The sequence below is a fragment of the Ornithinibacillus halotolerans genome (assembly GCF_014637405.1).
In the GTDB taxonomy this organism is placed as follows: Bacteria; Bacillota; Bacilli; order Bacillales; family Amphibacillaceae; genus Ornithinibacillus; species Ornithinibacillus halotolerans.
Map to the genome: position 1 here is coordinate 1 of NZ_BMEY01000003.1, position 57,671 is coordinate 57,671.

Below are 57,671 nucleotides of genomic sequence, written 5' to 3' on the forward strand. Positions count from 1 at the left end.
GAATCTCGTTGTCTATTTTTATTTCTTTATTCAAAAAAAAGCTCCTCTCGGTTTCATTCCCGAAAGAAGCATATACAAAAATTGGTCATTTTTCCATTAAAGTTGCTTAACTTGATGGCTATGGGGAGTTCCCCCTCTATGATTTAAGCCCACCACATCGTTCCTATTGATTCTTTTACCAAAACAGGTTGTAATGTTTCAACCGCTTTTGTAAATCCTTCGTCTATGGACATGAGCCCATCTTCATGTTCAATACTCACCACATAATCATATCCGTAAAGACGTAATGTACTAATCATATCCGCCCATTCTTTTGTACTATGTCCAAATCCAACAGTACGGAAATACCAAGCACGGTTTTGCATATCGGAATAAGAAGTCATATCAGTAAGACCATTACGATTTACATTTGATTGATCAATAATTGTATCTTTCGCATGGAAATGATGGATGGCATTTTCTCTTCCTAATACTTTAATTGCCTCAACTGGGTCAATTCCTTGCCACCACATATGACTAGGGTCAAGGTTTGCACCAATTGCTGGTCCACAAACTTCCCTTAATCGAAGTAGTGTTGCTGGTGTATGTACGGAAAATCCACCATGAAGTTCTAAGCCAATCTTAACTTGATGCTCTTCTGCGAATTTAGCTTTTTCCTTCCAATACGGGATTATTTTTTCCTCCCATTGCCACTTTAAAATTTCCGCAAATTCATTTGGCCATGGGGCAACAGGCCAGTTTGGATATTTTGCATCTTCATGGTCACCAGGGCACCCAGAGAAAGTATTTACTACGGGAATATTCAATTGGCTAGCCAGTTGAACGGTCTTATTAAATAAACGATCGGCTTCTTCTGCTATTTTTTTCTGTGGATGTAAAGGATTACTATGACAGCTTAATGCACTAATGATTAAACCACGACGTTTGAATTTTTCTAGGAATTCCTTTTGTTTTTCCTCGTTATTTAATAGTTCATCAACATTACAATGTGCATTTCCAGGGTAACCACCAGTCCCTAATTCCACTGCTTCTACCCCTTTGGCCGCAACATGGTCTAACATATCATCTAATGATTTATCAGAGTATAGTACTGTAAAAACTCCTAATTTCATAAAAAATTCCCTCCTAAATGTAATCGATTACATTTATTATACATAAAATATTATAAAAACAATATATATTCCATTAATATTTATAATTATTTGTTGACAAATTATTCTATCAATTCTACAATACAAATTGTAATCGATTACATTTATGATAGAGAAAGGGTGATTAAATTTCTTCGCCCTTATAGGAAAACTGACAAATACTTAAGATAAAAATGGTAGTTTTTCTAACAATAGTGAAAGAAGGAATCATCTTGGCAAATATACAACAAATCGCAAAAAAAGCGGGCGTTTCTGTTGCAACTGTTTCTCGAGTGTTGAACAATGCTACATTGGTATCCCCTAAAACGAGAAGTAAAGTCGAAGAGGCCATCAAAGAATTAAATTACGAACCGAGCATGTTAGGGCGTAACTTAAGAAATTCAGAAAGTAGATTAATACTTGTATTACTACCAAGTATATCGAACCCATTCTATACAGAAATCATCAATGGAATCCAAAATACTGCCATTGCCAGTGATTATAATATCCTCCTCTGTGAAACGGATTCAAAACCAGAACGAGAAAATATCTATTTTAATATGGTGAAAAATAAGTTAGCTGACGGTGTAATTTCTATGGATCCAACGGTCAATATGCAAAAACTGAATGAGCTAGCTGAAAAACACCCAGTCATTCTTTGTAGTGAATATGAAAAAGGTGGAAGTATTCCATATGTTACGGTGGACAGTGAGTTAGCAGCCTATCAAGCGGTTAAGCATTTGATTCGTCTTGGAAATGAAAGAATTGCACTCATTTCATCAGATGAAAAGTTTTTATATGCAAGGCAACGGCGAGAAGGCTATGAGAGAGCTTTACGAGAATTCCAACTGCCAATTCGAAAGGAATGGATTTATCATACGAAAGCATTGGATTTTCAACATGGGGTTCATGCAATGCGGATGTTATTACAATTAGAAGAGAAGCCAACAGCTGTATTTGCCGTTTCAGATACTTTAGCAATTGGGGCATTAAAGGCTATCAATATGTATGCTAACACAGAAGAACAGATCGCTGTTGTAGGGTTTGATAACATTAGTTTTTCTAGCATGACCAATCCAACGCTTACGACCGTTTCTCAACCAATGTATGACATGGGAAAAATCGCGGCAGAAATGTTGTTAAGTAGACTGAAGGGTGAAAAGGTAGAAAATATTGTCTTAGAACATGAATTAATCATTCGTGAGTCTACAATAGGTTAAATTTACTAGGTCTTAGAAAGGAGTGTTCATAAGGTGAAATTTAATGTGGGTATTATTGGCTGTGGATCGATAACGAGATTTCGCCATGCACCAGAGTACAAGGCTAATCCATATGTGAAGGACATTGTTTTTTATGACCGGAATACAGAAAGAGCAGAAAGCTTAGCAAATGAGTTTGGTGGACGTGTTGCGAAAGACTTAGATGATTTGTTAAATGATCCTACGATAATTGCCATCAGTGACTGTTCTTCCAATGAGGTTCATCATATTCATACGACTAAAGCCTTATTAAAAGGAAAACATGTATTATGCGAAAAACCACTTGCTACACAGGTGAGATTTGCTGAAGAAATAGTGAAGGCTGAGAAGGAATCAGGCAAAATTCTCATGCTAGACCATAATCAACGTTTTACAAAGGCACATCAGAAAGCAAAAGAAATAATTTCTAATAAAGAGTTAGGTGAAGTACTTACGTTTAAGACAACATTCGGGCATGGCGGTCCGGAAAGTTGGGGAGTAACGAAATCAAATGCTACTTGGTTTTTTAAAAAAGAACGTTCTTATTCTGGTGTAGCTGGTGATTTAGGGATTCATAAAATTGATTTAATCCATTGGCTTTTAAATGATGAAATAGTCGATGTTCATGCCTTTGGTGGTGCATTAGACAAAATAAATGAGCATGGTGAGTACATTGAAGTACCAGACAATGTCGTGTGTGCATTACGAACAAAGAACGGTCGTTTAGGTACTGCATCCTTTTCCTGGACTTATTATGGGAAAGAGGATAATTCGACGATTATTTATTGTCAAGACGGAGTAATTAAAATATATGATGATCCTAATTATCAACTTATCGTCGAAATGAAAGATGGGACCGTTATTAATTATGAATTGGAACAAATCCAAACAAATGATAATCAAACTTCAACAGGGGTAATTGACGCTTTTATCAATTGTATTGTACATGAAAAGAAGTCACCGATTACTGGTGATGAAGCTATCCGTTCATTACGTGTTATTGAAAACATACTAGAGCAATTGTCATAGTGACATACATAAACATCAGTAGTTAATTACTGTTCCACTAAATAAACACAAAGGAGTAAGTTATGAAACGCATTGGTCTAGTTGGCTTAGGATTTATTGGAAAAGCCCATCTTCAAGCCTATAAGCATGTGCCAAATGCAAAGGTAGTTGCCATTTACACGCGAAGTGGAAATGCCATTACAAATAATCAGTCTAACTATACCTTTGTTTCTAGTTATGAAGAAATGCTAAAGCGGAAGGATATTGATGTAGTAGATATTTGTTTACCAACCTATTTGCATGAGGAGTATATTACTAAGGCAGCCTTAGCTGGTAAACATATTATTTGTGAGAAGCCACTTGCCCTTTCATCACACGCAGTAAAACGAATGATGGAAGTAGTGGGGGAGGCAAATGTACAACTATTTGTCGGTCATGTGCTTCGATTTTGGCCAGAGTACCGAGCAATTAAGTCTTACATCTCGTCTAATGTAGAGAAAGTTAAAATTGTTCATGCTAAACGTTTAGGTCAATTACCTACATGGAGAGACTGGTTTCAATATCCAGAAAAAAGTGGTGGCGCACTATTTGATCTTCATTTACATGATATAGACTTTCTTTATGCTCTATTAGGGCAGGTAAAGACAGTCTATGCTGTTGGAACAAGAAATGCAAAGGGAGCATGGAATCACATAATGACAACGCTTTCTTTCACCAATGGAACAAAGGCTTTCGTAGAAGCTTCTCATCGAATGCCAAATGGCTATCCATTTACGATGTCTTTCCGAGCACAAGCTTCAGATGTCACTTTAGAGTTTGAGCTAAAAGCTGGAGAAAATATTGAGGCTGTGAAGGGCAGTAATTTAATTTTATACGAAAACGAAACTTGTACGGAATTGAATGTGAAGGATGGTGATGCTTTCCAAAATGAACTTTCTTATTTTATCCAATGCTTAAGTACCGAACAAAAGAATACTGAAATTCCACTAGATGATGTCTATTATGTTATGACAGTACTCGAAGCAATTGAAGAATCACTAGAAACTGGAAAAGTTGTCTTAGTAAAGTAGTAGTTTCAATGTTTCATATTTTTATATTTATACCTAACAAATTTTAAGGGGGAAGAAAAATGAGAAAGTATGTCAAGCTGTTTGTATTGCTAGTATTGGTGATGGTTCCAATTCTTGCAGCATGTGGTTCAGATTCTAACAACAATGGGTCAGGAAAATCAGGTGATAAGTATAAAGTTGGTATTTTAGCTCCAGCTGTTACTCATGGATGGGTTGCTGCCGTTGCTTATCACGCAGAATCTCGTGCAGAGGAATTATCAGATGAGATTGAGTATCAAATTCACACAAGTAGTGACGCTTCAGAAATGACTTCCCAGTTAGATGACTTAATTACTTGGGGAGCAGAAGCCATTGTTGCCTTTCCACAATGGGAAGGAATGGAAGTTCCAATTCAACGTGCACTAGATGAAGGAATTGAAGTAGTAAACTTTGATATCGTTATTGATGTAGATGGCGTGTATCGTGTTGCTGGTGATAACTATGATATGGGAGTACAAGGTGCAAATTACATTGTTGACAAGATTGGTACAGATGGGGAAGTAGTAATTCTTGAAGTTCCAACAGCTGGATCTGTATCTGAATTACGTAAAAATGGTTTCCTAGATACAATCGGAGAGATTGCGCCAGATATGAATCTTCATACGTATGCAACTAAATTTACTAGAGAAGATGGCTTAAAAGACTTTGCTGATATTTTAACTAGTCTTGATCAAATTGATGCTGTATTTTCATTAGATGATGAAACTTCTATCGGTGTACTACAAGCAATTGAAGAATCAGGAAGAACGGATATTCAAGTAGTAACTGGTGGTGGGGGCATGCAAGAATACTTCAAGATGATGCCAGAAAATGAGGATATTTGGATCCAATCTGCTCTATATAGCCCGGCAATGGTTAAAGACGCTGTTGATACAGCTGTAAAAATCCTAAAAGGTGAAGATGTAGAAAAAGATACAATCATCCCAACAACCGTAGTAGACAGAGATAACCACGAAGAATTCCTAGATGCAGACTCACCATATTAATAATTTTGTATTGATATAAGTGATGGAACATAACTAATAGGGTAATAAACAAACATAGCCCCGGAAAGCGCAGTATATTTCCGGGGCGGGTTAGATGCGCTAATTATAATGTTCAATTAACCCCTATGTCCCAGCCCCATAATTAAATTTAGCTTGGAAGTGATCATATGAAAATCGAAATGAAAAACATACGTAAATCCTTTGGCAGTAATGACGTACTCAAGGATGTTTCATTTTCCTTAGAAGGTGGAGAAATTTGTGCATTACTAGGAGAAAACGGTGCAGGAAAATCTACACTTATGAACATTCTTGGTGGCGTGATACCAATGGATAAAGGAGCCATTCTTGTAGATGGAGAAGAAGTAGACTTTCCAACACCAGTACAATCCATGGAAGCAGGCATCGCATTTATCCATCAAGAACTGAATTTAATTAATGATCTTCCAATCTATGAAAATATGTTTCTCGGTCGAGAAATTAGGAAAAAAAGAGGTAGTTTAGACTTAAAACAAATGTATGACAAAACAAAAGAAATCTTTGAACAGATGAATATTGATTTAGATCCTGGGAAAATGGTTGGGGATCTCGATGCATCATATAAGCAGATTGTTGAAATTTGCCGTGCCATGATGACGAATGCATCTATCATCATAATGGATGAGCCAACTACATCCCTAACAGATACGGAGATTGAACGAGTATTTGCTATGATGAAAACGTTAAAAGAACATAACGTTGGCATTATATTTATCTCCCATAAATTAAATGAAGTAATGGAAATCTGTGATAAATACGTTGTATTACGCGATGGTAACTTAGTATCGGAAGGTTACGTAACAGATGTAACGAAACGTGATTTAGCTAGTTTTATGGTTGGTTTTGATGTTCGAACAGAATCATTAAGAAGAACAAAAGACATGGCCGAAGTAGGAAAAGAAATATTACGTGTAGAAGGACTATCCGACAATAAACATTTTAAAGATATAAGTTTTACAATCCATGAAGGAGAAATAGTTGGTGTTACAGGCCTTCTAGGAGACGGGCGTAGTGAACTTTTCCTATCGATATTTGGAGCTAATCCCTTTGAACAAGGGAAAATCTATCTAGAAGGAAAAGAAGTAATTAATAAAAGTACATATGATTCTATAAACAAAGGCATAGCCTATCTTCCGCGCAATCGTAAAGAAAATGCCATTATTAAAGATATGGATATTTTTGAGAATGCATCCATCGTAACATGGCCAATTTTTGCAAAGCGTGGAGTAATCAATACTTCTAAACATAAACAATTGTTTGAGAAACAACGTGCCTCTTTACGTATAAAAATGGGGGATATGACAGATAGCATTACTAGTCTATCAGGTGGTAATCAACAAAAAGTAGTTTTATCAAAATGGCTCTCAGCAAACCCTAAAGTGTTAATTTTGGATAACCCTACACAAGGTGTTGATGTAGGTGCAAAGGAAGAAATATACGATACGATTTTAAAGTTAGCAGACGAGGGGATTGCGGTAATTGTTTTGTCTAGTGAAGCACAAGAAATAATCCGGGTTTGTGATCGGGCACTTGTCATGTATCACGGTGTTATCCAAGGTGAGGTAGAAGGTGATTTAATGAATGAACAAACGATTATGAGCTTAGCTACAGGTGGGGAACTTGGCGATGAGAAAGGGGTATACCAAAAATGAAACCAGAATTAGAACCTAACATACAGTCAGAAAGCCCAAATACATCTAATAACAAATTTATTAGTTGGTTTAAACAAAAATGGTCAAATGACCCACTATTTAGTATTTTAATCGCACTTATTATTATGGTAATCTTACAAACTCTAACACTTGGATTTGATTATCCTTCCTTTGGAGAGTGGTTTCAGGCTTGGACGAATAACTGGATAAATATATTAAGAAATAATGCAGCAATTGGAATTGTTGCGTTAGGAATGACTTTTGTTATTATGACTGGAGGAATTGATTTATCTGTCGGTTCCACTCTCGTTATCACGGGGGCCTTTGCTATGTATTTATTAGATACAGGGGCTCAAGGGATTCTGGGAGGAATTGGGATCACAGGTGTTCCCGCTATTATTCTAACGATTATTTTAGTAATGGGATTTGGATATTTGCTCGGTTCAATAATCGGTGTTTCTATAACAAAAGGTATGGTGCCACCATTTATCGCTACATTAGGTGCGATGATGATTTTCAGAAGTGTAACTCAGCATTTTACACAAGGATATAACACATCGGTTCCTGTAGAATTTTTACAAATTTCGAGCTTTAAAATTGGTAATCTAATGATTATGCCAATAATATATTGGGCAATAATTGCCATGATCCTTTATTATGTGTCTAAGAAAACGATCTTTGGTAGACAAATTATTGCGGTTGGTTCTAATGAAAAAGCAGCAAAACTTTCCGGTGTTAATGTGAATAGAGTGAAGCTTAGAGTATATGGGTTGATGGGATTACTCGTTTCCATAGCAGCGATTATTCAAGTATCTCGTATCGGATCTATGGACTTCTCTAATGCAGGTAGAGGGATGGAAATGGATGCCATAGCGGCAGCTGTTGTTGGCGGAACTAATATGCTTGGTGGTCGTGGATTTATACTTGGTACAGTTTATGGCATGTTAATTATTGCAGTGATGAACAACTTACTTAACCTATTTGGCGTACCACCATTCTTGAGAGAAGCGTTTAAAGGTGTAATCGTTATTGTTGCGGTATTATTACAAAGAAAAGAGAAAAGTGCATAGTTTAAGTAGAGATTGGGACATAACTATTTCTTGCAAGGTTAAAACCGATCGTGAATTCCTGCCTTTAATCAAGTTATGTTCCACTCTCTTTCTAACAACTTTCTAATAGTAGAAAGAACACCACAAGCTTTAGTGACTACTCCCTAGACTTTATACAGGTGAACCAATTTTTATGTTTTCAATCTCCAACAATTTGCGGATATCTTTTATCAGTTCAATTGCTGATGGTGTATCGCCATGAACGCAAATAGTTTTCCCCTCAACTCGAATCGTTTCCCCGGTTATTGCTGTAATCGTGTTTTCTTTAACCATCTGGATAACGCGTTGGGCGGCAACTTGACTATCTGTTATGACAGCATTTTCTTGATGGCGAGGGACGAGAGTTAAGTCTTTGTTGTAGGCTCTATCCGCAAATAATTCTAAAACATAAGGTTGGCCTTTTCGTTTGGCAATTCGTTCTAACTCTGAATTAGGTTTTACAAATAAAGGGAGGTTAGAATTAACTGATTGCACAGCCTCAACGATACTTGTAGCAATACTAGTATTTTTATCCGCCATATTGTTTAAATTGCCATGTGGTTTTACATGTTGCATAATAACGTCATGTTTCTTGCAGAATATATCTAATGCCCCAATTTGGTAAATGATCATATTCGTTAATGTTTGTTCAGGTATTTCCATATTCCATCGCCCAAACCCGATTAAATTTGGAAAGCCAGGATGTGCGCCGATGCCAACATGATATTTCTTAGCCATAGCAACTGTTTGGTCCATCACATCAGGATCTCCACCGTGAAAACCACAGGCTATATTAACGGAAGAGATAAGTTGAATCACTTCATGATCATTTCCAAGGGAATACGGTCCAAAGCTTTCTCCCATATCACAATTTAAATCGATTATCTTCACTTGAAATTCCCCCTACTTAAATGGTTGCTTTCCACATTGTAAATAATTTTTCTTGCTTTACTAATAATTCCTGTGCTTCTTCTAGTGTTACTTGTTTAAACGTAATCTTATCTTTTGGTTTTAATTGAGCAATTTTTGGTAAATCAACGGAAATGACTCCAGCAATTTTCGTGTACCCGCCAATACTTTGCCTACCTACTTGTAATAATATCGGTAATCCATTTTTCGGAACTTGTATTGCTCCAATAAACATTCCTTCAGATGGAATATCAGCAGATTTTACATGTTCAATTTTTGGACCGTGTAGTCTGGATGCCATTCGATCCGAGTCTAATGACACGGTGTACTCCGAGTTTAAAAATGTGTGGATCCCTTTTTCTGTAAAGGCATCTTCTTGTGGTCCTAGAATTACACGAACAGTAACGTTTGATGAATAGGTAGGTATAAGAGTAGGTATAAGTCTTCTTCTAGTCGGTATTTTTAGAAGGGTTCCATCATTACCAGTATATATATAATCCCCTCTTTCTAAGCTTCTACCTTCTTTCCCTCCGATTTGACTAATTAAATCAGTAGATTTGCTACCTAGAACATTGTCACCTTCAAATCCACCAGATACAGCGAGGTAAGCCCGACAACCGGAGGAATATCCTTTAAAATGGATTCTATCTCCTTTTTTTACTGTAATTGTACTCCACATTGGTACTGGTTTGTTGTTAATATGAGGATTTAAGTTAGCTCCTGTAATAGCTATTGTAGTCGATTTCAATGCTTTTAGCTCAGGACCTAATAGTGTGATTTCTAACGTAGCGGCATCTTCTGGATTTTGTACAAGAACATTAGCTATTCGATGTGCATATGAATCAGCAACACCAGATACAGCTACTCCGTATTTTTGATATCCTTTACGCCCAAGGTCTTGAATGGTAGTTAGTAAGCCAGGCTTGATTACTTTAAACATCTACATCACGACCTTTTACATCAGCCACTATTTCCACATATTCCTTCTTCGTTATCGCTTTAAATTTGACCTTATCACCAGGAGAGAGGAGGAATGGTGCTTTCTTGTTAAAATTGAATAATGGTATCGGTGTATTTCCTATTAATCTCCATCCGCCAGGACTATCTGTTGGGTAAATTCCAGTTTGATTATTTGCTATTCCGACACTACCTGCTTTAATTTTCTTTCGAGGACTATCTAATCTTGGTGTTGTTAATTGTTTAGGCAGACCACCTAAAAAGGGAAAACCAGGTGAAAATCCTAGGAAGTGAACAGTATAGATTGGACTAGTATGTAAATGAATTACTTCTTCTTCTGTTATTTGATGAAATTGTGCAACATCCGATAAATCAGGACCCATTTCACCTCCGTACAAGACTGGTATTTCAATAAGCGTATTTGTGGATAAATGACTAGTGGTTAATTTATGTTCAAGTGAAGCTACTGTTGCTTTTATTGTTTGATAAGTAATTTTTATAGGATTATAGTTTACAAGAATGGATTGATAACCTAGAATTACTTCTTCTATTCCATCGATAGAACTGGATTCTATTAAAGATGCAAGTTTTTGCACATTGCTTGTAACTTGTTCAGAACGTTTATCCCCTAAGATAATTAGTACAGCTTGATCTCCGGCTACCTTAAACTCCATTATGATCACTTCTTTCTATTAACTAATTATTCGGAAAAATTATATTAAAAAATGGGAAGAGTTTTTCAAGAGATAACAGGAGAACTGGCCAGCATCATGGGCAATTCTCCTATTTATTATTTTTTTGCTTTTACATATATTAATAATCCTAATAGTAAAACAGTTTGACCTAGAAAGAATACCCCATCCCAAAAGTAAGGATTCGTAGGAGATGAACTAATATAGGTTATTGCTTTTGAATAAGCAAAGAGTAATGCCGGTATTAAATATACTCCAAATAGAACAAAAGTAAGTACTATTCCAAGCAGATAAAACACGCTATATAAACGAATACCACGCATTTCTCCGTCAAAAGCAACCGTCGATTCGTTTTTCTTTAAGAAAGGAATCCATTTACTTAAAAATTGTTTTCCATTCTCCATTAAATTATAATGTCCGGTTATGTTTTCAATCAAATAATAAAAATCTGTCTTCATATAAAAACAGCATTGATAAATAGTTTTAATAATAATATCAAAAATGATAATCGTAATGATTCCACTGAACAAGGAATTGCTTACTCCGGTTAAAAGAAGCAAAATCGCAATAAATAAAATGACTTGTTCAAACGCAATTCCTCCGAAAAAAAGGATGTTTCTTTTCTTCTGTGGTAATTTCCAACTAGCTGTTAAATCAGTTTCAAAAACTATTAAAAATAAACGGTTGCCAATATCTAATTTAGCAGGTAAATGTTGGGCACGAATAGCCAATATATGTCCAAATTCGTGAATAATAATTAATAAAAGTGAAATTCCCATATAGATTAGAATACTAATCATCATCGAATCAAATAAAAATAGATCGCGATAGTGGGGGATGTAATCGGAATTAAAAATCAGCAAACCTATATTTAAAAACAACAAACTTGGATATAGTTTGTTTGTATATTTATTAAAGAAAATTTTTGCAATTTGTGGAGAAATCCATTCAAACCCCTTCGTTGGGTTCTGTTTTATTGGTGTATCCACAGGAGTTTCATCAATTAATTTTACTAAACCAAACTCAATTAACTGTTCAGCAAAACCGATCACATCAACCTCATCTGGTGGATAATCCTGTTTTAACATTGCCTCAATTTCACCTAATGACTTTCCATTCTCTATATAATTAATGGCATCAATACAAATTTTAGGCATTTCATAAAAATCGCCAGAAGAAACATCTTCGACAATAAAATGCTTATGATCTGGCCGAATTGTAATTTCATGTAAGCTTAATTTAGACTCAAATGACAGGTTCATTTTACACCTCAAAAAATAATAGGATGCTAGATTATTAGCATCCTGTTTTGAATGATTTAAAATTTAAAATTAGAACTTAGGAATAAAGATACACCACCAACAAGTTGCTTTTTTCTCTTCTAGTTTACGGATTTTCATTCCTTTACACCCCCTTTCAAATTTGACCGTATTAGTTATTATTGTATTTATCGTGAATATCTTTCCATTCTGGATATATTTCTTTAAATAAATCAACTAATTGAGGATCGAATTGGGTTCCTTTCCCTTCAATCATTCGCTTATACGCTTCTTCTAAAGGAAGGGCTGCACGATAAGATCTCGAAGAAGTCATCGCATCAAAAGCATCGGCTAATGCTGTAATTCTTGCTAATATTGACGTTTCTTCTCCTTTTAATCCATCAGGGTATCCTTTCCCATCCCATCTTTCGTGGTGATGTAAGATAACATCAATATTATCTGACATACCATCGACATTTTGAATTGCTTCTGCACCAACTAACGTGTGCATCTTAATAATGTTGAATTCTTCATCGGTTAGTTTACCGGATTTCGTTAAGATTGCGTCTGGAATATGAATTTTCCCGATATCATGAAGTAAACAAGCGTAATAAAAATATCTTAACTCATTTTTGGTAAATTTTCCAGTTTTTGTCGCTAAAATCATCGCGTACTCGGCTACACGCTCACTATGCCCACGTGTATAAGGATCTTTTAGTTCCAAAGTAGCATTAATTCCCTTTACTATTCCTTCCAACTGTTTATCGTAAGCGTTACTTACTGTTTCCATATAACTAATGAACCTCTTGAGAATAATAAAGGTAATAACCGTAATAACTAGAACAATTATTAACGGAAGGATAAAATGAGTATTTTTAAGAATTAGACCGACCAATAGATATTTTAAAGCTGTACCTAAAGATACTAGATAAAAATAGTTCTTATTAACAAAAATTGGAGAAAATAATATGATAATTACTTCGACAAAGTTACCACTACTATACGGAACATCGTTGTTCGAGTAAAACCAAAGTTCGGTAAATAAGTTAATAATAATATAACTAAGAAAATAGAGATATTTGATCCATTCAGGCCTATTTGTTTTATAAAGGTAATGGCTGATTGGAATAAGGATAATCATTGCACCATAAAGAATATAGTCCCAAAATAAAGTCGTATTGACTACTTCAAATTGCCATGGAATCGTGGGTAAAAAATGAGTTAAAATTATATCATAAATTATAAAAGATCCATAAAAGAGAACTAAAAACCATTTTGTAGCTTTCTTTTCTTCGTGTAACAACGGATTATGAAGTGGATTTTTCATTGTATATTCCTCTCTATGAATTTTATATATAATAGTAGATAAAAAGTTTGTTAAAAAATCGACATTTCACGACAAAATTCAACCTTGTACTATTTTACCATCATATTCCATGATAATCCTAATAGAAATTAGTATTTTGGTGAATTATAGGTCTAATTCACTAGGTGTAAGGTATAGTTATTTCAAAATCATAAGAAACAAATGTTAACGATAAAAAAGAATAAGGAGTACTTGGACGTGATTACTAGATTTAGTATGATATGAAGTAGGTGACCTTTATGAGGAAGTGATGGTTGTAATGGTTATAAAATTTAAATACGATAATAATTCTACTTGCTTATTTTACACCATTCCTCCAGTACTGAAAATGGTAATTCTTGTATAAGAGGGGGACTGTCCCCCTAGTCGTCCTTTTCGAGCATATGGCTTAGTGCGCCGATGAATACACCAAGAGCGGCACCACCAAGTACTTCTATTGGCATATGACCTAACATTTCCTTTAATTCTTTTTCACGCTTTCGGTATGTAATGCCAGGGTGTTGTTCCGCTAACTTTTCTAATTCTTCATACATATCGTTTACAGCAATAGCAGTTTGACCAGCTTGCCATCTGATTCCCATGGCATCATACATGACAATTAGACTAAATATACTACTAATACCAAAATCCATCGAAGAAAATCCTCGTTTAAACCCTATGTAGCTTGTTAAAGAAGTTACTGCAGCAGAATGGGAACTTGGCATATCACCAGAACCAATCATCTTTTTCCAGTCCCAAACCCCAGTTTCTTTGTAATGAAGGGGTACTTTTAAAAATTGGGCAGCACCTATACCAATTAATGCAGTAGTCATTGCACGATTCATCACATTCACCTCATTTAAATTTTGTGTTATAACAGTAATTTTTATGTATAGGAAGGAGGAATAGTGGCTTCATTACATAATGAGCTGCTTCATAAACATGTATTATATATGTGAAACTTGTGGAATCCAATATGATCAATCAGCACAACCACCAGTGACATGCAAAATTTGTACGGAAGAAAGGCAATATGTTCCAATAGATGGGCAGTCATGGATCACGTTAGAAGATATGATTCAATCGGAGAAATACCGAAATGAAATTACAAAAGTCGAAACAGGATTATATAGTATTCATACGATACCTTCATTTGCAATTGGACAAGCTGCCTATGTGATTCAACATAATGGCTTCCATTTACTGTGGGACTGTATTGCTTATTTAGATCAAGCCACGATAGAAAAGTTGCATCAAATTGGAGGAATAGATGGGATTGCGTTGTCTCATCCTCATTATTATTCCACTCAAGTCGAATGGGCAAATGAGTTCAATATCCCCATCTTTATACATGAGGATGATAAGGAATGGATTACAAGACCTAGTGAGAAAATTATTTATTGGTCTGGCGAAAGAAAAGAATTACAGCCTGGACTCTGCTTACATCGCTTAGGTGGTCATTTTAAAGGTGGGGCCGTGTTAGAATGGACTGCAGGTAATAATGACAAAGGAATTCTTCTTACAGGAGATATTATCCAAGTTGTTAAAGATCAAAATTGGGTAAGTTTTATGTATAGTTATCCAAATTTAATTCCGTTACCGGCAAATAAAGTTCAAGAGATTTCAGAACGGGTCAAAACGATGAAGATCGATCGTATTTATAATGCATTTCAAGGAGTAATTAAAAGTAATGCCATACAAATCGTAGAAAAATCAGCAAATCGTTACATATTAGCACTGTCGGGTAAATGGTTTGAAACATAATTGTAATCACTTATTTCGTTGAATTTATTGTATGATAAGGATAATAGTTAAAATAAACATAAGGTGATTGCGATGGAGCCGAGAAAAACATTTGATGACATTAATGACGAAGTACTTTATGCAGTGAAACAGTTAGGGGAATTACGAGATTTGGCATTAGAGAATTATATTAGTGATGTTATAAAACAACCAAATTCAATTAAACTTGCTAATCAAATCCTTCATTATTTAGATCTAGTGAATAAAGAAAGTACTAAAATTACTGAGAGAGAAGAAATTAAAAATCATCTTAAATTAACTGAATTGATTGAGGAACTAAAGAAGAAGAGTCTAACTCCAATGGAAAAGAGATTTATTTATGAAGAAATTGCTAGACTTATTCGAGCGATGGAATCCTTGCGTCATTACTGGTTACAAAAGTCGTTAACTGGTGTCAAGTATGTAGGAGCAGTCGGGGCAGTTGTTGCAGCAACCTTATTTTTCCGTAAAAAAAATACTAAATAGTAAAAAAGTTAAACTATCTTCCGTTTGGGAGGTAGTTTTTTTGTGCTGTACCGAAAAAATCCATTGATGTGAAAAGACGAACATAATTGATATTAATATAATTGTGTAAAATATGTGTCAGTATTTCAAAATTCTGTTATACTGATAGATGTTTTTAATGATTGTGATATAGCAAACAAACTTTCTTCGAGATACATGAGTGTTGTAAATTTTCACATTATTTGTTGATTTATCAAGAAGAAACGATAAAATGGAAAGAAAGCATTGTACTGGAATAATTAAGACAACACAGAATAAAATGTACTACAACTTTTAAAGGAGGGAGTTTTACGATGTTAGGTTCTATTACGAATTTTTTTGATCGAATGGTACGAAGATATTTACCGGATGCCTTTCTATTTGCAATTATTTTGACCTTTGTAGTGTTTATACTTGGAATCGTTTTCACTAAAAATTCTCCAGTAGAAATGGTAGGATACTGGGGTGGCGGTTTTTGGGGATTACTTACGTTTGCTATGCAAATGTCTCTTATTGTTGTCACGGGATATATTTTAGCAAACAGTCCTATTGTTAAGAAATTACTTGAAAGAATTAGTAGATTAGCTAATACACCCGGACAAGCAGTAATATTAGTGACGGTTGTTGCAATCATTGCATGTTTAATTAATTATGGATTTGGGCTTGTTGTAGGTGCATTACTCGCTATTCACGTTGCCAAACGAGTTCCATCTGCAGACTATCGTCTATTAATGGCTAGTGCCTATAGTGGATTTTTAGTTTGGCATGGTGGGTTATCAGGATCTGTACCTTTAACGATTGCTACAGAAGGACATTTTCTACAAGAGAAGATGGGATTAATTTCTGTTACACAAACGATATTTGGTGGGATGAACCTATTTATTGTTGGCACTTTATTAGTCTCTCTACCAATCTTAAACAGTCTACTTATGAAATCAAAGCAAGGTACTGGTTCTATTGATCCAGAATTACTTCAGCTTCAACAAACGAGAATGGAAGCAACTGAAAAAGAAGAAGAGGAAATTATTAATAAGGAAGAGCAAACACCTGCAGAAAGACTAGAAAATAGTAAGCTAATCTCGTTGTTAATTGGTTTTCTAGGATTAGCATTTGTAATTTATCACTTTGTTTCAAATGGATTTGATTTAAATTTAAATATAGTAAACTTTACATTTTTATTCCTAGGAATACTTTTCCATGGAACTCCGCGAAACTTTTTAAATAGCGTTAATGGTGCTGTGAAGAATGCTGGTGGGATAATTATTCAATTTCCATTTTACGCAGGTATTATGGGGATGATGCTCGATTCAGGACTATCTGATCAGTTATCCGAATGGTTTGTTAGTATTTCCAATGAATTTACATTGCCTTGGCTAAGCTTTATTAGTGCTGGAATATTGAACTTCTTTGTTCCATCTGGCGGTGGTCAATGGTCCATTCAAGGTCCGATTATGATTGATGCTGCCTTAAATCTTGGTGCTGATACAGCGAAGACAGCAATGGCGGTTGCTTGGGGAGATGCTTGGACGAATATGATCCAACCATTCTGGGCATTACCATTACTTGCAATTGCAGGATTGAAAGTACGCGATATTATGGGATTCTGTGTCATGGTTCTATTCTGGAGTTTCATTCCAATATCAATAGGTCTTTTATTCTTCTAAATTGAAAATGTAATAAATGTAAAAGTAGTCTGGATAAAAACTAATTTTCCATATTAAAACCGAACAATACGATACATTAGCTCCGGAAATATACGCAGACTCCTCGAAAAAGGAAAACGCTTTTTCTTCGTGCGATGTTTCGCTGACGAAGCGTTCCTTGTCCTGCGGGAGGAAAGGCATCGGTGAGACCCCGCAGTGCGTTAGCACGAGGAGGCTCACCAGCCGCCCGCGTAAAGCGAAGTATATTTCCGGAGCGGGTTAGTTGCACCCAAATCGTATAGTTCAGTATTTACTATGTAGAAAAAGGTTTTGCCTCGGGCTCTTTTTTTATATTTTTTTGATGTTTATACATTTTAAAACTGGGTATATAGTACTAAAGGAAAAAACTAATAGAAAAGGAAATAAAAGTATAAAAATATGTAAGTAAATGATTGAATTATCGCAAGATTAGTGTAGAATAGGTACTAAGTATTAGTCGGTATTGTTCTATTTAGATAAATAGGTACTAAGTATTACTAAAATTTAATATTGTAATGTTGAAAAAGGCAAACTATTCGAAAGGGTAGGACGCAAAGCAAAGGGTCTAAAAGTATTAAAACTAATGATCGCCTGGCTACCAAAAGACATAACTTTTTTGGCTATTCACATGCTTGGAATAGTCTTTTTGTTTTTTCCTTATTTCTAAGACAAAATATGATATATAAACTATTACTAAATTCCTTAAAAATGATGCTAAATTATTAAGTGGAGTGAAAGAAATGGAAATCATTAACAATCGGTATAGACTCAAAGAGCTGATTAAACAGCAGAAACATGTAATGGTTTATTCTGCTTATGATATGCGTAATGAAAATAAATTAATTCTGTTAAACTTGCTAAATACAGAGTATTTACCTCAATCATTACTAGACTTTTATATTACTCGTTTCTTAGATATTAAGAGTTTATCAAGCTCACGAATTATAAGAAATTATAGTTTTAATACGGTTTCTTTTATCGATAATAATTTACAAACAGCTCCCCAGTATTATTTCACTTCAGATTATGTATCCAATCCGGTGAATTTATTTGAAGCGGTTCATGAGATGACTACAGCGGAAGTATTACAATGTTTTGTTGACATATGTTCTGCTGTTCATTATTTACATCTAAAGGGGTTTATCCATGGTGCATTGAATCAGCACACCATACAAATAGTGAACAACACAAATGGGTATCAAGTTCTTTTAAAGGACGTTGCTACTGTACAAATGGAAAAGCTTGCCCATGCAGAAAGAATAGAGGATACGGTTTTTAAATCTCCAAAAGTATTAGCTGGATTTGAGGAAGACGAAGAATCTGATATTTACGCATTAGGAATATTATTATTATCTATGTTAATAGGTAATGATTCTATTACATCTCCAAGGCAACAGTTACTATTCTTACGAAACGATACGATAGATTCAAATATTATCAAATTAATTCCACTACTAGAGAGATTGCTAGATACAGACAAAGAGTTTCCATACAGTAATATTTATGACTTTATTGTAGATATTAATGAAGCGTTAAATGCTTCATATATGATTATCAACAAAGAGGAATTCCAAGGATTAAACTTACATACAAAGCTCGTTGGAAGAGACATGCAAATTGAAGAGGTATTAAAAGCCTGTGAGAAGATGTTTTCTTATCAACCAAGTAAGCGAATATTCTTTATTCAAGGCCCTACTGGATTAGGGAAGACACGATTTTTACAAGAAGTGAAGTTTTTACTCGATTTAAGTAAAGCAAGTGTATATGTTAGTTATAGCTTAAAAAATAGTTCTAGTGATAGTAAGAATATGTGGATTGATATTTTAAGAAGATTCATCATGGAAACGGATAATCAAGTTGTTGATAAATATAAAAAAGAATTGATCAACTATTTTCCTGAATTGATGGATTCGAATTATTCATCTTCTATTAATTATACAACTGAACAAAATACTAAATATCGACTGTTAAATCGAATTGCTGGTTTTATTAATGAGAGCATCCAAAATCGCCCAACTGTTATTCTAATCGATAATATTCATTTAGCTGATGATTTTACGATTGATACATTTCATTATTTATGCACAGAAGTACTTGATAAGACAAACCTAACCCTTGTTTTTACGACGAATGATAGTTCCAATCAACATGATGTTGCAATGGATTTTGTAGAGAATATGAAAAAACGTTCAGATTCAGAAACTATCTATTTAGAACCACTTAATGTATTACAAACTGGGGAAATGATTCGTAGTATTTTATCGATGGCATTTACACCGACACTTATTTCTAAAAGAATTTACCAACAATCATATGGTAATCCTCTATTTATCGCGGAAATTATCAAGGATTTATATAGTCGCCAAATCATCTATGTAGGTGAAAATGGAAGGTGGCATATTGACTTACCAGATGAAAATTATAACTCATTAGAGTTACCAACTAGTGTCGAACAAGCTTTGATTAACCAATTAAAAGACCTTGATCAATTTAGTATGGAAATCTTAATGGGAGTCTCTATCTTCTCAAAACCTGTTTCAGTAGAAATGTTAAGACAAATGAATCCAGAATGTGATGAAGTAGAAATATTATTAGAGGATTTAGTGAAAAAAGGTGTCTTAAATCGATTAATTAGTGACCATGCTTACTTATATGATTTTCGTAATAAAGTATTGAAAACGATTGTTTATGAAAAAATAGGCCATGATGAAAAAGTAGCAAAACATCAGACAGCTGCAACCCGATTAGAAGAGAACCTTAATTATCAGACTAATGACCATTTAGATGAACTCATCTTTCATTTTTCTCATGCAAACGACAAAGAAAAAGCAAGGTTATATTACTTAGAAAATGCAAAGAGAATGAAAGAAAGTCGTAATATAAAACTACAGTTAGAAAATTTGATTCGCGCACTTGAGATTACAAACCAGCGTATCGAAAAAGTAAAACTACAATTAGAAATCGGTGAATTACTTTCTGATTCCGGTGATTTGTCATTAGCTCAGGAATATTTAGAGCAAGCGGAAAAATTAGCTGTTGAGGAAAATCATCCGAAGTATCTTCTTGAAGTATATTTAAAATTGGCCAACGCAATCTCTAATTCCTATAATGATGATAAAGTACGATTATATGTTGAAAAAGCAGAAAAAATATTAGAATCATTTGTAGATGAAGAAGCTAGTCTGGAAGTTAAACGATTGAAAGCATCGTTGTTAACAGAAGGTAACCAAATATTAGAAGCAGCACGGCTTTTCGAAGAAGTGATAGCAGCCTGTGGTAAAAAGTATCACAAGATTAGAGGGAATGCCTATCGCACATTAGGTTTTATTTATCAGCAAATAGGTAAAACGAAGGAAGCACTGGACGCATATCAAAAGTCATTGGATATTCAACAGGAAATTGATAATACACGCGGTGTTCTCCTATCCCTAAATAATATTGGTGCGTTTTATCATGAAGTAGTCCAAGACAGTGAAAAAGCAATGGAATATCATATCCAAGTAAAACATTTAAGTGAAGAACTTGGTATTTATACAGGGGAAGTTTTTGCTAATTTAAATATTGCAGATTACTATGCAACAAAATATGAATTTGAGACAGCTTTTGAATATTTGAATGTTGCATTGACTAAGGCAGAGCGGTATAACATGCCACTTGAAAAATTTATATTACTAAGCTTTCTAACCGAAGTAAGTTTAGAACGAAATAGTTTTTCAGATGCCTTCAATTATTTTCAAAAGTTAGAATTGGATGTAAAAAATAATCCAAATAAAGGCTTCGATATTGGTGAGTATTATCAAACTTGTGCTCGATTATTTCAGGCACTTGGTAATTTCGAAGAAGCAGATAAATATAATCAAAAAGTTTTACAATTTCATAATGAACATGAGAATAATAATAAATTCACAGCAACTGTTCAAGTTCTAATCAATCAATTAAGGCAATCAGACAAATCAATACGTCTATTTCTAACCGAGCAAATGATGAAGATGACCGATAAAATTACGAATAAATCGTTTATAATTGAGAGTCTATGTGAAGCAGCCATTCAACTGTGTTGGTTAGATGAATTTGAACTAGGAAAACAATTATTAAATAAGGCAGAACAGTTCATTCAACCGGATACACCGATACGTTTAAAAGCAATATTTAATTACGCAAAAGGTGCCGTTGTCTTTGGAGAAAGTCATGAGCAAACGATCCATTTCCTAGAAGAAAGCTTAGACTTAGCAAAGAATTCAATAAGTAGAGAACTTCTCATTCGAATACAAGCAGATTTAGGACATTGCTATTTTGTACTTGGAAGATATTTTGATGCTGCGAATTATTACCTAGAAAGTAGTAAAGGGTTAAAAGACTTACTTAGTGAAATACCAGACGAATTTAAGCTGGATTATATTCAAGGGAAAAATCTCTCGCCGTGCATCTCCCGATTACACTCAATCATGATTTGGATGATTAGTGGGGAGGAGGAATTTTCAAATAACCATTCATCTAACCCTATTTCTTCCTTAGAAGAAATTCAGGAATTTCTAACTACAAATCAAGCAGAGGTTTTTATTCGTAATCAAACTTTTATGGATTATGTAAGTCAGCAATATATGGACAAAGTTTCCAAAGGAATTGTTCAATTAGAAGATTTGTTTATCCACTTAGATAGTGGAATTGATGATAACCTTAAAATGATTGGAAATTACTTAGCGGGGAAATTTCTAGCGACAAGTTGTTTTGTTTTAGCAGAGGACACAGGACTTGAGTTAACCGTTCTTTCTTCGATGAATGAACGTGATCAATTGCCTGATAATCAATCAATTTTTAATCGAGTACGCTCCACGATGAAGCCAGTCATTCTTTCTAAATGGACAGAAGAAGCAGAAATTGATTTTGACTTTTTACCAGATGAACTCCAAGGTGTCGCTTGTATACCTATTATCAAACAACTAGAAGATTATCATTTTGCCGGCGATAATAAGCAACTACTAGGATATCTTTACTTTGAGACGGATAAGGTAGTAAATAACTTTAATGAACAAGTCTTAGCTAGTAGTTTGCAACTAGTGAATTTTCTCGTATTACTATTGGAAAAACGCCAACTAACTATTTCTGCATCGATTGATAAACTTACTGGCGCATTAACAAGGAAATATTTGGAGGATGCACTACAACATACATTAGATTATGCAAGAAAAAATAGAAAAGAATTTAGTATTATCATGTATGATTTAGATAAGTTTAAAGGGGTCAATGACCGGTATGGCCATCAAGTTGGGGATAGCATTTTAAGAGAAGTATCTCAAATAATTATTAGTAAGCTGGATCGTTCTTCTATTTTTGGACGATATGGCGGAGAAGAGTTTATTATCGTTCTTCCATCTGCTGGCACAAAAGAGGCATTAAATGTAGCGGAAATGCTCCGTAAAGCGGTACAAGATCAAAAACTATTAGGGGAAAAGCATGAAGTTACATTAAGTATGGGGATTGTATCCTTCCCAGAAAACGGTCAAACGGTAAGGGAACTTATCTTAAAAGCTGACCAAGCTTTGTATGTTGCAAAAGAAAATGGTCGTAATAACTCTCAAATATGGAATAAAGATTTTGAGAACAAAGTAAAGCCATTTAATAAATTAACAGGAATTATTTCTGGTGATGAAATAAAAGATGCTCGAAATGTTCTTGCTCTAGTTGAAATCATCCAATTAACGAATACTAGCCTTTCTAAGCATGAGAAAATTTATCGATTCCTTGGTAGAATGATAGAAATTATCGAAGCACAGTACGGCTATATTTTACTGTATAATGAGGACATAGGTACTAAAGTGTTTGGACGGAAATCGCAGGAAGAAAATTGGTTTCAAGAATCGCTATTTAATGAAAAAATAGTAAATACAGTATTGCAAAGTAGTCAAGGTTTGTACACGATTGATTGGGAAAGAACGGATAAGATTAATCCGGTTAATGGATTACCGGATTGGGAGTCTGTATCTTGTGTACCGATTATTAATGACGGGAAAGTTAAAGGTGTAATTTATTTGTCTGTTCCAGCAAGAATGAAGGAGTTTGGAGCGGATGAACTAAATGTGTTAAATGTGTATAGTGAGTTGGTGGCTAATATTATTTAGAAAGAGACTGTGGAGAAATCCACAGTCTCTTTTATTATATTTATTGATTTACCTATAATACTTTCTCTATCTCGTATCCTTCTTGTTCTAGGATGCTACGGATGTGTGGTTCCATAAGGAGATGGAGGCTGCCGACGATGACAAAGTAGGTGTCTCCACTATCTTCTTCTAAGAATTGTGCGATTTGTTCAGCCATTTTGTAGTTCCGATTATCATTCAGTGCCTCCATATATGCTTGTTCTTCTGGGCTAGGTTCGGCATCTTCTTCTAATAAATACGTTAGTAGTTTTTCTGCATCACCTTCTAAATACAAGCTAAACATCTCTTCCATCTGCTGTTCTAACTCATCAATATAGATTAACGACTCTTCAAGCATCGCAATTTGGAATTCAGCGCTTGTATCGCTAAAGATAGATAGCTGATCTTCAACTGTTTCTAGTCCAATTACTTGTTTTTGATCTTGTTCAGCTCGGTTTAAGAAATAAAAATCAACGCCATCAATATAACCAAGTTGTTCTGTCATCAAGTTTTGGATAAGAGTCGAATGGAACCACGGCTTATACGTGGCAAACATTTCAATCGAATATCCGAGTTCCTCATATGTATTAGCTAATCTTTCGTATAGTTCTTCAGAGATATGATCACGAATTGTTGTGCCATCTTGGTACATCCCAAAGTCTAAATAAGTTGCTTGCATTTCTAGCATGTTTAAATTATTAAAGTCAATTTCCGGGACAATTACGTCTGCTTCCGCATAGGCAGCTTCAATTTTTTGATTTAGTGGATAGAATTCTTCTGTAGCGATATGAATCGTACCTTGCAAGTAAACAGTAGTATTCCCATTTTCTACTTTCCAAAGAAATCCTCCAGGTCCGTCTGGTGTACCTCTAACCTCAACCTCTACTTTAGCTATTACTGTAATATTTTTAGATTCTAAAGTAGCAATGGTATCTTGTTCATACGGGTTTCCACCAATATTCACTTCTTTTAAACTGTCCATTTCTTCCAATGGACTGAAATCTTCAATCTTATTATGTTGAAGGTTTAGGACTTCAACTTTATCAAGGTATTCCATTCCATCTAATGATTTAATCCGTTTATTGGTTAAATCAAGTTCAGTAATTTTTAGTAAGTCCTCTCGTAATATATCTCCTTCAGGCTGTTCAATAATATCACGTAGTGCTTGTTCTAGCTGATAGTCTGAAAAGTATACACCGTCTTTTTTATTATCGGAGCATGCGACAAGTGCAATAACAGCTATGAAGACTATGCTAATTTTTAAGAAATGTTTCAAATAATCTCCCCCAATGTTGTCATTTGTTAACAGTATTTTCCACAACTATATCAATGGAGTGAATTTTGAGCAAGAATTTATAAATTTCAAATTTAAATGATCTAATTGGATTTTATATTCGGAAAATAATTATATCTCGGAAGTAATCACGTTAAATAGACCAAACTAATGAAAATATGTTATTCTGTTGGTTGTGATTTTAGAAGGTAGGAGATGGGAAATTGAAAGGAATCTTTCAGAATAAATGGTCTGTCATTGGAATTGCAGTTTTTTGCTCCCTATTATGGGGGAGTGCTTTTCCAGTACTAAAAGTTAGCTACGAGGAATTGCAAATGTCACCAGACGACATCATTGCAAAAATTGTATTCGCAGGGGGACGATTCTTCTTAGCAGGATTATTAGTACTTCTATTTACGATAATCGGTAATTGGAAGAGGATTGTAGTAACAAGACGACAGTTTTTTGTACTAATTATATTAGGTGTTGTCCAAACATCTTTACAATATTTTTTCTTTTACAATGGATTAGCAAAAGTTTCAGGCATGCAAGGAGCAATATTATCATCGGGTGGGACATTTTTTACGGTTATTCTAGCTCATTTTTATTATCGAAGTGATCGAATGAGTTGGAGAAAGGCCTTTGGATTAACAGCTGGATTTCTCGGGATTATCGTTGCCAATTGGGGACAAGAACTTAAATTCTCGTTCCAATGGGACGGTGAAGGATACATGATTCTTTCAGGGTTAACTGCAGCAATTGCAACAATCATGGCGAAAGAGCTGGCAACGGGAATCCACCCATTCACGATTACGGGCTGGCAATTAACACTCGGTGGCTTGATTATGCTAATTATTGGGTTACCCACGTTAAAAGCAGGAGCAATAACGTTCACTCCTTTTGGATGGGGATTATTTATATATTCTGCACTGTTATCGGCAATTGCTTTTGCATTATGGTACTCGTTATTAAAATATAATAATGCTGGTGAATTAAGTATGTACAAATTCATCGTACCAGTTTCGGGAGTGGTCATGTCTGCCATGTTCATTCCAGGAGAAACAGTAAATAGCTTTACAATCGTAGCTATTATATTAGTAGCTATAGGGATCATTATCGTTAATTACCATGGAAAGAAAGTTTAAAGGTATCCTCTACTCAAATGGGTAGAGGATATTTTTTCTAAAATTATTCTTATTAGAAAAACATAAAATGATTCTTACTATCTACGTTTTTACATATAATGGAAATAGTGTAAGGCTTTCATTCCTAGATGGTTTCTTTTGATTTGGTGACGAAAAGTTACTACTGTATGCCAAAGACATGACTTAAGAACTATGAATATGCTTGGGAGACTTGGTGGATAATTGACAGCACTGCAAATTGATTTAAAATGGCATAGAGTATAAAAATAAAGGGGACTGTTGAATGAAGAAATTAATGTTAGTATTAACTGGAATTGCTGTAATATTTTTATTAGGTGCATGTAGTTCACCAGAATCAGACGAAGTATTAGAATATCATAATGACTTGGTTGACTATATCAATCCTAAACTAGACGAAATACCGGAATTATATAATAAAATGGCAGTAGCTGAAACAGATGAAGAAGCTATGGATATTTTTGAAAATGAATTACAACCATTAGTAGCAGATATGAAAGACTATTTGGACTCTCAATCATTAGAGCATGACGTAGCAAAAAAATACCACAATTTAAATGTAGAGCTAGTAAATGCAATGAGTGATGTTTTAGCAAAAGAAAAAGAATTTCTTGATGCATTATTAGATCCAGAAGTATCAGAAGAAGTGCTTGTTACGTTAGAAACTGAGCTAACTGAATTAGATAATATTGTTATTGAAAAGGAACAAGAGGTTTCTGACCATTGGGATTCCTTAGTAGAGGAATATGATTTTGAAGAGATAGAAGAATAAAGGATAACGAATAGACTGTTAGTTTAGTAGCTTGGAAGCTTAAGCACTGACTACAGTCTATTCTTTTTCTTACTATTGCTATTTATCCAGTATTATAGGAAAATATAGGTAAGGAGCGGTAGAAAAATCCTTAATTATGAGTCTTGGAGGGATCATATTGCTAGTTAAAAATGATTATGTGAACAAAAAAGATGTTGTCCATGTAAAAGAGAATGATAGCTTAGAATCCGTGATGAAAACTTTAGACGACTCAGGATATCGATGTATTCCAGTTCTTGATGAATCTGGAGAAAAGTATGTCGGTAATATCTATAAAGTAGATATACTTGAGTATGAAATCGATCATTCATTGGTAGGGTCCTTGACTGATTTAATCTCGGATCGCGAAGGCTACATAAAAGAAGATGCACCATTCTTTAAAGTATTTTCTATGATTAAGCAATTACCGTATTTAGCAGTAGTAAACGACTCCATGGACTTTTTAGGGATATTGACTAATGGGAATGTTATTCAAGTATTAGAAAATGCATGGGGAGTTCATAATGGTAGTTATTCCTTTACGATAGGAACAATTGAATATGCAGGGGCATTACAAAAAATGCTCAAAGTTGTGAATAAGCATTGTAATGTACAGAGTGTTATCTCCTTAAATAATAACTCAAATTATGTACGTAGAGTTTGTATCGTTTTACCAATAGAAGTTGATGAAGCATTGGCAGAGAAGATAAAAATGGATTTAGATAAGAATAACTTTACAGTTACCGATATTGAGAAGTTGAATTAACTTTGCAAAGTAACAACTAGAATTATTTGTGGAAATGAGGTTCAATTGTAATGAAAAGATTTTTGATGGCATTAGTAGTCTATCCAACTGCAGGACTAGGATTTTACCATACGTTTTTGGGGGAAGGTAGTACCGCCGGTTTAATATTGTTAACGGTTGGGTTGATTGGGATTTATTTTGAGTTAAATTATAGAAAGTTAAGTATTGAATAATCTATTCATGAGAAAAGGCTTTGTTCTAATTGACAGAACGAAGCCTTTTATTTGTTATTCAATTTTTTCTTTCCCCATGACCGCCATCAGAATAAATCCAACCCCTACTCCAATAATTGGGCCTGCTACCCATTGATTGAATAAGGCACCAAATCCTACCCCCAATACGACACAACCAACAAATGCAATGCCACCTCGTTCATAGTTCATAAATTTATTCCCCCTCTAATCATGTTTTGTCATTATGATAAATTATAAAATATTAATAACAAATGCAATATTAACTATATACGATGTCTTTGAATTGCTTTTCTTGCAAGACGATCTGCATGGCCATTTTCTTTTTCTGGTATCCATTTTATGAAAAAGTATGGAAAATTAGCCGACTTCTCTCGGATGATTTCTAATAAAGGTAAGAAGGTTTTGTTTTTCGTATGGTCATTGTCAACAATTTGAACAACTGTTTGTGAATCTGAACGGAAGGATAGAATCTCGTTCGGAAAATCATTTTCACATATTTCTAATGCTTTTATTACCGCATAAAATTCCGCCTCGTGATTAGTTAGATCATGTAACGGAATGCTGTATTCGAATCGTTGTCCATTCGCTTTAATATAAATTCCGGCACCACTTGGACCAGGATTGCCACTAGCTGCTCCATCTGTATAAACTTCAATCAAATTAACTGTTCTCCTTCATATTAAAATGGTTACATAAATCGTATCATAATCCTGTTAGTAGGTGTAGTGAAAATGGAAAATGGTTTCTTTATATTTTTTAAATTGGTAAAGTTGCGAAAACTAGTTTATTATTTTCTCATAAGCTCGAAAAGGGGGATGGGGAATGATGAGGAAGTTATTTGTGAATGGGAATTTCTATACATTTGATACGTTTATGCCACAAGCGACTGCAGTTGTTGTAGAGAATGGTAGATTTATTGATATTGGAACAGCGGATCAACTAAAGGCTTTTTGGCAAGGCAAGAATACAGAAGTTATCAACCTAGAAGGTAAGACTGTGACACCAGGATTAATCGATAGTCATCTTCATTTGTCAGCAATAGCTATTAATCTCTTGAATTTAGATGTAACTGGGGTTACTTCCAAGCATCAATTGCTAACTAATATTCAGGAAAGGGCAGGGACATTATCAAAAGATAATTGGTTACTTGGTAGAGGTTGGGATGAAAATCTGTTTACAGATGGAGGAATACCAACAATTGAGGAGCTTGATCGTGTTTGCCCGAATCATCCCCTATTCCTCACTAGAGTATGTGGACATGCAGCACTTGTGAATAGTAAAGCATTAGAAGTATGTAATTATCATTCTAGTATGAGTATCCCTCAAGGAGGGTCCATCGTATTAGATGATAGACAACAACCTACAGGATTGATACTAGAATCTGCATCGGAAATATTTAAGGCACATATGCCTGCTTATAGTTTTGATGAATTAAAAGGAGTATTACGAAAAGCAATGCGTTTAGCTATCTCTAAAGGGTTAACTAGTGTACATACAAATGATACCAATTATCTTGGAGGATTACAGCAAACGTATAGGATGTTTGATGAATTGCTTAATGAAGAGGATATTGGGCTTCGTTCGAATTTATTAATTGATTATAACTATATGGATGACTTAAAAGAACTGGGGATGTATACCGGTTATGGTAATGATCGATTACAAATTGGTGCTGTCAAACTATTTGCAGATGGTGCATTTGGTAGAAGAACAGCTTTATTATCAGAAGCCTATAGTGATGCACCTGGACAATATGGAGAGGCAATGCATTCTAATGAAGAACTCTATTCAATTATTCAACAAGCACGTGGATTATCGATGCCTGTAGCAGTTCATACAATAGGCGATCAAGCGTTAGAAAATGTATTAGATGTGTTGGATCAATTCCCAGCAGTGAACTACCGGGACCGAATCATCCATGTTCAAGTGCTACGAGAGGAATTAATTCCACGTTTAGCTGTTCCACATCGGATCTGTGACATTCAACCGCGCTTTGTAGCTAGTGATTTTCCATGGGTTCAGGAGCGATTAGGCATGAGTCGACTGCCATTATCCTATGCTTGGAAATCATTAATCGATGCAAATGTCATTTGTGCTGGAGGTTCCGATTCTCCAATCGAACCGTATGACCCTTTATTAGGAATTCATGCCGCTGTAACTAGAAAAGCTCCTGGAGAACCACATGATGGTTGGAACCAAGTAGAGAAACTATCGATGGTTGAAGCGTTTAATCTTTTTACTAAAATGGGAGCTTATCCGACCAACGAAGAAACAATTAAAGGAACCATCTCTCGTGGCAAATTAGCTGATATGACAGTTTATTCTGCCAATCCATTTGAGTTGGAAGATGCAGATGAATTGTTGGAAACATCTATTGAGATGACAATTATAGGTGGGAAGATTAAGTAGATGCTGAAAAAAATTAAATTCTAATTTTAAAGCCGAACAATACGATACATTAGCTCCGGAAATATACGTAGACTCCTTGAAAAAGAAAAGCGCTTTTTCTGCGTGCGATGTTTCGCTGTCGAAGCGTTCCTTGGGACTGGGACTGCGATTACTCGCCCCATCGAAAACCGTCTGTCCTGCGGGAGGAAAGGCATAGGTGAGACCCCGTTGATGCACCTGCGTCTACAAGTATCGCTACGAAGAAAGCTTCCTCGGTGCAAGGCAGCGACGAAGCTTATTCAAGTAGTAGCCTGGCTCAGCAGCCGCCCGCGGCGAGGTAGACACTGCGATGGTTCTGGTCTGAGCAGATGTCGCCCCGGTACTGGAAGTGAAAGCGGAGTATATTTCCGGAGCGGGTTAGTTGCACCCAAATCGTATAATTTGGTTTTTTCTTTATAGAAAATTTGTCCAAGCCTCCTTTCCTACGATTAGTCAAGTCTATTTTAAAATTTAATTATTATACAATATCTATTTTTGTGCATAGGAAATAAACCTCAGCTATTTATATTTTTTAACTGAGGGTATCGTGATATACTAATTATATTATTGGTCCATAGAGACCGCATGCGAGTAATCGTACTTTGTATTGTTCCTGAACATGGAATAGATACATTTTAATAGCTTGTTCATGCAAGCTACAGTGGCAACCTTATCCAGTTTTGGAGTGGGTTGCTTTTTTAATTTATAGTAATAATCTACGATATGGTTTGGCGCAGCTTTTTGCTGGCGAATCATGTTTCGAATAATGAGATATAAAATCTTTCTTCCTTTTGGATTTCCACGTTTATTAATGCGATCTTGTCCTGCATATTTTCCTGATTGATATCTTCGAATATCAATTCCAATAAATGCGTTCACTTTTTTATGATTGGCAAAGCGTGATAAATCTCCAATTTCACCAATGAAAAGTGCAGCGCTAATTGCACCGATTCCAGGAAGACTTTTTAGGATTTCAAACTCTGGTAGCTGTTGTGCTTTTTCAATCATCTGGTTAGAAATTTGCTTTTTTGTCTCTATTAGATGAAGTAGCTGCGTTGCATAATATTGCACCTTTTGTGTTTGAATACTGTTCGCAGAAACAGCTGGATAAGAGTTCTTAGCGTAGTCTATTATTTGTCTTGCCTTTTCTTTTGCATTATTTTCTGAAATTCTTTTAGTTGTACTTTTAATCAAACGGTTTTTTATTTTTGTTTGACTCAACCCTAAGACCAAATCAGGATGAGGAAATAACTCTATTAATGTTAAGGCTTACGGCGTAACCCTACTTGAAAAAAACAGTTCAAGTTCGGGAAAACTTAATTGAATTGCATTGTGTAAGTACATCCGAATACGTTTAATTTCAACCTCAACTTCTTGATAGAACCGAGAGAGATCACGGAGATCCTTATATATATCTGATTGTTGAATCTTTTCCATACGGTAATTCTGTTGATGTGTTTGGGCTAGTTTATGAGCATCATGCTTGTCCGTTTTCCAACTTCTTAATGTTCCCTCTTCTAATTGTTTTTTTGCCTCCAGAGGGTTTAATAAAGAGTAGCGCAATTGGTTCCTTTGACAAAAGGTCTCAACTGGTTTTGAATAAATACCAGTTGCTTCAAAAACGATAATCGGTTCTTCTGGAAGACTTAAAATCTCATCAAGTAACATTTGGAATCCAGGTTTATCATGTAAAAGTTCTCCTTCCGAAAGACAAGTTTGTCCATAATAAACTACTTTGTAACTTTTCCCCATTGAAACATCTAAAGCAATAACAAATTCCAATATTATCCTCTCTCTTTCTGTAAATTGAAAGACCTTCACTTATTCATTTCGATTCCAATTTCCTACACGAGCTCCGTGGCCCCAACATACTTAAACCTGATTCAAAAATGAAAGTGAAGAAGCTCGGTTTTTGTTACGGATTCGAGATCCCAGAGGCTGGTCGAGCTTTCTTTCACTTCTCACTATAACTCTAAAAAGAAAAATAGTGGGTAAGATCATCCGTCGATGATCTTACCCACTAATCTTAGTATGTTTTTATTTTGTAAATATTAAGAAAATATATTGTTACTATAGTACTTTTAGGATATGCTTAATTTAATATGGATACGGTACTTGGAGGTAGCGATGTGAAGATTGTTTTGAAGCATATTATTAGAAATATAGTAGAGAAGAAACTAAGGTCTTCAATCGTACTGTTAACGATTCTACTATCTACGTTTGTACTTTTTATTGGACTTAGCTTAAATGCAATTATTAATGAAACATACCAAACCATGTTACAAGGTGCTTATGGTTCTTCCAATATTGTCATTACCAAATCTGCTAGTGAGGAAAGTTCATTCTATGGACCTAGTGATTTAGTAATAGATCATATCGGTGAAGTTCAACAACTGAATATTATTCAGGGGAGCGGGAAGGTTCGTATAGAAGGAAAAGAGATTAGTAGTTCACTATACGGATTAGAAGCTACAGCTGCAAGAGACTTTGAGCTAATAGATATCATCGCAGGGGAAACATCAGACGATTTACAATCTGTTGTGATTAGTCAACGAACTGCTACACAATATGACCTCCAACTGGGTGATGTCATAAAACTAGAGCATGGCGAAGATACGTATGAGTTAACGATTAGTGCAATCAGTAAGCTGACGGGTATTTTCTATACGGAGATGGATACTGTTCTTTTACTCGCTCATCCTGAAAAGGTAAATGAATTATACGGCTTAGAGGGGATGGTGACAAGCACCTATTTAGAGGTAGATGCGGAGAACATTGATTCCACTCTATCCACTTTAAAAGAAAACAATGATCGTTTCACCATACAAAAATCAAGTGCTGCAGATACTATATTAAGAGATGAACAGACGTTCCAAACAGTGATGTTACTAGCCATTATTATCATTGTGTTAATTAGTGCTTATGTTATCTCCTCTTTATCTAAGCTAATCCTATCAGAGCGAATGCCGGTACTTGGTACGTTTCGTAGTGTTGGTGCGCAAAAGGGAACAATGAATCGCATATTACTCCTGGAATTTTTTGTTTATGGTTTCATTGGCTCCATCCTTGGGATCATTTTTGCTCTGCTTGCACTTCCATATGCAGCGGATATTTTCAATGAGTATAAAGCATATGGTGTAGAAACAGTAGTACATTATAACTTCATATATGCAGGAATTGCAGTTGTTTTTGGGATGGCTTTTCCAGTATTCATTAGTCTTATCCGAATCGTAAAAACAAATAGAAAACCGTTGAAAGAAGTGCTTTTTGAGACAGCAAATATTGTTGAGGCAAGGTCAAAATGGACGATACTTACCGGAATTATTCTTTTAGTACTTGCTTTTGGATTATATTTTTTCAATACATACGATGACTTAGTATTAGCAATTATTTCGCTATTATCGTTATTCGTATCGATTGTAATGCTTATGCCACTGCTTTTAAATGGGCTCGCTACTGTATTAAGGCATATATTTCAGCACAGTACAAACGGTGAATTAAAGCTAGGTATGAAAAACATTGCAAATAATCGAATCGTTTCTAATAACGTTAGTATGATAATCGTCGTTTTCTTACTCCTAATTATGGTTGGGGTTTCAAGTAATGGGATTGATCATTATGTATCCAATACATTAACAAAAGACTTTGATGTCTCTGTTTCTATTTCAGAAAATAATCAGAACATAGAAGAAGGGATTTCATCAATGGAAGGTATATCAGAAACATCCGTGCAAACAATTAGTCTTGGTAGTTCGAGTGTAAAGGGAAAAGAAAATTCGTTTGCTGTCTATGGATTTGCTAACTTTTATGATGTGGATGAGTTTTATGATGGCATTACATATTTAGAACTTGATGAAGATAACATTTCTACATTAGAAAATGCTGTTATTTTAGATGAATATTATATGGATAAGTACGGAATAGAGATTGGCGATGTAGTGTTTGTTCAGCCGGTTGATATACATGAAGAAGCCCGCGAACAGATCGAATCAGTTGAACTGATCGTATCTGGGAAGATGAACAGTGCTGGTTTTAATTCAAGTAGAGACAGTGTATTTATTCCAATAGAGATATTTGAGGAACATTTTGCTACAATCTTTCGTCAACTTGATTTGAGGCTTGTAAAAGGGGAGATGGCAGAGGAGATGAAGGCAACGATACAGGATAATTATGCTCCTTATTCTCTTGAAGTGGTTACGTTTGATGAAATGCTAGGTTCACAGAAAGCTACGATTGATACATTAATCGATGGGATTACGATTATTATTGGACTCGGTATGATTGTTGGTATTCTAGGAATCTCCAATAATTTAATTGTTTCCTTTAACCAACGGAAAAAGGAATATGCGGTTCTTTATTCTGTCTGTATGAGTAAAGGACAAATTATTAAAATGGTATTTGCAGAGATGCTTATTACATTCATAGCTGTTGTGATCATTGGTTTGTTCGGAGGATATGCTTTAACTATTTTATTAACGAAGCTACTACATGCCATCGGATTAGTTAGTGAATTCACATTTACATTTGGTTTATTTGGGCTGTTATGTTTTGTTGTAGGAGTGTTACTATGCTTATCCACACTGACTTTAATCAGAAAAGTATTCAAGCTTAATATAATGAAAGAATTACGTTATGAATAAAGGGGGGACTTAAGATGCCAAGCATCATACAAACAGACGGACTATGTAAAGATTTTATCGTAGGAGAACAAACGATTTCTGTACTTAAAAATATCAATATTAGTATTGAATCTGGTGACTTTGTTTCCATCATGGGTCCATCTGGTTCAGGGAAAAGCACGTTATTATATCTATTAGGTGGGATTGATGTACCTTCATCTGGAACAGTACGGATTGATGGAAAAGATATTAACCAGATGAAAGATAAAGAAAAAAGTGACTTGCGCCGAAGAACATTAGGATTTGTATTCCAATTTTATAATTTAGTACAAAATCTTACGGTGGAAGAAAATATTTTACTTCCTGTTTCAATGGACAAAAAACGAACCTCAGATTATGAGAAACAGCTTGAGGAGATTTTAGAAATTGTTGGACTGACTGAGAGAAGAAAGCATACACCTAGGGAATTGTCGGGTGGGCAACAGCAACGGGTTGCGATTGCAAGAGCGTTAATACTAAGTCCGAAAATCATTTTAGCCGACGAGCCAATTGGAAACTTAGATAGTAAAACAGGTACAGACATTATGAAACTGTTTAGTAAAATTAATAAAGAAAAAGGGATTACCATCGTTCAAGTGACTCATTCGGAAGAAGCGGCAACCTATGGTAATCGATTGATTCGGATGCGAGATGGAGAAGTTTTGGAACCAGTACTGGCAAAATAAATTGGTGTTAGTTTCATAATTTTTAATGGAGAAGGCTACCGATTTTTTATCAAAATTGGTAGTCATTTTTCGTGTTAATGGGGGAATGTTGAATGAAGAAAAGTAGGATTATCATAATAGCGTTACTGTTTCTATCGTTAATTATTTTGTATTTTTACCCGAAAAATTATGATGAAACATTCGAAGGAGTCTATTACCAGTTAGGAAATAGTGATTTGTTGGAACCAGTTATAATTGAATTGAAAGGAATTACTCAGAATCATATTACAGGAAGGAAATCTTTTGAAGGAGAAATTGATATTCAAGTTGATGAGGAGATGATTTTTCCAGATGAATGGGATGATTGGCAAATAAGCCTTCCAAATGGTGGACCAGGAAATTTATTTTCAGAGACTAAATATGGTAAAGAGAACTTTATGAACTGGTATAGTGCTGGGTGGGTATATACCAATAAAAAAATGGACCAATTTTCTATTATGCTTTATGAAAAGAAATCGGATGAGTCGAGTGGATCATGGTCTGGTGAAGATGGATTTCTAATTACCTTTCCTGCTATGACTAGAGAAGAGGCATTAAAAATATCTGACGAATTAATAACGAGCTTTACTTTAGATGGAGATATATTTAGAGTCAAAGAGTAATCATGGGAGAGGAATTTCATAAAATTCCTGACAAGCATTTTCATGTACTTCCTGAATAAATTAGATTAAACTTTTATCATTTAGGGAATAGAAATAGAAGATATCATGCATATGATAGTATGGAGAGGAGTAGGAGACATCATGATTTCTACGGAACTAAAACCTTTATTAAAAGAAGTGTTTAATTATTTACATGCTCACCCAGAAGTGAGCTGGAAAGAGTATGGTACAACGGAGTATATAAAAGAACTGTTAGAAGGTAAAGACTGTCATATTACTACTTTTCAAGACACCACTGGTTTAGTTGTTGATATTGGTAGTGGTAAACCTGTTGTAGCTATTCGTGCGGATATGGATGCTCTTTGGCAGGAGGTAGATGGAGAATTTAAAGCCAATCATTCCTGTGGCCATGATGCTCATATGACCATAGTTTTAGGTGCTTTATTCTCTTTATTAGAAGAAGATAAAAAAGGGAAGGGAACTTATCGGTTTATTTTTCAACCTGCTGAGGAAAAAGGTGATGGTGCACTTACCTTTGTAGATAAAGGTGTTGTTGATGATGTTGATTTTCTATATGGTTTGCATTTACGCCCAATTCAGGAATTGAGTCATGGTCAGTTTGCTCCTGCAATTAAGCACGGTGCATCATGGTCTTTACATGGAACGATTACTGGTGATGATGCTCATGGTGCTAGACCACATCTTAATGCGAATGCGATTCAAGTAGGTAGTGAGTTTTTTCAGCATTTAAATAATATTTATTTAGACCCAATGATTCCACATTCCGTAAAAATGACAAGCTTCCATGCAGGAGGAGAAAGTACAAATATCATCCCTGGGAGTGCAACGTTTTCTATCGATATGCGGGCCCAAACGAATGAGGCCATGGAAGAATTGTATGCAAAAGTGAAACGGATTGCAACAATGCTCTCTAATTATCATGAAGTAGATATTCAATTGTCAATTGAAGCTAGTGTAGCGGCTGCAGTTATTAATGAGGAAGCAAGTGCCTTGATGGAAGAAGCAATTATTGACTCAATTGGTAAAGACCATCTTGTACCAATGCTTACCACAACTGGTGGAGATGACTTTCATTTTTATACGATAAAAAAACCAACGTTGAAGGCGACCATGCTTGCTGTTGGGTGTGACTTAGAGCCAGGATTACACCATCCAGATATGCAGTTCAATCACGACATTATCGAACCAACTGTAGCTATCCTAGTTAACGTTCTGCGAAAAACCATAGAAAAATGTGCTGATTAAGGAGTTTGTAATATGGAAATAGACATTAGAGAAATAATGACAACTAAAGAATTAGAACAAGTTCAGGAGGTGGAAGAGGTAGTATGGCAGGACAAGCCAACCCCTATCCATCAAACATTAACAACCAAGCTTCACGGTGGAGTTATTATAGGAGCCTTTTTAGGGAAAAAATTGATCGGGTTCCAGTATAGTTTCCCTGGATATGATGGAGAACATATCTATCTAGTTTCCCATTCTCTTGCCGTGTTACCGGAATACCGCAAGTTAGGTATAGGCGCAAAATTAAAGCATAAACAAGCAGAAGTAGCGGCCAATAAGGGATATGACCGGATGATTTGGACTTTTGATCCACTGGAAAGTGTCAATGCTTATTTGAATTTACATAAATTAGGTGCTGAAATCGCTACCTATATGGAGAACCATTATGGTGAAATGGATGATGGCCTAAATAAAGGGATGCCAACGGATCGTTTTCAGGTTGATTGGTACTTTCTACGTGATAAAGAAGTAGTTGAGATAACCTTTGATCAATCAAAGGTTTTATTAGATTCAAACGATGATGGACGACCGGAACAAACAATAGCAAAATTTAACCACAAGGAAGATGTTTGGTTTGTGGCAATACCTGAAAATATTCAAGCAATGAAATTACATCAGATGGATCTTGCAATTGAATGGAGAATGGCAACAAGAGATGTCTTCCAGTTACTATTACGTCATGGGTATATTGGAAAAGATATTATCCGTTCGGAAGGTGTTAGTTATTATTGTTTTGTACGACAAGAAGGGAAGTCGATAGAATGACAATGAATTTTAAAAAAATTATCCTCCATCGCCTACAAATGAGAATGATTTTTCCATTTACAACAAGCTTTGGAACGATGCAAGATAAGGAATTTTTTATTGTAGAAGCAGTAGATACAAATGGTAATCGGGGCTTCGGAGAGAGTGTCTCCTTTCCAATTCCGTGGTATACAGAGGAAACGGTCAAATCGAATAAAGATATTATCGAAGACTTTTTAATTCCTATGTTACGGGAACATCCCATTTCTCATCCTGATGAAGTTTTTCCTCTCTTTTCTAGATTACGTGGTAATAATATGGCTAAGTCTGCTATTGAAGGAGCAGTCTGGGATCTCTATGCTAAACAACAAGGTATTTCTTTAGCCAAAGCACTTGGTGGAGAAAAGCAACAAATTGATGTAGGTATTAGTATTGGAATTCAGCCGACAACGAAAGATTTACTTCATGAAATAGAAGGTTTCCTAGAACAAGGATATAAGCGGATTAAATTAAAAATAAAGCCAGGTCATGATGTAGAGATGCTAAGAGAAGTTCGTAAAGTATTTCCAGATACACCGATTATGGCCGATGCGAACTCTGCTTACACATTAGCTGATATAGAGATGTTAAAACAAATGGATGACTTAAACTTATTAATGATTGAACAACCATTACAGCATAACGATATTATTGACCATGCAAAACTTCAAAAAGAAATCCAAACTCCAATTTGCTTAGATGAGAGTATTCATTCATTGTATGATGCACAGAAAGCAATTGAGTTAGGTAGCTGTAAAATAATAAATATTAAAGTTGGGCGAGTTGGTGGGTTATCTGAATCCGTACGAATCCATGATTATTGTAAAGAACATAATATTCCAGTTTGGTGTGGCGGTATGTTAGAAGCTGGTGTAGGACGAGCACATAATGTTGCCATTACGTCCTTATCTAATTTTACTCTTCCAGGAGATACTGCTGGTTCCAATCGATACTGGGAAAAGGATATTATTAAACCAGAAGTAATCGTAGAAGATGGCATTATTCATGTTCCGGCAGGCCCAGGAATTGGTTATGAAGTAGATGAAGATGCTTTAGAAGAGTTTCGTATCGAAAAATTAGAGTATGAGATGTAATATATAAAAAAAAGCGCGCCAAAATCATTGATTTTGGCGCAAAGTATATAAAAGGGAGGGTAAAAAACATGAGTAACACTTCGTTATTCATCAGATACATCAAAGTACTCCATTAATCCACTTGTAATCGCTTTTGCAACTGCTTCTTGATATGCTTCTTTTTGAATTTCGTTTAAATCATCTTTATTGGACATAAATCCTAACTCCAACAATACAGATGGATTTTGATTGTGTTGGATAACATAATATCCTTCTCTTCGTACACCACGATCTGTCATATCCAATTCATTAACTAATGCGGCATGTATTTTCTCCGCTAAATCACCACTTGTAGAAGGGTGATAATAATACGTATTTATTCCATTTGCATCAGAATCTCTAAAGTAATCATAATGGAGACTTATAAATGCATCTGCATTTTCAGTGTTACTTTTGTTTACCCGGTTCTGTAAGGAAATAAACGTATCATCATTTCTTGTAAGCAAAACTTCTGCACCTTCTTTTTCTAGATGTTCCTTCACCTTGTGTGCCGTAGCCAACGTCAAATCTTTTTCAAGTACTCCACTATTTACCGCACCAGAGTCCTCTCCACCATGTCCTGCATCGATCATAATTTTATAGCCTTCTAATTGATTGTTTAACACAATAATTGCTTCTTCTGATATTTGGACTGATTTCGGTTGATAAATACCTACTGGTAAATCTTCTTTCTCTTCAACAGCGTGTAAAACTAATTGTTCTTCAAGCATAGAATCCAATCCAGTTTCTGATTCTTCACTTTCTTCTTGCTCCTCATTTGTTACGTCTTGTACATCTTCTTCTATATTTTCTTCCTCATTATCGTTAGGAATTTCTTCATCTTTTTGTTTTTCTTTTGTACTATTATCTTCTTTTAGTAATAATCCTTCTGTTTCAACCCAAACAGGTTGTCCATTATAGAAGGTCTTAACCCAACCATTCTTTTCGTCGAACGTCCGTAATTGATCTCCATCTTTTAACTGTCCGACAACCTCTGCTTCTTTATCTGGTGCGGTTCGCATCGTTACATTTGCTATTTCAACTTCAAATAATTTATCATGGTCATTTTCAACAGTAGCAGCAAATGTCTTATCGACAGGAAGGAAAAACGTAATCGTAATAATAAACCCCAATGCTAACAATAACTTTCTCATACTCAATCAATCTCCTTCTCCTAGATTATGAATCTAGTAAAAGGATGGACAAGATTTAATAGATTTAAACATATATTAATAGATTTTTTTAAAAAAATACATAGAAAGACATTTATGGTAAGATTAAATTACATATTATGACGGATAAAGCGGAGGGTGTATGATGAAGCAATTAACAATTAAAGAGCTACAAAGCTACTTAGGATTGAAATACAAAGAAGGACGGACATCGTCTTCTTTGTTTATGAAACTAGTAGAAGAGGTTGGTGAGGTAGCAGAAGTACTTAATCAGTTAGAAGGACGAAAGGAAAACAGAGGGAATCCTTCTTTGGAAAAAGAGTTAGTAGATGTCATCCACTATGCAGTGGCTATTGCGAGTTTAAATAATATTGATTTAACAGAGGCGATTATAAATAAGGATAGGGAGGCAGCTATTAAATATAATCAAACACCAAATTTGGAAGAATATTTAAGTAGAGAAATGGAATAAGAAAGGAAATAAAAAAATGTCTTCCCATATAAGGGTTAGAGCTGGGGCGATTATAATTGAGAATGGGAAAATCTTATTAACGGAATATAACGATCCAAACAGAGGTGTGGTTTATGATTTACCAGCTGGAGGGATTGAACCTAATGAGTCCATTATTGATGCCGTAAAAAGGGAAGCGAAGGAAGAAGCTTGTGTTGATATTGAAGTTGGTCCATTAGCTTTTGTATATGAATATGCACCACACTTGAATTCTGAAAAGTTTGGACCAACCCATACTTTAGTTACTGCAAGCAAGAAGGAGTAATGTGGCTTTGTTCAACTATTTTACGATTAGACTACAAATTTGCGGATTTGGAGGTAAATATAATGGATAAGTTTGTGTTTATATTTGGTCCTCAGGCAGTTGGTAAAATGACTGTAGGACAGGAATTGTCTAAAATAACAGAGTTGAAGTTATTTCATAATCATATGACAATAGAAATACTTCAGCCTCTTTTTGGGTTTAGCCCCGAAATGTGGCGTTTAACATCTCTATTTCGAAGAGAGATCTTTGAAGCATTCTCTAAGAGTGATTCATATGGACTGATATTTACTAAAGTTTGGGATTTCAGTTCCGAAAAAGAGTGTGAAGGAATTAAGAAAATGTGTCAAATATTTGAGTCAAGTGGAAGCGAAGTCTATCTCGTCGAATTAGAAGCTGAAACTGAGGAAAGGCTTAAACGAAACATGTCACCCCATAGATTAGAACACAAGCCAACAAAAAGAGATATACATAAATCAGAAGAAAACCTACTGTCCACATTAGAAACTCTTAGATTAAATTCTAATGAAGGTGAAATAAAGCAGAAAAATTACCTAAGAATAAATAACACAAATTTAAGTGCAGAAGAAGTAGCCTTAAAAATAAAAAACAAATTCAATTTATAAAATGTACTTATTGAACGAACAGGTGCTTTAACAAGAAGAGATTAGGTAACATTTTAGGCTTTTTGAGCTCACCCGGGCAAATTAGTTAGCAACTAACAATATCTATTATTTTTTTGCTAAAACATTACTAATCATTATGTTATTTTAATATCAAAAGTGTAAAAATATTGATATTACAGTAAAAAATAGCAAGCGAATTGTGTTGCTAATTCACTTGCTATATAAATGATATTTCCATTTTATACCTCATAACCGAACCATATAATGAATTGACCGAGCGTTTTTTTATATGCCTGGTCTTATTCTTAATTATTTCTTTCTTTTCTTCGTTAAACGGCCAAGTAGGAAAGCACCGGCAGCCACACCAAGTACCGTGTTTGTTTTCTTGTTGAAGACTTGTTTAACGACAAGGTTCATATTCTGTGGTCGTTCTGCTAGGCGACGCATGAAGTATCCATACCAGTCATCACCAAATGGTACATACGTACAGAATTTATAGCCTTCTTTTGCTAAGTCTAATTGCAAGTCTTTACGGAATCCATAAAGCATTTGAAATTCAAATTTGTCTAATGGAATATTATTCTCCGCCACGAATTCTTTCACGTGATTAATAACTCGATGGTCATGTGTAGCGATAGATGTAAATTTTCCACTTAATAAATGATACTCTATTAATTTTAAGTAGTTTTCATCAATATCTTTTTTATCCTGATATGCTACTGTTTCAGGTTCTTTATAAGCACCTTTTACAATACGCAGACGAAAATCTTTATATTTCTCTATAAACTTAACGGAATCATAGAAATAAGCTTGAATAACTGTTCCAATATTATCATAATCCTTCGCGAATTCATCAATTAAGTCGAAGGATGGTTTTAAATGATCATAATCTTCCATATCAAAATTAATGAAGATATCATATTCGCTTGCTTTGGAAACGATTTCACTTAAGTTCTGTTTACAAAACTCATAATCTATATCAAGCCCTAGTTGAGTTGGTTTTAAAGATATATGTGCATCAACTTGATTTGTATGAATTGCTTCGATTACTTCAAGAATTTGTTCTTTTGCTTTAAGTGCTTCAGATTTTTCTGTAACAAATTCACCAAGATTATCAATAGTTGCAGAGATACCATTGTTATTTAATTCTTTTACACTTTGGATCATTTCTGCAACATCTGTACCAGCAACTACGGATTGAGCTCCTAGCTTTAAACCGTATTTTTTTGCTGAATTATTCAAAAATTGATTTTGTGACATACCAATGAAGAAATCTCTTAAATTCATTATGCATACCCTCTTTTTTTTAGTCTAGTTCCAGTTTCTATTATATAGGATGATAGGTTAATCTGTCACTTATTCGGATGTGGACATTTACCTAACAAGTACTTATAATGCTTTCACTAGTCCACCATCTATTAACAAAGTTTGGCCTGTAATATATGTATTGGCAGCGGAACAAAGGAATACTGCTTGTTTGGCAAATTCTTCTGGTTCTCCGTACCGTCCTAATGGTATTGTTTTTTCGGTAGATGATTTTACCTCTTCATAGGAGATTCCTAGAGAATCTGCTCGTACTTGATCAAGATGGGCAACTCGGTCTGTCGCAATCCTACCTGGACCTATCGTATTTATTAAAATATTATCTTTTGCAAGTTCCTGAGAGAGGCTTTTCGCAAGACCAACGACACCTGCTCGGAATGTATTGGAAAGTATGAGATTATCTATCGTTTGTTTCATTGATGAGGAGGTGAAGTTGACAATGTGTCCTCGTTTTTGTTTTTGCATAGATGGAAGTACTTCCCTAATGGTTCGTATAAAGCTAAGGAGATTTAATTCGAAAGCTTGTTGCCATGCTTCATCATTAAAGTCTGTAAATTTACCTGCTGGAGGTCCTCCGGCATTATTAACTAAAACATCAATTGTTCCATTTTTTTCTTCTGCAAATTGAACAAGTTCCCTAATTTCTACTGGATTTGTTATATCACATGTTTTAAATGTTACATTATTATTGGATGTGATTTCTGTTATTTCTTGTACTGCTTTGTGTAAATTTTCTTCAGTGCGACTAGAGATTACTACATGTGCGCCTTCTTTTGCGAATTGAAGTGCTGTAGCTTTTCCAAGCCCTTTACTTGCGGCCATGACAAGTACGGATTTTCCTTTTAAACCTAGATCCATTCGTATTACCTCCTTATTGTTTATAGATTAATTATAACAGAAGAAGAATAGGGAGAAAGTGGAGTGTATATCAGATAAACAAAACATACCAGACTTCCTACTGGAGAAGTCTGGTATGTGTATAAACTATTTCTTCTTAAATTTACTCCCACTACTTTTGGCACGGAGTTTTGCTAGTAAATCTTGTGTAGTTTCTTTAGCTTCTTGTTCTGCTTTATGATCAATTTCAATGATTTTATAATTATCGTTTTCGTCTTTTTCAACTTGAAATACAGTATTTACATCACTGCCCACAGGTAAATCTTCTTTTGGTAGAATAAGTTCTGCTTTTTCTTCCTCGATTAAGATAACTGCTTGATTACCTTCAAACCTATCTAATACACCTTTCATAGAAATCCCTCCGGAAAGTTAGTTTACACATGCAATACCTTCTGCCTTAATATCTTTTATTCTTGCAGGGCCGATCCCTTTTATACGGTCTAAATCAGAAACACTGCTATATGGTCGGTTGTCTATTAAATCTTGTGCACGTTCAGGACCAATATGTTTGATTCTTTGAACCTCTTCATAGGAAGCGGTATTTAAATTTACACAACTACTATTACTTGGTGGATTCGTTTTATTCTCAGTTGATTTTTTACTTGAGTTTGAACCACCACCTGAACTTGAATTAGATTTATTGGAAGACGCTGTATTCTTTGGTGTAACTGTGCCATCTTTATTAGTTTTAATAGAATAGTCATTACCATTCGTTGTTACAATAATTGTACCATGTACGTCTGTACCATATAGTTCAATACCTTCATTTTGAATAAGGGATACTACTTCATGATGTGGGTGTCCATAGCTATTATTTGCACCAGCACTATAAATGGCTACTTCTGGACTCACCGCATGAATAAAGGCTTGATCACTTGAAGTATTTGACCCATGATGGCCTAACTGTAAAATATCTGCATCAACTGAAATCCCAGAATTTATCATGCGCTTTTCTGCATTTTTATCAGCATCCCCAGTAAATAGGAACTTAACATTCCCGTAAGTGAATAAGACCGAAATGGATTCTTCATTGGACTTTCCACTGATAGACGTTGGATAAAGTACTTGTAAATTCATTGATCCAATTTCAAACTCTTCTCCAGATCTTGGTTCGTGGTAGCCTGCACCACTTGCTAGAACAGCTTCCAGACCTCGTTGGAATGTATTAGAAGTACTTTCATTACCAGAAAGCCATACTTCTTCTACAGTGAACGAATTGACAACATCATCTAATTGGCCAATGTGATCGGCATCAGGGTGACTTCCAATGACTAGATCAAGTTTGGTAACTCCTTGTGCTTTTAAGTAATTCACAACTTCGTTTCCACGCCAGTCTCCAGCGTCAAAAAGAATATTATGATTGCCATATTGAAGTAATGTGGCGTCTGCCTGACCAACGTCAATATAATGAACATTTAGTTCAGGAAGATTATCCGCTGTGTTCGTAGTGTTCGCGTTATCATTGTTTTCTTCAGACGGTTCTTCATTCGAATTAGTGGCTTCATCTTTATTCGTCTCTTCTGAGCTTTCATCTTCTTGTTTGTCTTTATTATTATCATGTTGAGCTTCTTCAATTGGTATGTCTGATGTGTTACCGTTATTATCTTCCTCATCCGTAGTTTGGCTACATGCGACTAAAAGAACAGCCATAACTATCGACAATAGTATTTTTTTATACATGTTGATTCCCCCAAGTGATGTATTTCAATCCTTTTCAATCGTATCAAAATAAAGTTAGTAAATCTATAAAAGCTTGATATCGACAATAAACGACATTTTCCGGGAGGTGTCAGACACCACCCAAGACACCACCAAACAAACAAGAACCATTCACAAAATGATGAAAATTAATTTTTAGGGTATTGGAGAGAGGTGTAATTTAACTTTTATAGGGAGTGTATTTGATTTTTTAAGTGGTTGAAACCGGTGAAAATTACCTTTTATGAAGATGCTTTTCTGAATGCTTCTTGGCATACTGGAGGCATGAAAGGAGCTGTTATAATGAAAAAGGTCGTAATATTTGGAGGGGTTTCTTTATTACTTTGTCTGGGATTAATCACGTTTTGCGAAGCGAAGCTAAAGGAAGAAATGTCGTCACAAAGAGAGGAAGCAGTAGTACTGACAGGTGTTGTAGACCGGATAGAAGATGAAAAAACAGCAGTGATATTAATAGAAGATATGAAAATACAACTTGAGGTTCCTGTCTCTGAATTTGCCATTGATTTTGTTCCCAACTTATGGCTAGATGTAGTTTTAATTAATGACGATATAGATGGGATAACAGTTAATCATGAAAGAACCCATGCAGAACATGAAAACATGAGGAAGCTCTTTGAACGGTTAAAAAAGAGAATAAAAAAGATCCAATCCAAAGATTAGATCTAGTTTCTCAATTATTTAATTAACTTAATGTTCATCATGGTTGTTTTCTCCATGCTCCCCATGATCGCCGTGGTCTCCATGTTCGTCATCAGCATTCTCATCTGAATGCTCATAATGACCACCTTCACCAATCGTGATGGCTTGTTTAGGCATTGTATGTAAGGCTCTTGCAGTTACATGGACTTGTACATGAAAAATACCATCTTTATCAAATGAAGTAGTCGCAGTATACGTTCCATCTTCATTATTGGTAGATTCTATCTTATAGCTTTCCTCTTTATTTCCTTCTTCCCAAATTTCATAAACAACTTCATCTGCATCAGTAACTGACTTATCCCCATATGTAACATTTGCTGAAAGGGTGATTTCTTCATTTACATCGGCAGTTTCTGGAACTTCTAAAGTCGCTTCTAGAATAAGTAGTTCGTCTTCATTTTCATTCTGACTATTACCCGAACATGCAGTTAATAATAATGCACCCGCAATTAGGATGATGAAGATTAATTTAGATTTCATTCATGTATTCTCCTTTCTAGCATCCTTATCTGTATTCTATCATGTAAGGCTGGCTATTAAACATGAAGATATGAAGGAAAATTGACAGTTTGAAGTGCAATCCGTTATAGATTTTTAGTGAATAGCTTTTTTGAATTTTCCACCATGAGCTTCTTGTGCGTCTACTATCGTAATAAATGCTCTTGGATCTGCATCATGGACAATTGCTTTCAGTTTTGCAATTTCTAGACGAGTTAGTACGACAAAGATAACTTCTTTTTCCTTATCAATATAGCCACCTTTACCGTGGAGCTTCGTAATCATACGTCCTAATCTTTCTTGAATTGCATCTCCAACGTCTTCCCATTCATCAGAAACAATTAGAGCAGCTTTCGTATCACCCGTTAGACCTTGACCAACAAAATCGATTGCTTTTGCAGCAATAAAGTATGTAATAATGGATAGCATTGCTTGTTCCCATCCAAGCACAAATCCTGCCCAACCAAAGATGAATATATTAATGAACATGACAAATTCACCAACAGAAAATGGCAACTTTTTGGTTAGTAAAATACCTAAAATCTCCGTTCCATCTAAAGCACCACCATTACGAATGACAATTCCAACCCCAGTTCCAAGTATTAACCCACCAAAAACAGTAGCAAGTAATGGTTCATCTGTAGCAGGAGTAAGGGAATGTAGTGCTGGTTCAATTAACGCAAGTGCGACGATACTGAATAACGAAGCTAGTACAAAGCCTTTTCCAATATACTTATACCCCGCAAACAAGAATGGTAAGTTAAAGATAAAGATTAAAATACCAAAGTTAATCCCAGTTAAATTATTCGTAAGTAACGAAACCCCAATAATTCCTCCATCAATAATCGTATTCGGTATTAAAAATAACTCTAGGGCAACTGCTGCAAGCGTTGCTCCAATTAGCATCATTATGTAACGAGTAATGATGCTTCTAATCGACTCTTTTTTATGTTGTTTACCCATCCAAACACCTTCTTTTAAAGATTTCAAAAAAATGTTACTTTTAGATTATACATAAAAACGGTTAGTATATGTTGTTCCAAAAACTATGTTTTCATTAATTTTTTAAGGGAGTGCTCTAATTGATGGATATTTGGTATGCAAGTTACGGTTCCAATATGATGAAGGATCGTTTTTTAGCCTATATTGTAGGTGGATTTGCGCCAAAGTCATCTTCACCAGAAAAAGGCTGTCGCGACCTAACGTTACCGAAAGAGGATGAAATAATTTCAATACCATATCCACTTTATTTTGCTAAGGAACGAAGTAAATGGGGAGATGGGGGAGTTGCCTTTATTGGAACCGCAAAATCAAACGAAGAATATACAATCGGAAGAATGTATTTAATTAAAAAAGAGCAATTTTTCGATGTTGTATCACAAGAAAATAACGGGCTTGAAGTAACTATTGATCTTAATGAAGTAGAGGAAAAAGGATTTGTTGATATTCATAGTGGTTGGTATAACCGAATCATATTTCTAGGAAGAAAAAATGGTGCACCGATTTTTACATTTAGTAATTCCAATTCCTTAAATACGATTGATTTCTATAAACCATCAACTTCCTATCTATCTGTTATTGCTGAAGGGTTACGTGAACTAGGCTTATCAAAGGAAGAAATAATTAATTATTTGTTACATACAAGAGGGATAAAAGAAGTAGTATCTAAGCCTAGATTAATAGAAATGTTAGAAGAAGAAAGTAAGTGAAAATGGAGTTAGGCGTAAGCCCAACTCCATTACAATCGCACATTAATCTTTGAATTCTTATCCCCTTTATAATAAAAAGCCCCTTCCATAATTTGTGTATCTGGAAATTGAATATGATCCCAGTAACATTTAAGAGCTTGATCCAAATTAACAATTTGATTGAAGTTTTGAAGTGCAAGTATTGAATTTACGTTTAGCTCATATCCTGAATCTAAATACATTAAAAATAGCTTTAATTTTTGTGGAGTTAATGGGTGCTTTCTTTGAAATAAAGCGGGATACAAAACAGTTCGGTAAGGTTGTAATTGAGGATGAGTTGCAATTTGGTTAATAATTGTAATTCGGTCATGCTTGATAGCAAGGTCTTTATATTTACGAGGGATTGAAGAATCAAAAATTATCGGATATATATCTTCTTTGCTAACCCCGGTATGATGACATATTTTTTCCATATTATTCTTCGTTTCCTTTAGTAGAAGGGAAAGATAATCGTATTTTAATTGATGATTTACATTTTCTTGCATACAGGACTGAAATAATCGGAATGTCCACTCTAGTTCCGTAATCGTTGTTTGCTCAGTAACGAATACTGGTATCTTACTTTTTGTCTGTTTCTGTTTCAATGATTCATACGCATCAATACCTTTATACAATAAAAATTGTCCTATCTTATTACGAATGACATGAATGGAGGGGAAGTTTTGGTCTGTATTGTACTGGAAAGAATTGCGGGTGAGGAATTTAGTAGTGGAATGTCGTGCTTTTATACGTTGAAATGGGATCCATTCTATTTTAATGAAGTCCAATTTTATCAGTCCTTTCTTATAGTTAGTAATAGGTATGAAAAAAGAAATTGTCCTATGATGAACGTTTCTGATTGCTTCATAAGATAAGGAGAAAAATAATGCCCGAAACTACATCTAAATGATGTATTCGGGCACTAGATTATTAGTTAAAGAAAAGGCAATGCAATAATTATCTCTGTTATTCCAGAGGCAGTTTCGTTAGCTTGTTTTACTTGCAGTTGATAATGGAGTTCGTTTGCTTTTTCGCTCCAATAAGTTACTGGCTCGAGTGAACCAGCTTCTCCTTTCGTGCGACATCGTTCTAAACCGATGTTCGCTTGTATATATCCCCATTCCTGTTGGATGGACTTGTGTATCGTACTTGCTTGTGTAAAATGATGAGTAGCTTCTTGATAAAGTCCCTGTTGGAAATAGAGTTCTCCTTTAGAAAGATGGATATGTCCTTCCCACCCTTTAATTCCGATTTTTCTAATTCGTAATGATGCTTCATGAAGTAGATTATCAGCCAAGGTATATGATTTTTCCATTCTGTATATGTCAGCGCTACCATAATTTTTTGATTACTAATACGAATACATATTTCAAAGAAAACAGTAAAAACTAGACTCGTAATTAATCTGTAAGTATGTATGGGGTGAAAGAGTTGAATAAGAGGCTAGCGGTAATTGTTTCTATATTATTCTTACTATGTAGTGGAAAAATGGTTGCTCATGCTGAAGATAGTAAATTAGATAAGGCGGAAGAACATAATTGGATTCAGTCCAGTGTAGATTATACGTTAATTGATGCGGGAGAACATGAATATAATTTTTGGAAGAATTTTATGAAATATACTCGAACTTGCCTTATTCAACATCGGATAAAAACGATCGTCTATTATTGTGATAAACATAATCATACGAAATCAGAAACAACGTTAGAAGAAGTTATACATAGTGAGAAGCATCGGATGAAGTAGTCTATTCATCCGATGCTTCTTAATGTGGGAGGAGAAGTTTTTTTAATCTTTACTGCAAGATACTGCAACAGAGATTTATTATTTTGTTTGATCTCTTCGTAAGTCTTTTTTTCTAGAGATGGATTGAGCCTCTGTTTCTTCTGCGAATTCTGTTTGTAGTCGACCGGTAGGTATACGGTAATCTTTGCGCACAACATCTGTCTTATTTTCCTGAATATAAGCATGTAGAAAAGGTTCTGTTAATGTAATAAAAAATGCTGCTCCTAATGAGGCAATAATAATTTGCGAACTAGAACCGATCAACATCGAACTTAAGAATGCAATGGCAAAAAATGCAAGAAAAAAATCAGCGATACTTGCTGCTACGTTGCCGAACCGTCTTAGAATGAATAAATCTCCGATTACGTAAGCAAGTGTTGTTGTTAATAGACTAATAATAACTAAATCAGATAATGCTGTTTCGTTAAAAATGCCAAAAATAGAAAAGACAACAATCGTATTGATGATGAGTTTAATACCTAATGCTTTAAGATTCATAATTTGAATTCATCCTTTCAGGAAGATTTTCTATACCGAATTTAAGTTAGTATTTAGCAAATCTCCTGAAATTATGATAAGTATACAGTACAAAATTAATTTGTAGGGGAGATTGAAATGAACTACTTTGCTGTTTTTTTACCGATGAAGGATGAGGAGAAAAGTAAACAATATCGTACAGAACATTTAAGTTATCTTGAGGAAAAGGTTAAAGAAGGGAAAATATTTGCCAAAGGTCGTTTTGTTGATGGGACTGGGGGATTAGTTATTTATCAAGCGAATCGTTTAGAGCAAGTAGAGGAAATGGTAAAGAAAGATCCATATGTAATAACAGGCGCTAGAGATTATGAAATACATGAGTGGGAAATGAGCAGATAAATAAATGGGGCCAAATCGATAGTTGATTTGGCCCCCTCCTATAATTAATACCCTCTTGCGACTTGGCGTTGGTTTTCGATTATTTTATTTATAACTGCTTCTGTGAGTTGCTTTGCCGTTTTAGGGATCATTGTCTTTAACACAGGATTAATAATTGGTCCCATCATTCCCTTTGCTTTCATATGAAGGTTGCCAGTCATTTTTGTTTGATATGCGGTTATCGTTTCTGCTTCAAAGAAGCCATTTCCTGAAACGTTTTCACTTAAACCTGTTAATGTGAAACGAACTGTCGTTGGTTCTTTCCACTCTGTAATATCAATTCGCATACTAACTGTTTTTTTTAGTTTTCCAACATCTCCCCTAAATTTCCAAGTGGATTGTTTTTCATTAATAACATTATGTTCGATGTAACCAGGGACTAATGGTGCCCACTTATTCATATCACTTACAAAACTCCAAATGCTTTCAATTGGTAAATCCACTTCTGCAGAATACGAACCTCCAGGCATACTATTACCTCCTTTAATCATGTTACAAAGTATATTAATTAGTTCGGAAATTATTCAATAGTTTTCTACTTAAATATTGTCAATCGGACAAGCATATGCTTGCGATTTGTCGAAAAATGTAGAACGAAAGAAAATTAATTATTTATTTGTTGTTTAATTCAAGAAAAACTAGTTTTTTATGAAAAATTTCCTATTAAAATAACATTTTTACATATTAATTGTGTCGAATTTAGTCAAAAAGAGCTATTTTTTGAATTGGAAAATAGGTCTTTTTTATGATTTGATAATAGTGTACGAGCGAAGGGAGGAGTAAAAATGAGTGAAAATGAATATTTAGAACTAAAGCAAAAAGTTGAGCAACATGAAAACACGATCGTTCAATTGTTAGAAATTATCGCTCAAACGAATCAACGATTATCTGAATTGAAAATTGTCAGACATGTATAACTCACCTAAAGATAAAATCATAATTCCTCAAGCAATCCACGTTTGGTCACCTCACCTCTATACATAAATAAGGAGCAGCCTATCCCCAGGCGCTCCTTATTCCTCTTTATTGAAATGTCGACTGATGACGATTCTTCTTGAGATTGTCGATTGAAATTGGTAAAATTAATAAGTATGAATTCAGAGGGGAATTTGTACGAATTACTAGTTTAGTAAGTTAAAAATTGAATTCAAACTTAATCTAAGAGGAGATTATGCCGATGTGTGGATTTGTTGGGTTTGCAACAAATACTATTGATATAGATAAAGAACAAGTTATCCAAAATATGATGAATACAATTGGTCATCGTGGCCCAGATAGTGATGGTCACTTTGTTGATGGCAATATAACATTAGGTTTTAGAAGATTACAGATTATTGATTTGTCAACTGTTGCAAGTCAACCAATGTTTAATGAAGATGAGTCTATTTCACTAATATTCAATGGAGAGATTTATAACTATCAATCTCTTATGGAAGATTTAAAAGAAAAGGGTCATGTTTTTAAAAGTCAAAGTGATACTGAAGTAATTATTCACGGATATGAAGAGTATGGTGTAGAGATTTTACAAAAATTACGTGGAATGTTTGCTTTTGCACTGTGGGATAAGAAAGATGAGTCCTTATTTATTGCCCGTGACTTTTTTGGTATAAAACCTTTGTATTATACACAAAATACAACAGATAATTCGTTCCTTTTTGGATCTGAAATAAAATCATTCTTAAAATTTCCTGGGTTTAATAAAGAGTTAAATAAACAAGCGTTAAAACCTTATCTAACTTTCCAATATTCTGTACTAGATGAAACCTTCTTTAAAGGGGTTTATAAACTACGCCCTGGCCATTATATGATTTATAAAAATGGTGAAATGGATATTAAACAGTATTGGGATATAAAATTTGATACAGAAGAAAACAGCTTGGAATACTATGTTGAGAAAATCAAAGAGACGATGGAAGAGTCTGTCAAATATCACCGAATTAGTGATGTGAAAGTAGGTTCGTTCTTATCAGGTGGAGTTGATTCCAGTTATATCACTGCACTATTAAAGCCAGACAAAACTTTCTCTGTCGGCTTTAAAGATTATGAAGGAATCTTTAATGAAACAAATATTGCAGCAGATCTTTCTAAACAATTAGGAATAGAAAATCATAAGAAAATAATCAGTGCTGATGAATTTTTTGATGTCATACCAACCGTTCAATATCACATGGATGAACCTCAATCCAATCTTTCATCAGTTCCATTATATTTTCTAGCTGAATTAGCAAGTAAACATGCAACTGTACTTCTTTCTGGAGAAGGAGCAGATGAAATCTTCGGGGGATATGCTTGGTATGAGACATCGAAGGAAATGCGTGCTTATCAAAAAGTTCCATTCGTCCTCAGACGTGCCGTTTCTAACTTAGCTAAATTATTACCGGAAAACCGCATAACGACCTTCTTAGTAAAAGGTGGACAAAAAGTAGAAGAGAAGTTTATTGGACAGGCTAAAGTATTTAAAGAGAAAGACGCATTAAAAGTCTTACAAGAGGATTATAAACATGCTCCAACACCTGTTGAAATCGTACGTGAATCTTATCAAAGAGTTGCCGATAAAGACGATGTTTCCAAGATGCAATATGTAGATATGAAACATTGGTTGCCAGGTGATATTTTATTAAAAGCCGATAAAATGAGTTCAGCACATTCGATTGAGTTACGTGTTCCGTTCTTAGATAAAGAAGTGATGGAGATGGCTGGGAAAATTCCAGCACATTTGAAGGTAAATGATATCGATACGAAATACGTACTTCGTAGAGCTGCTAATGAGGTTTTACCTGATGAGTGGGCGAATCGTCCAAAAGTTGGTTTCCCTGTTCCATTCCGTGATTGGATTAAGCAGGCAAAATATTATCAAATCATCCGAGAAGTTTTTGAATCTGACATGGCAAAAGAATTTTTCCATACAGAAGAGTTAGTGAAATTCCTAGATGAACATTATCATGGAGAAGCAAATCGTGCTCGATATATTTGGACTGTTTATGTATTCTTGATTTGGTATAAACGTTTCTTTGTGGATATGGAAGACTAAGGTAACTAGATAAAATTAGTCGTGCATGAATTATGATAGGGAGCGTTCGCAAATGAAGTTAATCTTACGTAACTCATTCCTATTTTTCTTGTTATTTATAAGCATATTTCTTATCACTTCAAAAGGTGATAAGATCTATGCATTTGTCTATGATTTTTTCGATAATCAAGAAGGCGTTGTTCTCATTCAGAGTGTCGATAAGGAACATGGTTTTCCTTTAAAAGGTACTGTATTTGAAGTGAAGGATACAGCAACAAATGAAGTCATTGTAGAAATTGAAACGGATGATGATGGAATGGCTAAACTGGAGAATATTCCTATAAATTCTAGTTTTCGTCTTGTTCAAACAGATGTAGCACCTCCCTATCAATTAAATAATACGATTCAAACTATTACATTAACTTCTAAACAAGAAGTGATTACTATTGAAAATGAAGTTAATCCTGTTATTGAAACCTATCAACGTTCAAATAACAGTGAAATAGTCGTAACGAAAATGAACTTGCCTTTTGAGACAGTGATGCAAGTACCTGAGCTTCCAAATGGTTGCGAGGTTACTTCATTAACTGCAGTCTTAAATTACTATGGCTATGAAATAAAGAAAACCGTATTATCGGATAAATTTCTTCCTAAGATACCATTTGAAGTAAAAGATGGAATCTTATATGGAGCAGATCCTAATAAAGCGTATGCTGGCGACCCTAGAAGTAAAAATCAAGGATTTTATAGCTATGTAGCACCAATCATGGAGACTGCAAATAGGTATTTTGCTTCGAATGATGGGCCTCATGTTCCTGTCGATTTGACTGGTAGTAATCCGGAAGAATTATTACATTATATTCGTAAAGGTATCCCAGTAATTATTTGGACAACGATTAACCAGCAGGAACCACTATTTAATTACTCTTGGAATGTAGTTGGTACGGATGAGAAAATTGATATTATTAGAAATTCACATACTGTGGTTCTAACGGGGTATAGTGAAGATGAAGTGTTTGTGATGGATCCATTAAAAGGAAATGTAAGCTATCCAAAAGACCGATTTTTTGAGATTTATAAGAACGCTGGCAGTCACGCAATGATTATTAAGTAAAAAGAGCTGAGATCAAACTAATTTAACTAAGTAAATCACTTAGCGTTAGTTTGTCTCAGCTCTTATTTTATGTAGTTCTATCTTTTAATAGTTCCTCAATTGCAACAGCTACCCCATGTTCTATGTTTTTCTTCGTAACGGCATCGCTTTGCTCTTTTATATAATCGACAGCATTTTCCATTGCAATTCCTTTTCCTGCTGCAAGGAGCATACTTAAGTCATTATAGCTATCACCAAAGGCTACAACATCTTTCATATCAATACCCAGTGAATCTGCATATTTCTTTACCGCTATCCCCTTTTGAGCTTCAGGGTGATTAAATTCTAAATTTATAGTTCCTGATGATGTGACGATAACTTGATCATTATTTTCGAACTTCTTGGAAACACTCGCAAGCGAGGACTCATCCATAGAAAAAGCTAATAATTTATACACATCGATATTCGGATCTTGAAATAGGGAATGATAGTCGTTCACAAAAGTTACTTTTTCATCTTGAAAACGTTGTTCAATTGCTGCTTTAACTTCATCCCTAGTTCTATTCGGGTGCGCAGTCATCAAAATGTCAACTAACACATCTAGAAAATGTTCTCTACTACGCGAAACGATTCCTTTATTCGTATAAACCTCGAAATATAAGTTTTCCAATTCACATGCTGCCTGTATTTCCTTACAAATATTACTATTCATTGGAATGTTATCTAATAGCTCTGATTCTTGGTTATAGACCATAGCTCCATTTAAACTAATGATTGGTAAAACTAGTCCTACTTCCTGTAATGGTTCCATAGCAGCCTCATAGGACCGGCCAGTTGCAATGACTACATGAACACCGTGATCAATTGCTCGTAGTATAGCTGCACAATTCTCTTCACTGATTTTTCCATTTTCATTTAGTAATGTACCGTCCATATCGGTTGCGATTAATTTCATATGTAATATCTGCCCCTTTCGATTGCTGTCTCCTTTCATTATAGATGAAATAGTATAGAGATGCTAAAAAGGGGCTTATCCATCCACTTGAACTCATATACATTTAGTTGAAAAAGAATTCTCAAGACAAGACCTTTTCAAATTTCTATTGATGAGAAACTACGTTATTACGAGGATTGTTTGGTCTTGCTGCATCAATCATTAGAAAAACAGCTGAAAGTATATGCATAATCATGCCAACAAATGGGATCCAAGCAATACATGATGTAATAATTCCTAGAATACTACCAAATGAGGAAGCCCCTTCATTTTTAGAAATAACTAATGTAATGATATGAAGTACTAACATAACTAATAAAGGTGTCCAAACAAGACTTAAAACAAATGCTCCACCAAAAAAAGGAATACCGAGAAAAGCTTCTAATCCACCAGTAATCCATTTCATTATCCGAGAAACAGACATTTCTCTCACCTCCATTTATATCATATGTAAAGATTACCATTAATATAAATAATCTCCCCAATGTGGAATGAATAGTATATTTTGTACTTGTACTTATAAACATGTCTTTTTAAGAATACGAATATAATAGTCCATGTTTTTAATGTGAATTGAGGGGGATATAATGAAAAGACGAAATAGCATTCCTGCCTTTATCGTATTACTTCTTATTGCGTTTGCAGTTAGTTTAATATTATTCATTTACTTTTCCATTGTGAATTCTCCTTCCAATCAAGCTGAAGCGGCAGTTGAAGAGTTTTATACGTATGAACAAGATGGAAACTTTGCAGAATCATGGAGTATGTTTCATCCATATATGAAAGCAAAATTTGAAAAAGGTCACTATTTACAAGACCGTGCGCATGTATTTCTTAATCATTTTGGCGTCCAAACATTTGAATTCTCTTTGGAAGATTCGGAACTACTGAAAGACTTTCAAATAGAAGATGGTGTCGAGCCAATTGGTGAAGTGTATCAAGTAACCGTTACTCAACGATTTGAAGGGAAATACGGGAATTTTTCAATTGTGCAAGATGTCTATACAACAGAACTAGATGGAGAATGGCTAGTGCTATGGGATTATAAAAAAACAGAGAAAAACGAAGAAACAGAAAGTAATTAGGTAT

Annotated in this window: 54 protein-coding genes, 2 pseudogenes and 1 riboswitch; of the genes and pseudogenes, 32 read left to right on the forward strand and 24 right to left on the reverse strand. The window is 34.8% G+C overall.

Annotated features, from left to right (window positions below; translation table 11 throughout):
• Positions 1-143: 143 nt before the first annotated feature.
• On the reverse strand, positions 144-1,112 hold the full coding sequence (locus IEV35_RS03230) for a sugar phosphate isomerase/epimerase family protein (RefSeq protein WP_188383267.1): 969 nt from the start codon (positions 1,110-1,112) through the stop codon (positions 144-146).
• A gap of 251 nt (positions 1,113-1,363) precedes the next feature.
• Here IEV35_RS03230 and IEV35_RS03235 point away from each other — a divergent pair, with 251 nt between their 5' ends.
• The 6 genes from IEV35_RS03235 (at position 1,364) to IEV35_RS03260 (ending at position 8,229) form a co-directional block, all read left to right on the forward strand.
• Positions 1,364-2,350, forward strand: a complete 987-nt coding sequence (locus IEV35_RS03235) for a LacI family DNA-binding transcriptional regulator (protein WP_188383268.1) — start codon at positions 1,364-1,366, stop codon at positions 2,348-2,350.
• A 33-nt stretch (positions 2,351-2,383) separates the two neighbouring features.
• Positions 2,384-3,397 (forward strand): Gfo/Idh/MocA family protein, encoded by a 1,014-nt coding sequence (locus IEV35_RS03240; protein ID WP_188383269.1) that lies wholly within the window; start codon positions 2,384-2,386, stop codon positions 3,395-3,397.
• A gap of 62 nt (positions 3,398-3,459) precedes the next feature.
• Positions 3,460-4,446 (forward strand): Gfo/Idh/MocA family protein, encoded by a 987-nt coding sequence (locus IEV35_RS03245; RefSeq protein WP_188383270.1) that lies wholly within the window; start codon positions 3,460-3,462, stop codon positions 4,444-4,446.
• Positions 4,447-4,505: 59 nt separating this feature from the next.
• The gene (locus IEV35_RS03250) at positions 4,506-5,471 is read left to right on the forward strand and encodes an ABC transporter substrate-binding protein (RefSeq protein WP_188383271.1); all 966 of its coding nucleotides are present in this window, start codon (positions 4,506-4,508) and stop codon (positions 5,469-5,471) included.
• A 167-nt stretch (positions 5,472-5,638) separates the two neighbouring features.
• Positions 5,639-7,159 carry a sugar ABC transporter ATP-binding protein gene (locus IEV35_RS03255; protein WP_188383272.1) on the forward strand — a complete coding sequence of 507 codons (1,521 nt, stop codon included), beginning with the start codon at positions 5,639-5,641 and terminating at the stop codon, positions 7,157-7,159.
• Positions 7,156-8,229 carry an ABC transporter permease gene (locus IEV35_RS03260; RefSeq protein WP_188383273.1) on the forward strand — a complete coding sequence of 358 codons (1,074 nt, stop codon included), beginning with the start codon at positions 7,156-7,158 and terminating at the stop codon, positions 8,227-8,229. Before IEV35_RS03255 ends, IEV35_RS03260 begins: the two co-directional genes overlap by 4 nt.
• Before the next feature lie 150 nt (positions 8,230-8,379).
• On the opposite strand, the gene IEV35_RS03265 is transcribed toward IEV35_RS03260, so the two are convergent.
• The 6 genes from IEV35_RS03265 to IEV35_RS03290 form a co-directional block, all read right to left on the reverse strand.
• Positions 8,380-9,138 carry a LamB/YcsF family protein gene (locus tag IEV35_RS03265; RefSeq protein ID WP_188383274.1) on the reverse strand — a complete coding sequence of 253 codons (759 nt, stop codon included), beginning with the start codon at positions 9,136-9,138 and terminating at the stop codon, positions 8,380-8,382.
• Positions 9,139-9,154: 16 nt separating this feature from the next.
• Positions 9,155-10,096, reverse strand: a complete 942-nt coding sequence (locus tag IEV35_RS03270; protein WP_188383275.1) for a 5-oxoprolinase subunit C family protein — start codon at positions 10,094-10,096, stop codon at positions 9,155-9,157.
• Entirely contained in the window at positions 10,089-10,787 is a 699-nt protein-coding gene (gene pxpB / locus IEV35_RS03275; protein WP_188383276.1) for a 5-oxoprolinase subunit PxpB, read from the reverse strand. Before pxpB ends, IEV35_RS03270 begins: the two co-directional genes overlap by 8 nt.
• A 116-nt stretch (positions 10,788-10,903) precedes the next feature.
• Complete coding sequence (locus IEV35_RS03280) at positions 10,904-12,067, reverse strand: peptidase (RefSeq protein ID WP_188383277.1); 1,164 nt, start codon at positions 12,065-12,067, stop codon at positions 10,904-10,906.
• A gap of 169 nt (positions 12,068-12,236) precedes the next feature.
• Positions 12,237-13,391 (reverse strand): HD-GYP domain-containing protein, encoded by a 1,155-nt coding sequence (locus tag IEV35_RS03285; RefSeq protein ID WP_188383278.1) that lies wholly within the window; start codon positions 13,389-13,391, stop codon positions 12,237-12,239.
• A gap of 401 nt (positions 13,392-13,792) precedes the next feature.
• Entirely contained in the window at positions 13,793-14,254 is a 462-nt protein-coding gene (locus tag IEV35_RS03290) for a divergent PAP2 family protein (RefSeq protein WP_188383279.1), read from the reverse strand.
• 97 nt (positions 14,255-14,351) lie between these two features.
• Between IEV35_RS03290 and IEV35_RS03295 the strand changes: the two genes are divergently transcribed.
• The 4 genes from IEV35_RS03295 (at position 14,352) to IEV35_RS03310 (ending at position 23,496) form a co-directional block, all read left to right on the forward strand.
• Positions 14,352-15,173: an MBL fold metallo-hydrolase gene (locus IEV35_RS03295; RefSeq protein WP_188383280.1), complete on the forward strand. Its 822-nt coding sequence runs from the start codon at positions 14,352-14,354 to the stop codon at positions 15,171-15,173.
• A gap of 72 nt (positions 15,174-15,245) precedes the next feature.
• Complete coding sequence (locus IEV35_RS03300; RefSeq protein ID WP_188383281.1) at positions 15,246-15,677, forward strand: hypothetical protein; 432 nt, start codon at positions 15,246-15,248, stop codon at positions 15,675-15,677.
• Between the two features lie 332 nt (positions 15,678-16,009).
• On the forward strand, positions 16,010-17,359 hold the full coding sequence (locus tag IEV35_RS03305; RefSeq protein WP_188383282.1) for a short-chain fatty acid transporter: 1,350 nt from the start codon (positions 16,010-16,012) through the stop codon (positions 17,357-17,359).
• A 534-nt stretch (positions 17,360-17,893) separates the two neighbouring features.
• Positions 17,894-17,980: riboswitch (cyclic di-GMP riboswitch) on the forward strand.
• A gap of 137 nt (positions 17,981-18,117) precedes the next feature.
• Positions 18,118-23,496 carry a diguanylate cyclase gene (locus IEV35_RS03310; RefSeq protein WP_188383283.1) on the forward strand — a complete coding sequence of 1,793 codons (5,379 nt, stop codon included), beginning with the start codon at positions 18,118-18,120 and terminating at the stop codon, positions 23,494-23,496.
• Between the two features lie 52 nt (positions 23,497-23,548).
• On the opposite strand, the gene IEV35_RS03315 is transcribed toward IEV35_RS03310, so the two are convergent.
• On the reverse strand, positions 23,549-24,790 hold the full coding sequence (locus tag IEV35_RS03315) for a TraB/GumN family protein (RefSeq protein WP_188383284.1): 1,242 nt from the start codon (positions 24,788-24,790) through the stop codon (positions 23,549-23,551).
• Positions 24,791-25,011: 221 nt separating this feature from the next.
• Between IEV35_RS03315 and IEV35_RS03320 the strand changes: the two genes are divergently transcribed.
• The 4 genes from IEV35_RS03320 to IEV35_RS03335 all read left to right on the forward strand — a co-directional run bounded on the left by IEV35_RS03320 (position 25,012) and on the right by IEV35_RS03335 (position 27,718).
• Entirely contained in the window at positions 25,012-25,932 is a 921-nt protein-coding gene (locus IEV35_RS03320; protein ID WP_188383285.1) for a DMT family transporter, read from the forward strand.
• A gap of 283 nt (positions 25,933-26,215) precedes the next feature.
• Positions 26,216-26,722 carry a hypothetical protein gene (locus IEV35_RS03325; RefSeq protein ID WP_188383286.1) on the forward strand — a complete coding sequence of 169 codons (507 nt, stop codon included), beginning with the start codon at positions 26,216-26,218 and terminating at the stop codon, positions 26,720-26,722.
• A gap of 157 nt (positions 26,723-26,879) precedes the next feature.
• Positions 26,880-27,506: a cyclic di-AMP binding protein CbpA gene (gene cbpA / locus IEV35_RS03330; RefSeq protein WP_188383287.1), complete on the forward strand. Its 627-nt coding sequence runs from the start codon at positions 26,880-26,882 to the stop codon at positions 27,504-27,506.
• A gap of 50 nt (positions 27,507-27,556) precedes the next feature.
• On the forward strand, positions 27,557-27,718 hold the full coding sequence (locus IEV35_RS03335) for a hypothetical protein (RefSeq protein WP_188383288.1): 162 nt from the start codon (positions 27,557-27,559) through the stop codon (positions 27,716-27,718).
• 54 nt (positions 27,719-27,772) lie between these two features.
• Here IEV35_RS03335 and IEV35_RS03340 read toward each other — a convergent pair whose 3' ends face one another.
• Together IEV35_RS03340 and IEV35_RS03345 are read right to left on the reverse strand one after the other, a co-directional pair.
• A complete protein-coding gene (locus IEV35_RS03340; protein ID WP_188383289.1) occupies positions 27,773-27,928 on the reverse strand; it encodes a hypothetical protein in 156 nt (51 codons plus the stop codon).
• A 74-nt stretch (positions 27,929-28,002) separates the two neighbouring features.
• Positions 28,003-28,398 carry a ribonuclease HI family protein gene (locus tag IEV35_RS03345; protein ID WP_188383290.1) on the reverse strand — a complete coding sequence of 132 codons (396 nt, stop codon included), beginning with the start codon at positions 28,396-28,398 and terminating at the stop codon, positions 28,003-28,005.
• A gap of 163 nt (positions 28,399-28,561) precedes the next feature.
• Here IEV35_RS03345 and IEV35_RS03350 point away from each other — a divergent pair, with 163 nt between their 5' ends.
• Entirely contained in the window at positions 28,562-30,148 is a 1,587-nt protein-coding gene (locus IEV35_RS03350; RefSeq protein ID WP_373284685.1) for an amidohydrolase, read from the forward strand.
• Positions 30,149-30,730: 582 nt separating this feature from the next.
• On the opposite strand, the pseudogene IEV35_RS03355 reads toward IEV35_RS03350, so the two are convergent.
• Positions 30,731-31,948: pseudogene (locus IEV35_RS03355) on the reverse strand (IS110 family RNA-guided transposase).
• 347 nt (positions 31,949-32,295) lie between these two features.
• Between IEV35_RS03355 and IEV35_RS03360 the strand changes: the two are divergent.
• The 6 genes from IEV35_RS03360 to menC all read left to right on the forward strand — a co-directional run bounded on the left by IEV35_RS03360 (position 32,296) and on the right by menC (position 39,333).
• Positions 32,296-34,806 carry an ABC transporter permease gene (locus IEV35_RS03360; RefSeq protein ID WP_188383292.1) on the forward strand — a complete coding sequence of 837 codons (2,511 nt, stop codon included), beginning with the start codon at positions 32,296-32,298 and terminating at the stop codon, positions 34,804-34,806.
• Between the two features lie 14 nt (positions 34,807-34,820).
• Positions 34,821-35,510, forward strand: a complete 690-nt coding sequence (locus tag IEV35_RS03365; RefSeq protein ID WP_188383293.1) for an ABC transporter ATP-binding protein — start codon at positions 34,821-34,823, stop codon at positions 35,508-35,510.
• A 92-nt stretch (positions 35,511-35,602) separates the two neighbouring features.
• On the forward strand, positions 35,603-36,151 hold the full coding sequence (locus tag IEV35_RS03370; RefSeq protein ID WP_188383294.1) for a hypothetical protein: 549 nt from the start codon (positions 35,603-35,605) through the stop codon (positions 36,149-36,151).
• Between the two features lie 141 nt (positions 36,152-36,292).
• A complete protein-coding gene (locus tag IEV35_RS03375) occupies positions 36,293-37,417 on the forward strand; it encodes a M20 peptidase aminoacylase family protein (protein ID WP_188383509.1) in 1,125 nt (374 codons plus the stop codon).
• Positions 37,418-37,429: 12 nt separating this feature from the next.
• Positions 37,430-38,221, forward strand: a complete 792-nt coding sequence (locus IEV35_RS03380) for a GNAT family N-acetyltransferase (RefSeq protein WP_188383295.1) — start codon at positions 37,430-37,432, stop codon at positions 38,219-38,221.
• A gap of 2 nt (positions 38,222-38,223) precedes the next feature.
• Positions 38,224-39,333, forward strand: coding sequence for an o-succinylbenzoate synthase (gene menC, locus IEV35_RS03385; RefSeq protein WP_188383296.1), 1,110 nt, complete (start codon positions 38,224-38,226; stop codon positions 39,331-39,333).
• 83 nt (positions 39,334-39,416) lie between these two features.
• On the opposite strand, the gene IEV35_RS03390 is transcribed toward menC, so the two are convergent.
• Positions 39,417-40,505, reverse strand: a complete 1,089-nt coding sequence (locus IEV35_RS03390; protein WP_188383297.1) for an N-acetylmuramoyl-L-alanine amidase — start codon at positions 40,503-40,505, stop codon at positions 39,417-39,419.
• Positions 40,506-40,668: 163 nt separating this feature from the next.
• On the opposite strand from IEV35_RS03390, the gene IEV35_RS03395 reads away from it, so the two are divergent.
• The 3 genes and pseudogenes from IEV35_RS03395 to IEV35_RS03405 all read left to right on the forward strand — a co-directional run bounded on the left by IEV35_RS03395 (position 40,669) and on the right by IEV35_RS03405 (position 41,922).
• Positions 40,669-40,995, forward strand: coding sequence for a MazG nucleotide pyrophosphohydrolase domain-containing protein (locus IEV35_RS03395; RefSeq protein ID WP_188383298.1), 327 nt, complete (start codon positions 40,669-40,671; stop codon positions 40,993-40,995).
• A 16-nt stretch (positions 40,996-41,011) separates the two neighbouring features.
• Positions 41,012-41,275, forward strand: a pseudogene (locus IEV35_RS03400) (NUDIX domain-containing protein); the annotation flags it as partial.
• 86 nt (positions 41,276-41,361) lie between these two features.
• Positions 41,362-41,922 carry a DEAD/DEAH box helicase family protein gene (locus IEV35_RS03405; protein ID WP_188383300.1) on the forward strand — a complete coding sequence of 187 codons (561 nt, stop codon included), beginning with the start codon at positions 41,362-41,364 and terminating at the stop codon, positions 41,920-41,922.
• A gap of 309 nt (positions 41,923-42,231) precedes the next feature.
• Here IEV35_RS03405 and IEV35_RS03410 read toward each other — a convergent pair whose 3' ends face one another.
• The 4 genes from IEV35_RS03410 to IEV35_RS03425 all read right to left on the reverse strand — a co-directional run bounded on the left by IEV35_RS03410 (position 42,232) and on the right by IEV35_RS03425 (position 45,822).
• Positions 42,232-43,209 carry a proline dehydrogenase family protein gene (locus IEV35_RS03410; RefSeq protein ID WP_188383301.1) on the reverse strand — a complete coding sequence of 326 codons (978 nt, stop codon included), beginning with the start codon at positions 43,207-43,209 and terminating at the stop codon, positions 42,232-42,234.
• A gap of 102 nt (positions 43,210-43,311) precedes the next feature.
• The gene (locus tag IEV35_RS03415) at positions 43,312-44,103 is read right to left on the reverse strand and encodes an SDR family oxidoreductase (RefSeq protein ID WP_188383302.1); all 792 of its coding nucleotides are present in this window, start codon (positions 44,101-44,103) and stop codon (positions 43,312-43,314) included.
• 126 nt (positions 44,104-44,229) lie between these two features.
• Complete coding sequence (locus tag IEV35_RS03420; RefSeq protein WP_188383303.1) at positions 44,230-44,493, reverse strand: DUF3006 domain-containing protein; 264 nt, start codon at positions 44,491-44,493, stop codon at positions 44,230-44,232.
• Positions 44,494-44,511: 18 nt separating this feature from the next.
• Positions 44,512-45,822, reverse strand: a complete 1,311-nt coding sequence (locus IEV35_RS03425; protein ID WP_188383304.1) for an MBL fold metallo-hydrolase — start codon at positions 45,820-45,822, stop codon at positions 44,512-44,514.
• Positions 45,823-46,068: 246 nt separating this feature from the next.
• Here IEV35_RS03425 and IEV35_RS03430 point away from each other — a divergent pair, with 246 nt between their 5' ends.
• Positions 46,069-46,521: a DUF3006 family protein gene (locus IEV35_RS03430; RefSeq protein WP_229740649.1), complete on the forward strand. Its 453-nt coding sequence runs from the start codon at positions 46,069-46,071 to the stop codon at positions 46,519-46,521.
• Between the two features lie 27 nt (positions 46,522-46,548).
• Here the strand turns inward: IEV35_RS03430 and IEV35_RS03435 are convergent, their stop codons facing one another.
• Together IEV35_RS03435 and IEV35_RS03440 are read right to left on the reverse strand one after the other, a co-directional pair.
• On the reverse strand, positions 46,549-47,040 hold the full coding sequence (locus IEV35_RS03435; protein WP_188383306.1) for a FixH family protein: 492 nt from the start codon (positions 47,038-47,040) through the stop codon (positions 46,549-46,551).
• 114 nt (positions 47,041-47,154) lie between these two features.
• Positions 47,155-48,021 (reverse strand): YitT family protein, encoded by an 867-nt coding sequence (locus IEV35_RS03440; protein WP_188383307.1) that lies wholly within the window; start codon positions 48,019-48,021, stop codon positions 47,155-47,157.
• A gap of 122 nt (positions 48,022-48,143) precedes the next feature.
• On the opposite strand from IEV35_RS03440, the gene IEV35_RS03445 reads away from it, so the two are divergent.
• Positions 48,144-48,767 carry a hypothetical protein gene (locus tag IEV35_RS03445; RefSeq protein ID WP_188383308.1) on the forward strand — a complete coding sequence of 208 codons (624 nt, stop codon included), beginning with the start codon at positions 48,144-48,146 and terminating at the stop codon, positions 48,765-48,767.
• 29 nt (positions 48,768-48,796) lie between these two features.
• Here IEV35_RS03445 and IEV35_RS03450 read toward each other — a convergent pair whose 3' ends face one another.
• Together IEV35_RS03450 and IEV35_RS03455 are read right to left on the reverse strand one after the other, a co-directional pair.
• The gene (locus tag IEV35_RS03450; RefSeq protein ID WP_188383309.1) at positions 48,797-49,420 is read right to left on the reverse strand and encodes a hypothetical protein; all 624 of its coding nucleotides are present in this window, start codon (positions 49,418-49,420) and stop codon (positions 48,797-48,799) included.
• Between the two features lie 299 nt (positions 49,421-49,719).
• Complete coding sequence (locus tag IEV35_RS03455) at positions 49,720-50,100, reverse strand: hypothetical protein (RefSeq protein ID WP_188383310.1); 381 nt, start codon at positions 50,098-50,100, stop codon at positions 49,720-49,722.
• Positions 50,101-50,216: 116 nt separating this feature from the next.
• Here IEV35_RS03455 and IEV35_RS03460 point away from each other — a divergent pair, with 116 nt between their 5' ends.
• Positions 50,217-50,531: a hypothetical protein gene (locus IEV35_RS03460; RefSeq protein WP_188383311.1), complete on the forward strand. Its 315-nt coding sequence runs from the start codon at positions 50,217-50,219 to the stop codon at positions 50,529-50,531.
• A gap of 78 nt (positions 50,532-50,609) precedes the next feature.
• Here IEV35_RS03460 and IEV35_RS03465 read toward each other — a convergent pair whose 3' ends face one another.
• The gene (locus IEV35_RS03465; RefSeq protein ID WP_188383312.1) at positions 50,610-51,068 is read right to left on the reverse strand and encodes a DUF2512 family protein; all 459 of its coding nucleotides are present in this window, start codon (positions 51,066-51,068) and stop codon (positions 50,610-50,612) included.
• A gap of 117 nt (positions 51,069-51,185) precedes the next feature.
• On the opposite strand from IEV35_RS03465, the gene IEV35_RS03470 reads away from it, so the two are divergent.
• The gene (locus IEV35_RS03470; RefSeq protein ID WP_188383313.1) at positions 51,186-51,446 is read left to right on the forward strand and encodes a YciI family protein; all 261 of its coding nucleotides are present in this window, start codon (positions 51,186-51,188) and stop codon (positions 51,444-51,446) included.
• A gap of 44 nt (positions 51,447-51,490) precedes the next feature.
• On the opposite strand, the gene IEV35_RS03475 is transcribed toward IEV35_RS03470, so the two are convergent.
• Positions 51,491-51,955 (reverse strand): SRPBCC family protein, encoded by a 465-nt coding sequence (locus IEV35_RS03475; protein WP_188383314.1) that lies wholly within the window; start codon positions 51,953-51,955, stop codon positions 51,491-51,493.
• Between the two features lie 315 nt (positions 51,956-52,270).
• Between IEV35_RS03475 and IEV35_RS20285 the strand changes: the two genes are divergently transcribed.
• The 3 genes from IEV35_RS20285 (at position 52,271) to IEV35_RS03485 (ending at position 55,609) form a co-directional block, all read left to right on the forward strand.
• Positions 52,271-52,402: a hypothetical protein gene (locus IEV35_RS20285; protein ID WP_268237907.1), complete on the forward strand. Its 132-nt coding sequence runs from the start codon at positions 52,271-52,273 to the stop codon at positions 52,400-52,402.
• A 260-nt stretch (positions 52,403-52,662) separates the two neighbouring features.
• The gene (asnB, locus tag IEV35_RS03480) at positions 52,663-54,516 is read left to right on the forward strand and encodes an asparagine synthase (glutamine-hydrolyzing) (protein WP_188383315.1); all 1,854 of its coding nucleotides are present in this window, start codon (positions 52,663-52,665) and stop codon (positions 54,514-54,516) included.
• Positions 54,517-54,541: 25 nt separating this feature from the next.
• Positions 54,542-55,609: a C39 family peptidase gene (locus IEV35_RS03485; RefSeq protein ID WP_188383316.1), complete on the forward strand. Its 1,068-nt coding sequence runs from the start codon at positions 54,542-54,544 to the stop codon at positions 55,607-55,609.
• A gap of 67 nt (positions 55,610-55,676) precedes the next feature.
• Here IEV35_RS03485 and IEV35_RS03490 read toward each other — a convergent pair whose 3' ends face one another.
• Together IEV35_RS03490 and IEV35_RS03495 are read right to left on the reverse strand one after the other, a co-directional pair.
• Entirely contained in the window at positions 55,677-56,543 is an 867-nt protein-coding gene (locus IEV35_RS03490) for a Cof-type HAD-IIB family hydrolase (protein WP_188383317.1), read from the reverse strand.
• Positions 56,544-56,688: 145 nt separating this feature from the next.
• Positions 56,689-57,006 (reverse strand): hypothetical protein, encoded by a 318-nt coding sequence (locus IEV35_RS03495; RefSeq protein WP_188383318.1) that lies wholly within the window; start codon positions 57,004-57,006, stop codon positions 56,689-56,691.
• Between the two features lie 163 nt (positions 57,007-57,169).
• On the opposite strand from IEV35_RS03495, the gene IEV35_RS03500 reads away from it, so the two are divergent.
• A complete protein-coding gene (locus IEV35_RS03500; protein WP_188383319.1) occupies positions 57,170-57,667 on the forward strand; it encodes a hypothetical protein in 498 nt (165 codons plus the stop codon).
• The last annotated feature ends 4 nt before the right edge of the window (positions 57,668-57,671 follow it).

Coding starts and splice junctions, on each gene's coding strand:
- IEV35_RS03230 (WP_188383267.1), bottom strand. CDS start 1,112: ATGAAATTAGGAGTTTTTACAGTACTATACTCTGATAAATCATTAGAT.
- IEV35_RS03245 (WP_188383270.1), top strand. CDS start 3,460: ATGAAACGCATTGGTCTAGTTGGCTTAGGATTTATTGGAAAAGCCCAT.
- IEV35_RS03250 (WP_188383271.1), top strand. CDS start 4,506: ATGAGAAAGTATGTCAAGCTGTTTGTATTGCTAGTATTGGTGATGGTT.
- IEV35_RS03255 (WP_188383272.1), top strand. CDS start 5,639: ATGAAAATCGAAATGAAAAACATACGTAAATCCTTTGGCAGTAATGAC.
- IEV35_RS03260 (WP_188383273.1), top strand. CDS start 7,156: ATGAAACCAGAATTAGAACCTAACATACAGTCAGAAAGCCCAAATACA.
- IEV35_RS03270 (WP_188383275.1), bottom strand. CDS start 10,096: ATGTTTAAAGTAATCAAGCCTGGCTTACTAACTACCATTCAAGACCTT.
- pxpB (WP_188383276.1), bottom strand. CDS start 10,787: ATGGAGTTTAAGGTAGCCGGAGATCAAGCTGTACTAATTATCTTAGGG.
- IEV35_RS03280 (WP_188383277.1), bottom strand. CDS start 12,067: ATGAACCTGTCATTTGAGTCTAAATTAAGCTTACATGAAATTACAATT.
- IEV35_RS03285 (WP_188383278.1), bottom strand. CDS start 13,391: ATGAAAAATCCACTTCATAATCCGTTGTTACACGAAGAAAAGAAAGCT.
- IEV35_RS03290 (WP_188383279.1), bottom strand. CDS start 14,254: ATGAATCGTGCAATGACTACTGCATTAATTGGTATAGGTGCTGCCCAA.
- IEV35_RS03295 (WP_188383280.1), top strand. CDS start 14,352: ATGTATTATATATGTGAAACTTGTGGAATCCAATATGATCAATCAGCA.
- IEV35_RS03300 (WP_188383281.1), top strand. CDS start 15,246: ATGGAGCCGAGAAAAACATTTGATGACATTAATGACGAAGTACTTTAT.
- IEV35_RS03305 (WP_188383282.1), top strand. CDS start 16,010: ATGTTAGGTTCTATTACGAATTTTTTTGATCGAATGGTACGAAGATAT.
- IEV35_RS03310 (WP_188383283.1), top strand. CDS start 18,118: ATGGAAATCATTAACAATCGGTATAGACTCAAAGAGCTGATTAAACAG.
- IEV35_RS03325 (WP_188383286.1), top strand. CDS start 26,216: ATGAAGAAATTAATGTTAGTATTAACTGGAATTGCTGTAATATTTTTA.
- IEV35_RS03335 (WP_188383288.1), top strand. CDS start 27,557: ATGAAAAGATTTTTGATGGCATTAGTAGTCTATCCAACTGCAGGACTA.
- IEV35_RS03340 (WP_188383289.1), bottom strand. CDS start 27,928: ATGAACTATGAACGAGGTGGCATTGCATTTGTTGGTTGTGTCGTATTG.
- IEV35_RS03350 (WP_373284685.1), top strand. CDS start 28,562: ATGATGAGGAAGTTATTTGTGAATGGGAATTTCTATACATTTGATACG.
- IEV35_RS03365 (WP_188383293.1), top strand. CDS start 34,821: ATGCCAAGCATCATACAAACAGACGGACTATGTAAAGATTTTATCGTA.
- IEV35_RS03370 (WP_188383294.1), top strand. CDS start 35,603: ATGAAGAAAAGTAGGATTATCATAATAGCGTTACTGTTTCTATCGTTA.
- IEV35_RS03375 (WP_188383509.1), top strand. CDS start 36,293: ATGATTTCTACGGAACTAAAACCTTTATTAAAAGAAGTGTTTAATTAT.
- IEV35_RS03380 (WP_188383295.1), top strand. CDS start 37,430: ATGGAAATAGACATTAGAGAAATAATGACAACTAAAGAATTAGAACAA.
- menC (WP_188383296.1), top strand. CDS start 38,224: ATGAATTTTAAAAAAATTATCCTCCATCGCCTACAAATGAGAATGATT.
- IEV35_RS03390 (WP_188383297.1), bottom strand. CDS start 40,505: ATGAGAAAGTTATTGTTAGCATTGGGGTTTATTATTACGATTACGTTT.
- IEV35_RS03395 (WP_188383298.1), top strand. CDS start 40,669: ATGAAGCAATTAACAATTAAAGAGCTACAAAGCTACTTAGGATTGAAA.
- IEV35_RS03405 (WP_188383300.1), top strand. CDS start 41,362: ATGGATAAGTTTGTGTTTATATTTGGTCCTCAGGCAGTTGGTAAAATG.
- IEV35_RS03410 (WP_188383301.1), bottom strand. CDS start 43,209: ATGAATTTAAGAGATTTCTTCATTGGTATGTCACAAAATCAATTTTTG.
- IEV35_RS03415 (WP_188383302.1), bottom strand. CDS start 44,103: ATGGATCTAGGTTTAAAAGGAAAATCCGTACTTGTCATGGCCGCAAGT.
- IEV35_RS03420 (WP_188383303.1), bottom strand. CDS start 44,493: ATGAAAGGTGTATTAGATAGGTTTGAAGGTAATCAAGCAGTTATCTTA.
- IEV35_RS03425 (WP_188383304.1), bottom strand. CDS start 45,822: ATGTATAAAAAAATACTATTGTCGATAGTTATGGCTGTTCTTTTAGTC.
- IEV35_RS03435 (WP_188383306.1), bottom strand. CDS start 47,040: ATGAAATCTAAATTAATCTTCATCATCCTAATTGCGGGTGCATTATTA.
- IEV35_RS03440 (WP_188383307.1), bottom strand. CDS start 48,021: ATGGGTAAACAACATAAAAAAGAGTCGATTAGAAGCATCATTACTCGT.
- IEV35_RS03445 (WP_188383308.1), top strand. CDS start 48,144: ATGGATATTTGGTATGCAAGTTACGGTTCCAATATGATGAAGGATCGT.
- IEV35_RS03455 (WP_188383310.1), bottom strand. CDS start 50,100: ATGGAAAAATCATATACCTTGGCTGATAATCTACTTCATGAAGCATCA.
- IEV35_RS03465 (WP_188383312.1), bottom strand. CDS start 51,068: ATGAATCTTAAAGCATTAGGTATTAAACTCATCATCAATACGATTGTT.
- IEV35_RS03470 (WP_188383313.1), top strand. CDS start 51,186: ATGAACTACTTTGCTGTTTTTTTACCGATGAAGGATGAGGAGAAAAGT.
- IEV35_RS03475 (WP_188383314.1), bottom strand. CDS start 51,955: ATGCCTGGAGGTTCGTATTCTGCAGAAGTGGATTTACCAATTGAAAGC.
- IEV35_RS20285 (WP_268237907.1), top strand. CDS start 52,271: ATGAGTGAAAATGAATATTTAGAACTAAAGCAAAAAGTTGAGCAACAT.
- asnB (WP_188383315.1), top strand. CDS start 52,663: ATGTGTGGATTTGTTGGGTTTGCAACAAATACTATTGATATAGATAAA.
- IEV35_RS03485 (WP_188383316.1), top strand. CDS start 54,542: ATGAATTATGATAGGGAGCGTTCGCAAATGAAGTTAATCTTACGTAAC.
- IEV35_RS03490 (WP_188383317.1), bottom strand. CDS start 56,543: ATGAAATTAATCGCAACCGATATGGACGGTACATTACTAAATGAAAAT.
- IEV35_RS03495 (WP_188383318.1), bottom strand. CDS start 57,006: ATGTCTGTTTCTCGGATAATGAAATGGATTACTGGTGGATTAGAAGCT.
- IEV35_RS03500 (WP_188383319.1), top strand. CDS start 57,170: ATGAAAAGACGAAATAGCATTCCTGCCTTTATCGTATTACTTCTTATT.